Annotated in this window: 34 protein-coding genes and 1 pseudogene; 18 read left to right on the forward strand and 17 right to left on the reverse strand. The window is 65.2% G+C overall.

Annotation, left to right across the window (positions count from 1 at the left end; all coding sequences use genetic code 11):
* Positions 1-167: 167 nt before the first annotated feature.
* The 5 genes from rluB to ACODS5_RS19830 all read right to left on the reverse strand — a co-directional run bounded on the left by rluB (position 168) and on the right by ACODS5_RS19830 (position 4,471).
* Positions 168-1,238 carry a 23S rRNA pseudouridine(2605) synthase RluB gene (gene rluB, locus ACODS5_RS19810; RefSeq protein WP_134690931.1) on the reverse strand — a complete coding sequence of 357 codons (1,071 nt, stop codon included), beginning with the start codon at positions 1,236-1,238 and terminating at the stop codon, positions 168-170.
* 132 nt (positions 1,239-1,370) lie between these two features.
* Entirely contained in the window at positions 1,371-2,129 is a 759-nt protein-coding gene (gene scpB / locus ACODS5_RS19815) for an SMC-Scp complex subunit ScpB (protein ID WP_489109462.1), read from the reverse strand.
* A gap of 14 nt (positions 2,130-2,143) precedes the next feature.
* Positions 2,144-2,971, reverse strand: coding sequence for a segregation and condensation protein A (locus ACODS5_RS19820; RefSeq protein WP_489109463.1), 828 nt, complete (start codon positions 2,969-2,971; stop codon positions 2,144-2,146).
* Complete coding sequence (locus ACODS5_RS19825; RefSeq protein WP_038707583.1) at positions 2,968-3,597, reverse strand: L-threonylcarbamoyladenylate synthase; 630 nt, start codon at positions 3,595-3,597, stop codon at positions 2,968-2,970. The genes ACODS5_RS19820 and ACODS5_RS19825 overlap by 4 nt, the downstream gene beginning before the upstream one ends.
* A 13-nt stretch (positions 3,598-3,610) precedes the next feature.
* Positions 3,611-4,471, reverse strand: a complete 861-nt coding sequence (locus ACODS5_RS19830) for a PHP domain-containing protein (protein WP_489109464.1) — start codon at positions 4,469-4,471, stop codon at positions 3,611-3,613.
* Positions 4,472-4,538: 67 nt separating this feature from the next.
* Between ACODS5_RS19830 and ACODS5_RS19835 the strand changes: the two genes are divergently transcribed.
* The 6 genes from ACODS5_RS19835 to ACODS5_RS19860 all read left to right on the forward strand — a co-directional run bounded on the left by ACODS5_RS19835 (position 4,539) and on the right by ACODS5_RS19860 (position 8,708).
* Positions 4,539-5,135, forward strand: coding sequence for a septation protein A (locus ACODS5_RS19835; protein ID WP_489109465.1), 597 nt, complete (start codon positions 4,539-4,541; stop codon positions 5,133-5,135).
* A gap of 1 nt (position 5,136) precedes the next feature.
* Positions 5,137-5,436, forward strand: coding sequence for a YciI family protein (locus tag ACODS5_RS19840; protein WP_489109466.1), 300 nt, complete (start codon positions 5,137-5,139; stop codon positions 5,434-5,436).
* Between the two features lie 122 nt (positions 5,437-5,558).
* Entirely contained in the window at positions 5,559-5,951 is a 393-nt protein-coding gene (locus ACODS5_RS19845) for an SH3 domain-containing protein (protein ID WP_134690943.1), read from the forward strand.
* A gap of 7 nt (positions 5,952-5,958) precedes the next feature.
* Positions 5,959-6,636 (forward strand): response regulator transcription factor, encoded by a 678-nt coding sequence (locus tag ACODS5_RS19850; protein ID WP_134690945.1) that lies wholly within the window; start codon positions 5,959-5,961, stop codon positions 6,634-6,636.
* Positions 6,637-6,890: 254 nt separating this feature from the next.
* Positions 6,891-7,307, forward strand: coding sequence for a Spy/CpxP family protein refolding chaperone (locus ACODS5_RS19855; RefSeq protein WP_134690946.1), 417 nt, complete (start codon positions 6,891-6,893; stop codon positions 7,305-7,307).
* A gap of 69 nt (positions 7,308-7,376) precedes the next feature.
* A complete protein-coding gene (locus tag ACODS5_RS19860) occupies positions 7,377-8,708 on the forward strand; it encodes a sensor histidine kinase (protein ID WP_134690948.1) in 1,332 nt (443 codons plus the stop codon).
* Positions 8,709-8,823: 115 nt separating this feature from the next.
* Here ACODS5_RS19860 and ACODS5_RS19865 read toward each other — a convergent pair whose 3' ends face one another.
* The gene (locus ACODS5_RS19865; protein WP_134690950.1) at positions 8,824-9,381 is read right to left on the reverse strand and encodes an NAD(P)H nitroreductase; all 558 of its coding nucleotides are present in this window, start codon (positions 9,379-9,381) and stop codon (positions 8,824-8,826) included.
* Between the two features lie 169 nt (positions 9,382-9,550).
* Between ACODS5_RS19865 and ACODS5_RS19870 the strand changes: the two genes are divergently transcribed.
* The gene (locus tag ACODS5_RS19870) at positions 9,551-11,005 is read left to right on the forward strand and encodes a TrkH family potassium uptake protein (RefSeq protein WP_134690952.1); all 1,455 of its coding nucleotides are present in this window, start codon (positions 9,551-9,553) and stop codon (positions 11,003-11,005) included.
* Here ACODS5_RS19870 and ACODS5_RS19875 read toward each other — a convergent pair.
* Complete coding sequence (locus ACODS5_RS19875; protein WP_489109467.1) at positions 10,962-12,008, reverse strand: AraC family transcriptional regulator; 1,047 nt, start codon at positions 12,006-12,008, stop codon at positions 10,962-10,964. The genes ACODS5_RS19870 and ACODS5_RS19875 overlap by 44 nt on opposite strands.
* Before the next feature lie 156 nt (positions 12,009-12,164).
* Between ACODS5_RS19875 and ACODS5_RS19880 the strand changes: the two genes are divergently transcribed.
* Positions 12,165-12,476: an Mpo1-like protein gene (locus ACODS5_RS19880; RefSeq protein ID WP_134690956.1), complete on the forward strand. Its 312-nt coding sequence runs from the start codon at positions 12,165-12,167 to the stop codon at positions 12,474-12,476.
* Positions 12,477-12,685: 209 nt separating this feature from the next.
* Here ACODS5_RS19880 and ACODS5_RS19885 read toward each other — a convergent pair whose 3' ends face one another.
* Positions 12,686-13,501 (reverse strand): UDP-2,3-diacylglucosamine diphosphatase, encoded by an 816-nt coding sequence (locus tag ACODS5_RS19885; protein ID WP_489109468.1) that lies wholly within the window; start codon positions 13,499-13,501, stop codon positions 12,686-12,688.
* 123 nt (positions 13,502-13,624) lie between these two features.
* Here ACODS5_RS19885 and ACODS5_RS19890 point away from each other — a divergent pair, with 123 nt between their 5' ends.
* Both ACODS5_RS19890 and ACODS5_RS19895 read left to right on the forward strand, forming a co-directional pair.
* A complete protein-coding gene (locus tag ACODS5_RS19890) occupies positions 13,625-14,419 on the forward strand; it encodes a helix-turn-helix transcriptional regulator (protein ID WP_134690960.1) in 795 nt (264 codons plus the stop codon).
* Between the two features lie 140 nt (positions 14,420-14,559).
* The gene (locus ACODS5_RS19895; protein ID WP_489109469.1) at positions 14,560-15,447 is read left to right on the forward strand and encodes a DMT family transporter; all 888 of its coding nucleotides are present in this window, start codon (positions 14,560-14,562) and stop codon (positions 15,445-15,447) included.
* Here ACODS5_RS19895 and ACODS5_RS19900 read toward each other — a convergent pair whose 3' ends face one another.
* Positions 15,448-15,729 (reverse strand): Rdx family protein, encoded by a 282-nt coding sequence (locus tag ACODS5_RS19900; protein ID WP_134690964.1) that lies wholly within the window; start codon positions 15,727-15,729, stop codon positions 15,448-15,450. It abuts the gene before it with no gap.
* A gap of 66 nt (positions 15,730-15,795) precedes the next feature.
* On the opposite strand from ACODS5_RS19900, the gene ACODS5_RS19905 reads away from it, so the two are divergent.
* The gene (locus tag ACODS5_RS19905) at positions 15,796-17,979 is read left to right on the forward strand and encodes a patatin-like phospholipase family protein (RefSeq protein WP_134690966.1); all 2,184 of its coding nucleotides are present in this window, start codon (positions 15,796-15,798) and stop codon (positions 17,977-17,979) included.
* A gap of 92 nt (positions 17,980-18,071) precedes the next feature.
* Here the strand turns inward: ACODS5_RS19905 and ACODS5_RS19910 are convergent, their stop codons facing one another.
* On the reverse strand, positions 18,072-18,509 hold the full coding sequence (locus ACODS5_RS19910; protein ID WP_028691103.1) for a MarR family transcriptional regulator: 438 nt from the start codon (positions 18,507-18,509) through the stop codon (positions 18,072-18,074).
* A gap of 138 nt (positions 18,510-18,647) precedes the next feature.
* The gene (recQ, locus tag ACODS5_RS19915) at positions 18,648-20,795 is read right to left on the reverse strand and encodes a DNA helicase RecQ (protein WP_134690970.1); all 2,148 of its coding nucleotides are present in this window, start codon (positions 20,793-20,795) and stop codon (positions 18,648-18,650) included.
* A 244-nt stretch (positions 20,796-21,039) separates the two neighbouring features.
* Between recQ and ACODS5_RS19920 the strand changes: the two genes are divergently transcribed.
* Entirely contained in the window at positions 21,040-21,627 is a 588-nt protein-coding gene (locus ACODS5_RS19920; RefSeq protein ID WP_134690972.1) for a YecA/YgfB family protein, read from the forward strand.
* Between the two features lie 8 nt (positions 21,628-21,635).
* On the forward strand, positions 21,636-22,001 hold the full coding sequence (locus tag ACODS5_RS19925; protein ID WP_489109470.1) for a YbaN family protein: 366 nt from the start codon (positions 21,636-21,638) through the stop codon (positions 21,999-22,001).
* Between the two features lie 41 nt (positions 22,002-22,042).
* Here ACODS5_RS19925 and ACODS5_RS19930 read toward each other — a convergent pair whose 3' ends face one another.
* Complete coding sequence (locus tag ACODS5_RS19930) at positions 22,043-28,414, reverse strand: retention module-containing protein (RefSeq protein ID WP_489109471.1); 6,372 nt, start codon at positions 28,412-28,414, stop codon at positions 22,043-22,045.
* A 490-nt stretch (positions 28,415-28,904) separates the two neighbouring features.
* Here ACODS5_RS19930 and ACODS5_RS19935 point away from each other — a divergent pair, with 490 nt between their 5' ends.
* The 3 genes from ACODS5_RS19935 (at position 28,905) to ACODS5_RS19945 (ending at position 33,902) form a co-directional block, all read left to right on the forward strand.
* The gene (locus tag ACODS5_RS19935; protein ID WP_134690978.1) at positions 28,905-30,278 is read left to right on the forward strand and encodes a TolC family outer membrane protein; all 1,374 of its coding nucleotides are present in this window, start codon (positions 28,905-28,907) and stop codon (positions 30,276-30,278) included.
* A 77-nt stretch (positions 30,279-30,355) separates the two neighbouring features.
* On the forward strand, positions 30,356-32,491 hold the full coding sequence (locus ACODS5_RS19940; protein ID WP_489109473.1) for a type I secretion system permease/ATPase: 2,136 nt from the start codon (positions 30,356-30,358) through the stop codon (positions 32,489-32,491).
* A 55-nt stretch (positions 32,492-32,546) separates the two neighbouring features.
* Entirely contained in the window at positions 32,547-33,902 is a 1,356-nt protein-coding gene (locus tag ACODS5_RS19945; RefSeq protein WP_134690980.1) for an HlyD family type I secretion periplasmic adaptor subunit, read from the forward strand.
* A gap of 21 nt (positions 33,903-33,923) precedes the next feature.
* Here ACODS5_RS19945 and ACODS5_RS19950 read toward each other — a convergent pair whose 3' ends face one another.
* The 5 genes and pseudogenes from ACODS5_RS19950 to ACODS5_RS19970 form a co-directional block, all read right to left on the reverse strand.
* Complete coding sequence (locus ACODS5_RS19950) at positions 33,924-38,246, reverse strand: NEL-type E3 ubiquitin ligase domain-containing protein (RefSeq protein WP_489109472.1); 4,323 nt, start codon at positions 38,244-38,246, stop codon at positions 33,924-33,926.
* Positions 38,247-38,332: 86 nt separating this feature from the next.
* Positions 38,333-38,932, reverse strand: a complete 600-nt coding sequence (locus ACODS5_RS19955) for a tRNA-uridine aminocarboxypropyltransferase (protein WP_134690984.1) — start codon at positions 38,930-38,932, stop codon at positions 38,333-38,335.
* A gap of 95 nt (positions 38,933-39,027) precedes the next feature.
* A complete protein-coding gene (locus ACODS5_RS19960; protein WP_372239497.1) occupies positions 39,028-40,056 on the reverse strand; it encodes a methyl-accepting chemotaxis protein in 1,029 nt (342 codons plus the stop codon).
* A gap of 234 nt (positions 40,057-40,290) precedes the next feature.
* Positions 40,291-40,635 (reverse strand): annotated as a pseudogene (locus ACODS5_RS19965) (PAS domain-containing protein); the annotation flags it as partial.
* Positions 40,636-40,733: 98 nt separating this feature from the next.
* Positions 40,734-41,627: a LysR family transcriptional regulator gene (locus ACODS5_RS19970; RefSeq protein WP_134690988.1), complete on the reverse strand. Its 894-nt coding sequence runs from the start codon at positions 41,625-41,627 to the stop codon at positions 40,734-40,736.
* A gap of 225 nt (positions 41,628-41,852) precedes the next feature.
* On the opposite strand from ACODS5_RS19970, the gene speB reads away from it, so the two are divergent.
* Both speB and ACODS5_RS19980 read left to right on the forward strand, forming a co-directional pair.
* Complete coding sequence (gene speB, locus ACODS5_RS19975) at positions 41,853-42,803, forward strand: agmatinase (protein ID WP_134690990.1); 951 nt, start codon at positions 41,853-41,855, stop codon at positions 42,801-42,803.
* A gap of 285 nt (positions 42,804-43,088) precedes the next feature.
* Positions 43,089-44,468 carry a sodium:solute symporter family protein gene (locus tag ACODS5_RS19980; protein ID WP_134690992.1) on the forward strand — a complete coding sequence of 460 codons (1,380 nt, stop codon included), beginning with the start codon at positions 43,089-43,091 and terminating at the stop codon, positions 44,466-44,468.
* Positions 44,469-44,548 lie beyond the last annotated feature (80 nt).

The raw sequence follows: 44,548 nt of genomic DNA on the forward strand, positions 1-44,548 counted from the left end.
GAACAGCGTAGGAGCCGGCTTTGCCGGCGAACACCAGCGCAGCCGGTGCCATCCTTCGCGTCGCCTGCTTCGCCAGCAAGGCTGGCCCCTACGGGGCCGGGGCAGATCGCGCACTCGCGCACAAAAAAGCCAGCCCGAAGGGCTGGCTTTGGCAACACCGAGAGCGATCAGCCGCGCGGCTTCTCGCGCCCCCGGCCACGCCCCGCCGGCTTATCGCCGTCTGGACGCGCCGGGCGCTTGCGCATCTCGCTCGGCCGCTCAGCCACCGCGCTACCGCGGCTACCCTTGCGTGGCGCGGCGTCTTCACGCGGCGCACGGGCCGGACGCTCGCCCTGGCCTTCGGCAGCCGGGCGCAAGCTGCGCACACGCTCGCCACGGCCCAGCGGACGGGTCGACTTGCGCTGCAGGCGCTCGAGCTTGTCCTTGGCCTTGAGCTTCATCTCTGGCAGCGCCACCGGCTGCAGGCCGACTTCGGCGGCCAGGATATCGATCTCGCCCTGGCTCATTTCGCGCCAGCGGCCCATCGGCAGGTCGGAGTTGAGGAACACCGGGCCAAAACGCACGCGCTTCAGGCGGCTGACCACCACGCCCTGGGACTCCCACAGGCGCCGCACTTCACGGTTGCGGCCTTCCATCACCACGCAGTGGTACCAGTGGTTGAAACCTTCACCGCCCGGCGCCTTCTGGATGTCGGTGAACTTGGCTGGGCCGTCCTCGAGCATCACCCCAGCCTTGAGGCGATCGACCATGTCGTCATCGACCTCGCCACGCACACGCACCGCGTATTCACGGTCCATCTCGTATGACGGGTGCATCAGGCGGTTGGCCAGTTCGCCATCGGTGGTGAACAACAGCAGGCCGGTGGTGTTGATGTCCAGGCGACCGATGTTGATCCAGCGCCCCTCTTTCGGGCGCGGCAGGCGGTCGAACACGGTCGGGCGGCCTTCCGGGTCGTCGCGGGTGCAGATTTCACCGTCGGGCTTGTTGTACATGATCACCCGACGGGTCGCCTCGGCGGACTCGACGCGCTTGATCAGCTTGCCATCGACGGTAATGGCGTCGTGCAGGTCGACGCGCAGGCCGAGGGTGGCCTCGACGCCGTTGACCTTGATACGACCCTGGCTGATCCAGGCCTCGACGTCACGGCGCGAACCGACGCCAATGCGCGCCAGCACCTTCTGCAGCTTTTCGCCGGATGGCGGGGTGGGTTGTTGGTCTTGCAGATCTTGGTCACTCATCTGGGCACCTCCCGGTGTAGTAGTGAAAGCGGGCGCGCATCATACGCGGTTCGGCAGACTAACGCATCTGGAGGGTAGAAGGTTTTTCGCCAAAGGCCCGCAGATTCCGCCCAAAGGTGGCGATCGCATCCCCTAGACTTTCGGCTCGGTCTCAGGCGCCTGCGCCTCATCGCGCAAATCATCGAAATCGGTCTTGAGCCCGTCTTCCATCGCATCCAGTTCCACCAGCAGCGAGCGGAAGCTGGTCTCGTCCTTGGGCGCCTGTTCCGCGCCCTCCTCGCCCAGGCTGGCATCGGCCAACGCCTGCAAATGCGCCGGTACCGGCGCCTCGTCCGGGTCAAGCACGGGCTCCAGTTCCATCTCGCGCAGTTCGGCCAAGGCCGGCAGCTCGTCGAGGCTCTTGAGGTTGAAGTGATCGAGAAACGCCTTGGTGGTGGCGAACATAGCCGGGCGCCCCGGTACCTCGCGGTAGCCGACGATGCGGATCCACTCGCGCTCCATGAGCGTCTTGATGATGTTGCTGTTGACCGCCACGCCACGCACGTCCTCGATCTCGCCACGGGTGATCGGCTGGCGGTAGGCGATCAGCGCCATGGTTTCCAGCAGCGCGCGGGAATAGCGCTGCGGACGCTCCTCCCAGAGGCGGCCGACCCAGGGTGCGTAGTCCTCGCGGATCTGCAGGCGATAGCCGGTCGCTACTTCCTTGAGCTCGAAGGCGCGGCCGTTGCAGGACTTGCCCAGCACCTCCAGGGCCTTCTTGAAAACAGCGGGGGCCGGGCGCTCGGCCTCCTCGAACAGCTCATACAGGCGTTCGAGGGATTGCGGCTTGCCAGAGGCAAGCAGGAAGGCCTCGATCAGCGACGCCAGTTCACGGGGTTCGTTCAGATTCATCGGTAGTTGTCAGGTCATTCTGCCCGGGCACGGACGTGAATCGGGGCGAAGGGCTCATTCTGCACCAGTTCGATCAAGGATTCCTTCACCAGCTCGAGAATCGCCATGAAGGTCACCACCACACCGAGCTTGCCCTCCTCGCGGGTGAACAGCTCGACGAAGGGCACGAAGGCGCCCCCTTTGAGGCGTTCGAGCACTTCGCTCATACGTTCGCGGGTCGACAGCACCTCGCGGGTGATCTGGTGGCTCTCGAACAGGTCGTTGCGGCGCATGACCTCGGCCATGGACAGCAGGATCTCTTCCAGCGCCACCTCGGGCAACAACTTGCGCACCCTGGCCTGCGGAGCCTCCAGGCGCGGCACGACGATTTCGCGTCCGACCCTGGGCAACTCATCGATACCTTCGGCGGCGGCCTTGAACCGCTCGTACTCCTGCAGCCGGCGAATCAGTTCGGCGCGCGGGTCGCCCTCCTCCTCCTCGACCTCGCCGGAACGCGGCAGCAGCATGCGCGACTTGATCTCGGCAAGCATGGCGGCCATCACCAGGTACTCGGCCGCCAGCTCCAGGCGCACGCTCTTCATCAGCTCGACATAGCTCATGTACTGGCGAGTGATCTCGGCCACGGGGATGTCGAGAATGTCCACGTTCTGCTTGCGGATCAGGTACAGCAACAGGTCCAGCGGGCCTTCGAAGGCTTCGAGGAAGACTTCCAGGGCATCCGGCGGGATATACAGGTCGACCGGCATCTCGGTCAGGGCTTCGCCGTAGACCAGGGCCAGTTGCAGCTGGAACGGCGTCTGCACCTCTGTGACCGGCGCCTCGGGGGCTTGTACCTGGCTCACGCGTTGACCAGGAATGGCGTCGGATCCCCGCAGCCTTCACGGATAAGCTCGGGCTCGTCACCGGACAGGTCGATGACGGTCGAGGCCTTCAGGTCGCCGAAGCCGCCGTCGATGATCAGATCGACATGGTGCTCCAGGCGCTGGCGGATCTCGTAGGGGTCGGTCATCGGCTCCTCGTCGCCTGGCAGAATGAGGCTGACACTCATCAGCGGTTCGCCCAGCTCCTCGAGCAGGGCCAGGACGATGGGGTTGGACGGCACGCGCAGGCCAATGGTGCGGCGCTTGTCGTGCATCAGCAGGCGCGGCACCTCGCGGGTGGCGTTGAGGATGAAGGTGTACGGGCCCGGAATGTGGGCCTTGAGCAGGCGGAACGTTGCCGTGTCGATCTTGGCGAAGGTGCCCATCTCGGACAGGTCACAGCACAGCAGGGTGAAGTTGTGGTGCTTGTCCAGCTGGCGCAGGCGGCGCACGCGCTCGATGGCAGCCTTGTCACCGATCTGGCAGCCCATGGCATAGGCCGAGTCGGTCGGATAGACCACCACCCCACCTTTGCGGATGATCTCGACAGCCTGTTTGATCAGGCGCGCCTGCGGGTTCTCCGCATGAATCTGGAAAAATTGGCTCACGTAGTCGTCCTGTTCATACCGCCATAGGCTGTTCATGTCGGAATCGGCGCCACAGGGGTGGCAGGTCCTCGGGCAATGGCCGGTAGGCACCGATCTCGCCCCAGGTGCCGGGGCCGTGGAAGTCGCTGCCGGCGCTTGCCAGCAGGCCGAACTCACGGGTGAGGATAGACAGCGTTCCCACCTGCTCGGGCGGCATCATCCCATTGACCACTTCCAGTGCCTGCCCTCCAGCCTGAATATAGTCGGCAATCAGCCGTCTGCGCTTGCTGCGGGTCAGATCGTAGTGCATGGGATGAGCCAGGCTCACCCAGGCGTTGGACTCGCGCAGGGTGGCGACAGTTTCCTCAAGGGTCGGCCAGTGCAGCTTGACGTCGCCCAGCTTGCCGGCGCCCAACCACTTGCGAAACGCCTCGCCGCGGTCCTTGACGAAGCCGGCGCGCACCAGGAACTCGGCAAAATGCGGTCGCGCCGGGGCATTGCCGCTGTCGCCCAGTTCCTGCTGCACCCCCCGCGCGCCTTGCAGCGCGCCCGGCATGCCCTTGGCCGCCAGCTTGCGGTCGATCTCCTCGGCGCGCAGCCAGCGGCCACGGTGCAGGCCGTCGATCGCCTCGAGCAATGGCGCGGCATCGAGGGGGAAGTCATAACCCAGCACATGAATGGTGGCGCCGCCCCAGGTGCAGGACAGCTCCACGCCGCTGACCCAGGCCATGCCCCGTTCGGCGCAGGCCTGGCGCGCCTCGGGCAGACCGTCGATGGTGTCGTGGTCGGTGAGCGACAGCGTGCGCACCCCGTGCTCATGGGCCCGGGCGACCAGCGCCGTGGGCGACAAGGCGCCGTCGGAGGCCGTGCTGTGGCAGTGCAGATCAACATTCATGGAGGAGCGCTTTCGCTGGAATCGATGTTTGTTATTATGCCGTCACATCCCGCTTCTGGCTGCCACTGTGAAACAATTCATCGATTTCATCCCGCTGCTGCTGTTCTTCATCGTCTACAAGCTTGACCCGCGCCCGGTCGAATTCGCCGGCCACGGCTTCGAGTTCGGCGGTATCTACAGCGCCACGGCGATGCTCATCGTCAGTTCCCTGGTGGTCTATGGCGCGCTGTTCCTGCGCCACGGCAAGCTGGAAAAAGGCCAGTTGCTGACCCTGGTGGCCTGCCTGGTGTTCGGCGGCCTGACCCTGGCCTTCCATAGCGAGACCTTCCTCAAGTGGAAAGCGCCGGTGGTCAACTGGTTGTTCGCCCTGGCCTTCGCCGGTAGCCACTTCATCGGCGACCGGGTGCTGATCAAGCGCATCATGGGCCACGCCCTGAGCCTGCCGGAGGCCATCTGGACGCGCCTGAACCTGGCCTGGATCGGTTTCTTCCTGGTGTGCGGCGCGGCCAACCTGTTCGTCGCCTTCACCTTCCAGGACATCTGGGTCGACTTCAAGGTGTTCGGCAGCCTGGGCATGACCGTGATCTTCCTGGTGGCTCAGGGCGTCTACCTTTCGCGCCACCTGCACGACGCCGACCCCTCCACCTCCAAACCCAAGGACTGACATGCTCTACGCCATCATCGCCAGCGACGTGGAAAACTCCCTGGACAAACGCCTGGCCGCCCGCCCGGCACACATCGAGCGCCTGCAGCAGCTCAAGGCCGAAGGCCGCGTGGCACTGGCCGGGCCGCACCCGGCCATCGACAGCAACGACCCTGGCGCAGCCGGTTTCAGCGGCAGCCTGATCGTCGCCGAGTTCGACTCGCTGGCCGCCGCCCAGGCCTGGGCCGATGCCGATCCCTACATCGCCGCGGGCGTTTACGACCAGGTCGTGGTCAAGCCGTTCAAGCAAGTCCTGCCATAACCGGCTTTTGAGGGGCGCGCCCGCTCCCACGAGGCCGCCCCAGCTACCCCCCGCGCGGCACCATTCACAAATTCCGACAACCGGCCGACAACCTCCTGAATCGATTCGAATCAGGAGTTCCAATGCGTCAAGGTCCGATGTCCCTGTTGCTTTGCCTGTTGCTGCTGTCCCCTTTCGCCGCGGCCGAGCAGCCGTTGTCGCTGGAAGCCGGGGCGCGGATCACCGAGCTGCAACAGCGCCTGGAAGAAAGCGAGAAGCAGCGCGACGCGCTGAACCTGCAATTGCAGCGCCAGGACAGCGAGCGCGAAAGCGCCCAGCTCACCCGCCTGCGCCAGGACAACCAGCGCCTGAAGCTGGCGCTCAAGGAGCTGCAAGCTGGCGCCAGCGCCCCCCAACACCTGCTGACCGACCAGCAGCAGTGGTTCCTGATCGGCTCGGTCGTTGCACTGTTGTCGGCCGTCTGCGGTATCTTAGCCAGCGGCGGACACAGAAGACGCCGTCAATGGTTGAATTGAGTGAGACATGAGCGAGCTGTTACTGATTGATGATGACCAGGAACTGTGCGAGCTGCTCGGCAGCTGGCTGACCCAGGAAGGGTTCGCGGTACGCGCCTGCCATGACGGCCAGAGCGCGCGCCAGGCCTTGGCTGCCCATGCGCCGGCGGCGGTGGTTCTGGACGTCATGCTGCCGGACGGCAGCGGCCTGGAACTGCTCAAACAGCTGCGCAGCGAACACACCGACCTGCCGGTGCTGATGCTCTCGGCCCGCGGCGAGCCACTGGACCGCATCCTCGGCCTGGAACTGGGTGCCGACGACTACCTGGCCAAGCCCTGCGACCCGCGCGAGCTCACCGCCCGCCTGCGCGCAGTACTGCGCCGCAGCCACCCCAGCGCGCCCAGCAGCCAGGTCGAGGTCGGCGACCTGGTCTTCAGCCCGGTGCGCGGGGTGGTCAGCATCGACCAACGCGAGATGACCCTCACCCTCTCCGAAAGCCGTATCCTCGAGGCACTGCTGCGCCAACCCGGCGAGCCGCTGGACAAGCAGGAACTGGCGCAGATCGGCCTGGGCCGCAAGCTCACGCTCTATGACCGCAGCCTGGACATGCACGTCAGCAACCTGCGCAAGAAGATCGGGCCGCACCCGGATGGCCGCCCGCGCATCGTCGCCCTGCGCAGCCGCGGCTATTACTACAGTCTCTGACAGCGACCAGAACCCTGTAGGAGCGGCCTTGCGTCGCGAAAGGGCCGCAAAGCGGCCCCGGCGATCTTTGCAAAAACGCTGATATCCCGGGGCTGCTGCGCAGCCCTTTCGCGACACAAGGTCGCTCCTACAGAATCCGCACCGCGACGCCTTTCATCTTTACCCAGCCTTTACCCTCGCCTGACCGCCCTTGACCTTGATCTCCCTAGACTGGGCTCATCCGGTAACCACCGGCCCCTCAAAGGAGAGACACCATGCGCAAGACCCTTATCGCCCTGATGTTCGCCGCCGCCCTGCCAACCGTGGCCATGGCCATGCCCGAAGGCGGTCCGCGCCATGACGGCCCGCATCACCGCGGTGACGCGCCTTTCGCCCAGCTGGACCTGAGCCGCGAGCAACGCCAGCAGATCGGCAAGCTGATGGGCGAGCAGATGCAACAGCGCCGCGAGATCACCGCGCGCTACATCGACAAGCTGCCCGCTGCCGAGCAAAAGGCCCTGAAGGACGAACTCAAGGCCAGCCACGACAAGACCGACAGCCAGGTGCGCGCGCTGCTCAAGCCCGAGCAGCAGAAGAAGTTCGACGACCTGCAGAAGGAACGCGCCGCACGCAAGGCCGAGTGGCAGGAGTTCAAGGCCTGGAAAGCTGAAAAAGCCGCCAAGGCCCAGTAAGCTGTCAACCCGACGCCCGGCTCGCTCTCCAGCGGGCCGGGCTTTCGCCATTCCTCGGAGGTGCTCGTCTTGCGTTCACTGTTCTGGCGCATCCTGGCCAGTTTCTGGCTGGCCATAGCCCTGGTCGCCGGCCTGTCGATCCTGCTCGGGCACATGCTCAACCAGGACACCTGGATCCTCAGCCGCCATCCCGGGCTGAACGGCCTGGCCAGCCACTGGGCGCAGCATTACGAACAGGAAGGTGTCGAGGCGGCCCAGCGCTTCCTCGAACGACGCAAGCACCACTACAAGATCGACGTGCAGGTGCTCGACGACAGCGGCGAGGCTGTGGTCCCCGGCACCTTCCCGCGCCGCGCCGCCGCCTTCGAGGCGCGCCAGCACAATGACGAACGACGCCTGCCCTGGCGCCGCCTGACCGAGGAATACACCAGCCCCGGCAGCGGCGAGACCTACCTGCTGATCTACCGCATCCCTCACCCGGAGCTGGCGGCCTGGCACCGCGAGAGCCTGATCTGGCCGCTCAGTGCCCTGGGCATAGCCCTGGTGGTGCTGACCCTGTTCAGCCTGCTGGTGACCCTGTCCATCACCCGCCCGCTGAGCCGCCTGCGCGGCGCCGTGCATGACCTGGGGCAGACCAGCTACCAGCAGAACAGCCTGGCGCGCCTGGCGGTGCGCCGCGACGAATTCGGCGTGCTGGCCAACGACTTCAACAAGATGGGCGCACGCCTGCAAAGCCTGATCGGCAGCCAGCGCCAGCTGCTGCGCGACGTCTCCCATGAGCTGCGCTCACCGCTGGCGCGGCTGCGCATCGCCCTGGCCCTGGCCGAACGCGCCGAAGCCGAACAGCGCCAGGCGTTGTGGCCGCGCCTGACCCGCGAATGCGATCGTCTGGAGGACCTGATCAGCGAAATCCTCGTGCTGGCCCGGGTCGATGCCGAACAGGCGCATGCCGAGCCGGTGGATCTCAATGCCTTGCTGGGCGGCGTGCGCAAGGACGCCCAGCTGTCAGCGCCAGACCAGGAGGTACGCCTGGAAATGCAGCCGGGCCTGACCCTGCATGGCTGGCCAACGCTGATCGAACGGGCGGTGGACAACCTGCTGCGCAATGCCCTGCGCTTCAACCCGATCGGCCAGCCGATCGAGGTGCATGCCCGGCGCGAGCAAGATCGCATCGTGCTGAGCGTGCGCGATCATGGGCCGGGAGTGGCGGCAGAGCACTTGGCGCAGCTGGGCGAACCGTTCTTCCGGGCGCCGGGGCAGGAGGCGCCGGGCCATGGGCTGGGGTTGGCAATCGCGCGCAAGGCGGCGGAGCGCCATGGTGGGGCGCTGGTATTGACCAACCACCCGCAGGGCGGCTTCATTGCGACGCTGGATTTTCCCTGCGAGCGTGCTACTGGCTGACCAATCCTGGGACTGCTTTGCAGCCCTTTCGCGGCACAAGGCCGCTCCTACAGGAATGCGAACACTTGTAGGAGCGGCCTTGTGCCGCGAAAGAGCCGCAAAGCGGCCCCAATAGTCACTCGCCCCAGGCGCTGACGTACTGCGCGGTTTCCAGCACCGGCGCCGTGCGCGGCTCGCCCAACGGCGTACCGACATACAGGTAGCCGATTACCTCTTCGTTCGCCTCCAGGCCCAAGCCCTTGTGCACATGGGCATCGAAGGCCATGTCGCCAGTGCGCCATACCGCGCCGATACCCTGGGCATGGGCGGCGATCAGGATGCCATGGGCGGCGCAGCCCGCGGCCAGTCTCTGCTCGATCTTCGGCACCTTGAAGTGATCCTGCAGCCGGGCGATCACCACGATCAGCAACGGCGCGCGCAAGGGCATGGCGCGGGCCTTGTCCAGGGCGGCCTGGGTTGCATCGCCCTTGGCCTGCACGGCTTCGGCGAACAGCTCGCCGAGCTTTTCCCGGCCCTGCCCTTCGATGGTCAGGAAACGCCAGGGGCGCAACTGGCCATGGTCAGGCGCACGCAATGCGGCCTGGAACAGCGCCTCGCGCTGGGCGGCATTGGGCGCCGGGTCAGTCAGGCGTGGCACGGAAACACGGTTGAGCAATGCGTCGAGAGCCTCCATGGGCTACCCTCCTGGCAGATTGAAAGTGCGGCCATTCTCAAGCTGCCAGCATCAAGCTGCAAGCCACAAGAAAAACAGCCTTCGCAAGCCTCATTCACGCCAGACGCTTGCAGCTTGCAACTTGCGGCTTAAAATGGCGCCCTTTCCGTAGCGAGTCAGAGCAGATCACATGGCGTTGCCGACCTTAAGGATCATTGGTTTCATCATCGGCATCTTCCTGATCACCCTGGCAGTGAGCATGGTGGTGCCCATGGCGACCCTGGTGGTCTTCGAGCGCACCGGCGACATGCCGTCGTTCCTCTGGGCCAGCCTGATCACCTTCATCGCCGGCCTCGGCCTGGTCATCCCCGGCCGCCCGGACCACGTGCACCTGCGCCCCCGCGACATGTACCTGCTGACCGTCAGCAGCTGGCTGGTGGTGTGCGTGTTCGCCGCCCTGCCCTTCCTGCTGACCCAGCACATCAGCTACACCGACGCCTTCTTCGAGAGCATGTCCGGCATCACCGCCACCGGCGCCACCGTGCTCAGCGGCCTGGACAACATGTCGCCGGGCATCCTGATGTGGCGCTCGATGCTGCACTGGCTGGGCGGCATCGGCTTCATCGGCATGGCGGTGGCGATCCTGCCGCTGCTGCGTATCGGTGGCATGCGCCTGTTCCAGACCGAGTCCTCCGACCGCTCCGAAAAAGTCATGCCGCGCTCGCACATGGTCGCCAAGTCGATCGTCGCGGTGTACGTCGGCATCACCGTGTTCGGCAGCCTGGCCTTCTGGTGGGCGGGCATGAGCCCGTTCGACGCGATCAACCATGCCATGTCGGCGATTTCCACCGGCGGCTTCTCCACCTCCGACCAGTCGCTGGCCAAGTGGGACATCCCCGCGGTGCACTGGGTCGCGGTGGTGGTGATGATCATGGGCAGCGTGCCATTCACCCTCTACGTGGCGACCCTGCGTGGCCACCGCAGGGCGCTGATCAAGGACCAGCAGGTCCAGGGCCTGCTCGCCATGCTGGTGGCCACCTGGCTGGTACTCGGCACCTGGTACTGGGCGACGACCGACCTGCACTGGCTCGACGCCCTGCGCCACGTGGCCCTGAACGTCACCTCGGTGGTCACCACCACCGGCTTCGCCCTGGGCGACTACAGCCTGTGGGGCAATTTCTCGCTGATGCTGTTCTTCTACCTGGGCTTCGTCGGCGGCTGCTCCGGCTCGACGGCCGGCGGCATCAAGATCTTCCGCTTCCAGGTCGCCTACATCCTGCTCAAGGCCAACCTCAACCAGCTGATCCACCCGCGCGCGGTGATCAAGCAGAAGTACAACGGCCACCGCCTCGACGAAGAGATCGTGCGTTCGATCCTGACGTTCTCGTTCTTCTTCGCCATCACCATCTGCATCATCGCCCTGCTGCTGTCGCTGCTGGGCGTGGACTGGATGACCGCGCTCACCGGTGCCGCCGGTACTGTCTCGGGCGTCGGCCCGGGGCTGGGCGAAGTGATCGGCCCGGCCGGCAACTACGCGACGCTGCCGGATGCCGCCAAATGGATCCTTGCCGGCGGCATGCTGCTGGGCCGCCTGGAGATCATCACGGTGCTGGTGTTGTGCATGCCGGCGTTCTGGCGTCACTGACCGACAGCCGCGTGCGGTACTCGCTCGGCGTGCTGTCGAACCAGCGGCGGAACGCCCGGTAGAAGTTGCTCGGGTCGGCGAAACCCAGCAAGTAGGCGGTTTCCAGCAACGTGGTGCCAGGCTGCGCCAGGTACTGCTCGGCCAGTTCGCGGCGGGTGTCGTCGAGCAAGGTCTGGAAGCTGGTGCCCTCGTCCTGCAGGCGCCGCTGCAAGGTGCGCTGCGAAAGGTGCAGGGCCTGGGCCACGGTTTCACGCTTGGGCTCGCCCTGGGGCAGGATGCGGCACAGCACCTGGCGCACGCGGTGGGTTACCCGGCTTTCCGAGAAACGCGCCAGGTACTCACCGGCGAAACGGTCGTGCAGCACTGCCATCGCCTCGTTGGCGGTGGGCAACGGCGCCTCCATGTCGGCACGCGCGAACACCAGCGCGTCATGGGGCGCGCCAAATTGCAGCGGCGCGTGGAAAGCCACCTTGTACGGCTCGACATTTTTCGGCAGGGCGCCCTGGATCAGCACGCGCCGCGGCTGGATCGGCCGCCCGCTGAGCCAGGTGCACAGCGCCAGGGCGCAAGCCAGCGAAGCCTCGCCGCTGTGTCGGGTGGGCGGCAGGTGATCGCCATGCACGGTCAACACCAAAGCATAGCCGTCGGGTTCCAGGCGAAAGCTCAGGTCCGAACTTTCGGCGATGATCCGCTGGTAGCGCACCAGCCGTTCGAAGCCTTCGGCCAGGGTCCGACTGGACATCAGCGCGTAGCCCACCACATGGAAAGACGCCGGGCGCACCACCCGCGCCATGTTCAGGCCGATGGCCTGGTTGCCGGACAGTTCCACCGCCAGTTGCCACAGGCGGGTCATCGAATCCTGGGTAAAGCGCGCGTCCGGATCGTCCAGGGCAGCGAAATCCAGGCCCAGCTGCCTGAACATCGCCGGGCAGTCGAGCCCCTCGAGCTCAAGTGCCTTGACGATGCCTGATGCCCAGCTGGCTGACGTGGTTCTCTCACTCATGGCGGGCTTCTTGTGTTGATCGCTACGGCGGTGAAGCGAAAGGATACTCAATTGGCGCCCAGGGTCACTGGCCATCCCCCCAACTGACTCTAGACTCGATTCAGGCTCCACGCCGTGTATCCTGTAGCCAGACCCGCAGATCCGGAAAGCACCGCCATGACCAGCACCACGCAGTTCCGCAGTTTTGCCGAGTTCTACCCCTATTACCTGGGCGAGCACAGCAACCCCACCTGCCGTCGCCTGCACTTCGTCGGCACCGCCCTGGTGATCGCCCTGCTCGCCTACACCCTGGGCAGCGGCAAATGGCTGTTGCTGCTGGCCGTGCCACTAGCCGGCTACGGCTTCGCCTGGGTCGGGCACTTCTTTTTCGAGAAAAACCGCCCCGCCACCTTCAGCCACCCGTGGTACAGCCTGGTCGGCGATTTCGCCATGTTCCGCGACATCCTGCTGGGACGCATCGCCCTCTGATTGCAGGCTTGGCGCCAGCAACCGACTTGCTGAATGCTCTCGAGCCACCGCGTCGCCTGGTTCGCCAGCAAGCTGGCTCCTACGGGTATTGCAGGCCGTAACCGTTGTAGGAGCCGGCTTGCCGGCGAACACCGGCGTAGCCGGTGCCATCCTCCGTGCCGCCTGGTTCGCCAGCAAGGCTTGCGCCTACAGGAAGCGCCGCGACTCGTTCAGGCCGTCTCGCCCAGTGCCGCCAAGCGTTGCGCCGTCTCCCGGGCCTGGGCCTCGGCGAAACGGTAAAGCTCGATCTGCCCATCCCAGTGCTCGATCAGCGCCGTGCATGACTCCACCCAGTCGCCACAGTTGAGGTATTCCACCTCGCCGACCTTACGGATCTCGGCATGGTGGATATGCCCGCACACCACGCCCTGGAAGCCACGCCGGGTGCACTCATGGGCGATGGCATCCTCGAAGTCGCTGATGAAGTTCACCGCGCCCTTGACCTTGTGCTTGAGGTACGCCGACAGCGACCAGTAGCCATAGCCATAGCGGGCCCGCCAATGATTGAGCCAGCGGTTGAGCACCAGGGTGAATTCGTAGGCACGATCGCCCAGGAACGCCAGCCAGCGGTGGTAGCGGGTAATAACATCGAACTGGTCGCCGTGGATCACCAGCAGGCGCCGGCCATCGGCCGTCAGGTGCTCGGCCTCGTCCACCAACTGGATGTTGCCGAGCATCAGCTTGGAATAGCGGCGCAGGAATTCGTCGTGGTTGCCGGTGACGTAGATCACCTCGGTTCCGCGCTTGCTCAAGGTCAGCAGGCGGCGGATCACGTTGGTATGGGCTTGCGGCCAATAAATGCCGCTGCGCAGCTTCCAGCCATCGATGATGTCGCCGACCAGGTAGATGCGGTCGGCCTGGTAACCCTTGAGAAAGTGCGCCAGGTGCTCGGCCTGGCAGTCCCGGGTACCCAGATGCACGTCGGAGATCCAGAGGGTGCGCACACGCTGCTTGCGCGAGGATCGGGCGAGTTCGGCATGGGTCATGGGCAGGCTCCGGCGCTGTTTGCTGGAGACTGGCAGGCGCAGGTGACAGGTTGGTGGCAATCCGGTGACGATCTGCGCGCCGGCGCAGGGTGTACACTGCCTGCCTGCACACGAGGACTTGCCATGACCACCGGCCCGCTGCTGTCGCTGCGCCATTACCGCCACGACCTGATCGCCCATAGCCACGACCATTCGCAACTGGTGTTCGGGCTAGGCGGGCGTCTGGATTTCGAGGTGCAGGGCCGTGGCGCGCGGATCGATCGCCAGGACCTGATGGTGGTGCCGGCCGGTGCTCACCATACCTGCGGCAGCCCCGCCGGCAGCCAATGCCTGGTGCTGGACATACCACCCGGGCAGTGGCTCGAGCAGCACCTGGGCGAGCATGTCGACAACAGCCGGCGCTTGCTCGACTGCCCCGGCGCCCTGAGCCTGGACAGCCGCCAGCAGCAGCTGGTCGACTGGCTGGCGAGCAGCCCTGTGGACGACCCGCTGATCGCCCGCCAGGGCGCCGTGCTGTTGCTGGCCAGCCTGCTGCCTCACGCCGGGCCCGCGATAGCGGCCAGCAAGCGCCTGCCCTATGCCGCCTTCGACCGGCATATCGAGCAGCACGCCGCCTATCCATTGCAGGTCGCCGACCTGGCGCGGCTGGCCGGGCTGTCCAGCGCGCGGCTGCATGCGCGGTTCGCCAGCGAGTGCGGCATGACGCCGATGGACTATATCCGCCAGCGGCGGCTGTCGATGGCGCGGCGACTGTTGCGCGACACCCCGCTGCCGGTGGGTGAGGTCGCGGCGCGGGTGGGCTATGGCTCGCAAAGCGCCTTCAGCGCGGCAGTGATGCGAACATTCGGCTGTACGCCGCTGGCGTTGCGCCGCGAGTCTGGCGACAACGGGCGCGAGGCGGGCGACAGAACTGCCTGAGAATCGAACGTACACTGCTGCCTATATCGACTTCATCGCGGGTCAAGCCCGCTCCCACATGCCTTGTGCATGATCTGTGGGAGCGGACTTGCCCGGCGAAGGAGCCAGCACGCAACGCTCACCGCAGCCAAAGGATCACCATGAACCACCGCACCGCCCTCGGCGCCCTGCATATCGGCGCGCTGTTCTTCGGCCTGACCGGCGTCTTCGGCAAACTGGCCGCCAGTGCCAGCCCCTCGATCATCGTCTTCGGCCGCGCCGCGTTCGCCGTGCTGGCCCTGGGCCTGTTCGCCGGCCTGGCGCGCCAGGCCTGGCAACCGCTGCGCGGCCAGGACTTGCGCCGCCTGCTGCTGGGAGGTGTGCTGCTGGCCGGGCACTGGGTGAGCTTCTTCATCGCGGTCAAGGTCGGCGGCGTGGCCATCGCCACCCTCGGTTTCGCCAGCTTCCCAGCCTTTACCGTGATCCTCGAGGGCCTGCTGTTCCGCGAACGCATTCGCCGCAACGAGGCTGTCCTGGTGCTGCTGGTGAGCATCGGCCTGGTGCTGGTCACCCCTGCCTTCGACCTGGCCAGCGAGGCCACCGGCGGGCTGCTCTGGGCGTTGCTCTCGGGCCTGCTGTTCTCGCTGCTGTCGCTGACCAACCGCGCCGGCTCCGGGCGCCTGCCCGCCGTGCAGGCGGCGCTGTGGCAGAACCTGGTGGTGAGCCTGTGCCTGCTGCCGTTCGCCGCGCCGGGCCTGGCAGTCGTGGCGCCCATGGACTGGCTGTGGATCGCCCTGCTCGGCATCTTCTGCACCGGCGTCGCCCACAGCCTGTTCGTCGCCAGCCTGGCGGTGATCAAGGCACGTACCGCCGCAGTGGTGTTCGGCATGGAGCCGGTCTACGGCATCGCCGTGGCCTGGGTGGTGTTCGCCGAACAGCCGACCCTGCGCATGCTCGCTGGTGGTGCCTTGATCATCTTCGCCATCGTCCTGTCCAGCCGCCTGGCCGCCAAGCAACCCACCCGGCGGACCGTGGCCGAAAGCGCCTGATCAGCGATCGTTGTGACCCAGGTCGCGCTGCGGATCGATCTGGTCACGCACCCGCTGCTTGAGCGCCTTGGCCTCGGGGAAGCCGCCGTCGGCTTTGCGCTCCCAGATCTGCACGCCGTCGCAGGTGATGCGGAACACCCCGCCGGTACCAGGTTCCAGGGCGACCTGGCCGAGGTCGTCAGCGAAGGTGCTGAGCAACTCCTGCGCCAGCCAGGCGGCGCGCAACAGCCATTGGCACTGGGTGCAATAAGTGATGACAATTTGCGGCTTGTTATCGGGCATGTCGGGGAACTCCGTGGGAAGGGCCGCTTATACTAGCGGTCTTTACCCTCTGGTTTGAGACTCACGATGCGCCGCTTGCTGTTCTGCTTCCTGTTGCTCACCTCCCTCACGGTGCAGGCCATCGACGCGCCCCGGCCGAAGATCGGCCTGGTGTTGTCCGGCGGCGCCGCCCGTGGCCTGGCGCATATCGGCGTGCTCAAGGCTCTCGAGGAACAGGGCGTGCGCATCGACGCCATCGCCGGCACCAGCATGGGCGCGGTGGTCGGCGGGCTGTATGCCTCTGGCTACAGCATCGCCGAACTGGAGAAGCTGGCCACCACCCTCGACTGGCAACAGGCGCTGTCCGACGCGCCACCGCGCAAGGACGTGCCGTTCCGGCGCAAGCAGGACGACCGCGACTTCCTGGTCAAGCAGAAGCTGAGCTTTCGCGACGACGGCAGCCTCGGCCTGCCCCTGGGGGTGATCCAGGGCCAGAACCTGGCCCTGCTGCTGGAAAGCAAGTTGGCCCACACTGCCGACATCCGCGACTTCGACAAGCTGCCGATCCCGTTCCGCGCCGTGGCCACCGATATCACCAGCGGCGAAAAGGTGGTGTTCCGCCGTGGCCACCTGCCCCAGGTGATCCGCGCCAGCATGTCGATCCCGGCGGTGTTCGCCCCGGTGGAGCTGGACGGCCGCCTGCTGGTGGACGGTGGCATGACCGACAACATCCCAGTGGATGTGGTGCGCGAGATGGGCGTCGACCTGGCCATCGTCGTCGACATCGGCACGCCGCTGCGCAACCGCAAGCAGCTGGCCACGGTGGTGGATGTGCTCAACCAGTCGATCACCCTGATGACCCGGCGCAACTCCGAGGAGCAACTGGCCAGCCTGCGCCGCGAGGACATCCTGGTACAGCCGCCACTGGCAGCCTTCGGCGTCACCGACTTCGGCCGCGCCCAGGACATGATCGACGCCGGCTACCGCGCCACCCGCGGTCTCGACCCACGCCTGGCGGCGCTGCGTCAGCCCGAAGGCGACGCCAACCTGGCCGTGGCCCGCTCGCCGCGCCAGCGCACGCCGATTATCACCGCGATCAAGGTGGAGAACGACTCCAAGGTCAGCGACGACGTGATCCGCTACTACATCCGCCAACCCATCGGCGAACCGCTGGACCTCGGCCGCCTGCAGACCGACATGGGCACCCTGTACGGCCTCGACTACTTCGACCAGGTGCAGTACCGGGTGGTGCACAAGGGCGAGGACAACACCCTGGTGATCAATGCCCGCGGCCGGCGCGGCGGCACCGACTACCTGCGCCTGGGCCTGAACCTGTCCGACGACCTGCGCGGCGACAGCGCCTTCAACCTTGGTGCCAGCTACCGAGTCAACGGCATCAACCGTCTTGGCGCCGAATGGTTGACCCGCGCGCAGATCGGCGACCAGCAGGAGCTGTACAGCGAGTTCTACCAGCCGCTGGACGTCGGTTCGCGCTACTTCATCGCTCCTTACCTGGACCTGGGCTCGCAGAACGTCGAGGCCACCCTCGACAACGACCCGGTGGCCGAGTATCGCCTCGAGCGCTATGGCTTCGGCCTCAATGTCGGTCGGCAGATCGGCACTTACGGCGAAGTGCGCCTGGGCGTGGGCAAGGCCTGGGGGAATGCCGAGGTGCGCATCGGCGACCAGGACCTGCCCAAGGTCAGCTTCAACGAGGGTTTCTACGAACTCAAGTACTCGTTCGACACCTTCGACAACGTGTACTTCCCGCACAGCGGCGAGGATATCGGCCTGACCGTGCGCAAGTACGACAAGTCGCTGGATTCGGACCAGGACTACCGGCAATGGCTGGTCAACCTGGACAAGGCCATCAGCAGCGGACCGAACACCCTGGTGCTGGGCGGGCGCTACGGAAGAACCCTGGATGACGCCGAGGTGGTGACCTCAAGCTTCGTGTTCGGTGGCGCGCGGCAGCTGTCGGGCTTTCGCCAGGACTCGGTCTCCGGGCAGAACATGAGCCTGCTACGGATGGTCTACTACCGCCGCCTGACCCCGCGGGCGTACCTGCCGCTGGACTTCCCGCTGTACCTGGGCGGTTCGCTGGAGCGCGGCCGGGCATGGAACAACGACAATGAGTTCGACAGTGGCTACATCAACGCGGCGAGCATCTTCCTGGGGCTGGAAACGCCGCTGGGGCCGCTGAACCTGAGCTATGGGACCAACGATGCCCATGAGAAGGCGGTGTACCTGAACCTGGGGCATACCTTCTAGCGGCAAGCGGCAAGCTTCAAGCCCCAAGAAAAAGCGGATCGCGTAGGTACACAGATCCGCTTTCTCTTGAAGCTTGAAGCTTGAAGCTGCTGTCAGGACTTCTCGAGATTATCGAGAATCTTCGCATGCACGCGCATGCACACTTCCATGTCGGCCTCGTCTATGCCGGTGAACAGCTCGAGGCGCAGGGCGTTGGCGATGGTCTCGATCTGGTCGATCAGCGGCTTGGCCGGCGGGCACAGCAGGATCTTCTTGGCCCGGCGGTCTTCCATCACCGCCTGGCGGCGCACCAGGCCCTGGCTTTCCAGGCTATCGAGCAGGCGGGCCAGGGTCGGGCCCTCGACGCCCACGCTCTGGGCCAGCTCACGCTGGGTCGGCGCCTCGTCGAAACGCGCCAGGTGCAGCAGCACCAGCCAACGCGCCTGCGATAGGTTGAGCCCGGCCAGGCGGCGGTCCAGTTCGGCACGCCAACCCCGGGACATCTGGGCCAGCTGCATGCCGAAGCGGTGTTGGTTGTCGGTAAGTGGCATAAAAAACTCAATAACCAGAACTAATTATTAGTCAGCTAATCATGCCCCGATCGATCCGGCAAGGCTCAGCGCCGAGGAAATCGCTGATAGTTGTGTAAGGGCATGACAAAGATCAGCAAATGGCGCAAATGCCCGCGATCACAGCTCGAACTCCGCCGCCAGCGCCGCTCGTATGCAATGCAGCACACCCTCGGGCACCCGTGCGCCGAACAGCGGCGCCACCACCGACACCGGTGGCAACTCGCCCTCGCCGTCGAGGAAGGCGTCCTGCACCTCCATCATCAGGTCTTCAGGCAAATCCAGCGCCTGCTCCAGGCTCAGTTCCTGGCGGCCAATGGCCTCGGCCAGCAAGCTGTAGACGTTCTTCTCGCTGCAGTCGAGCTGGCCGGCGATCTGCGCCGGGGTCATGCCGGCACGGGCCAGGCTGACCAGTTCGTGACGCAGGTCGAGTACCACCTTCGGCGCCTCCTCGGTGCCGCCAGCACCGTTGAGCACTTCGAGGAAAGCCTGGCCGTAGCGCTCCAGCTTGCGCGCGCCAACACCGCTGACCTGGGCCATGTCGCTGAGGCTGGTGGGCATGCTGCGCAGCATCTCCAGCAGGGTCGAGTCGGGGAAGATGACATAAGGCGGCACGCTGTGCTCCTCGGCCAGCTTGCGTCGCAGGGTGCGTAGCGCCTCCCACAGCTCGCGCTCCTCGGCGCGCACCAGTTGGCTGGCCGGGCTGCCGCCACTGCCGCCGGAGGTCTTGGCCGTGGTCTGCGGCTTGAGGTCGCGGCGCAGTTGCAGGTTCACCTCGCCGCGCAGCAGCGGCCGGCAGCTATCGGACAGGCGCAGGCCGCCGTAGCCTTCCAGGTCGATGTCCACCAGGCCACGGGCCACCAGCTGGCGGAACAGCGAACGCCATTCAGCCTCGGCCAGGGCCTTGCCGACGCCGAACACCGAGAGCTTCTCGTGACCGAAATTGCGCACTTTTTCGGTGTCCTTGCCCAGCAGCACGTCGACCAGGTGGCCGACGCCATAGCGCTGGCCGGTGCGGAACACCGCCGACAGCGCCTGGCGCGCGGGCTCGGTGGCGTCCCAGGTCTGCACGTTGTCGACACAGTTGTCACAATGCCCGCAGGGTTGCTCCAGCACTTCGTCGAAGTAGGCCAGCAGCGACTGACGGCGGCAGCGGGTTTCCTCGCACAGCGCCAGCATGGCGTCGAGCTTGTGCTGCTCGATGCGCTTGTGGCGCTCGTCGCCCTCGGAGTTCTGCAGCATCTGCTTGAGCATCACCATGTCCTGCAGGCCGTAGGCCATCCAGGCGTCCGACGGCAGGCCGTCGCGGCCAGCCCGGCCGGTCTCCTGGTAATAGGCCTCGAGCGACTTGGGCAGGTCGAGGTGGGCGACGAAGCGCACGTTGGGCTTGTCGATGCCCATGCCGAAGGCGATGGTGGCGACCATGATCAGCCCTTCCTCGTTGAGGAAGCGATGCTGGTTGGCGGCGCGGGTCTCGGCCGCCAGGCCGGCGTGGTAAGGCAACGCCGGGAAGCCCTGGTCGCAAAGGAAGGCCGCGGTCTCGTCGACCTTCTTGCGCGACAGGCAATAGACGATGCCGGCGTTGCCACGGCGCTCGCCGAGGAAGGCCATCAACTGCTTGCGCGGCGCTTCCTTAGGTACGATGCGGTAGAAGATGTTCGGCCGATCGAAGCTCGACAGGAAGCGCTCGGCGCCTTGCAGGTGCAAGCGCTGGACGATCTCCTCGCGGGTGCGCATGTCGGCGGTGGCGGTCAGGGCGATGCGCGGCACATGGGGGAACAGTTCGGCGAGCTGGCCCAGTTGCAGGTATTCCGGGCGGAAATCGTGACCCCATTGCGACACGCAGTGGGCCTCGTCGATGGCGAACAGGGAAATGTCCAGGCCACGCAGGAAGTCCAGCATGCGCGGCTGCACCAGGCGCTCCGGGGCCAGGTACAGCATCTTCACCTCGCCGCGGCGCAGGCGCCCGGCCAGGTCGCGCTGCTGCTCGGCGCTGAGCGTGGAGTTCAGCGCAGCGGCTGCCACGCCCAGCTCGTCGAGGGTGGCGACCTGGTCGTCCATCAGCGCGATCAGCGGCGACACCACCACCGTCAAGCCAGGGCGCAGCAAGCCGGGCACCTGGAAGCACAGGGACTTGCCGCCACCGGTGGGCATCAGTACCAGCGCGTCGCCACCGCCCGCCACACATTCGATGATCGCTGCCTGGCGCCCGCGGAAACTGTCGTAACCGAAGACATCCTTGAGGACGCGCTGAGCCTGTTCGAGCATTTGCCACTCCAAAATCGCCGTACCATCCTGGACTCAGGCTGGACGATAAATCCGCCGCGCACACACCGAATGCGTAAGCGGTTTTTGCCGGATGGCCGCAAAACGCCACCTGGCACGAAAAACCGCGGAGTATACCCGACTGCCGCGTACCCCGGCATGCCCCGGTGACAGACGTTCGCTTTGCCCCGCGAGCGCCGCAAGGTGCTAGAATTCAGCATCGTTTATTCCCCAAGGTAGCCCTGTAATGTCCTTCGCCGAGCAACTGACCCGCCTGCAAGCCTTCCTCGACGCCGATGAGCTGCACGAAGAAGCGCTGGACTACGTCGCCGCCCACGGCTACCTGACCGCGCTGTCGATCTGCTCCGAGGAAGTTCCAGAACGCGAATGGATCGACGCGCTGTTCGCCGAAGAACCCCATTACGCCAGCGATGCCCAGCGCACCGAGATCGAAGCCACCCTGGTCGCGCTCAAGGGCCACATCGCCCGCCAGCTGGCCAGCGACGAGGAATTCGACCTGCCGTGCGAGCTGGACCTGACCGACGAGCCGGACGATTCCGACCTGCGCGGCTGGTGCATCGGCTTCATGGAGGGCGTGTTCCTGCGTGAAGAGGCCTGGTTCGAGAACGCCGAGGAAGAAGTCAGCGAAATGCTCCTGCCGATCATGGTCGGCTCGGGCCTGTTCGACGAACAGCCCGAGTTCGCCGACATTGCCAGCAACGCCAACCTGCAGGACGACATGATCGTGCAGATCCCCGAGGCGCTGAGCGCCCTGTTCCTGCTGCTGCACGCCCCCGAAGAGAAGCCTGCCCTGCTCAAGCCACGCCACCACTGATCGAGGTGGTGCGCTACCTGCTGCTGGCCCTCGGCTGGCTCAGCGTCGCGCTGGGGGTGGCGGGGATCTTCCTGCCGGTATTGCCCACCACCCCGTTCCTGCTGCTGGCGGCGGCCTGCTTCGCCCGCAGCTCGCCACGTTTTTACCACTGGCTGGTGAACCACCCGAAACTCGGGCCGTGGATCCGCGACTACCTAAGCGGTGAGGGGATTCCGCTCAAGGGCAAGGTCTACGCCATCGGCTTGATGTGGGCCAGCATCGGGCTGTCCTGCTACCTGGTACCGTTGTTCTGGGCGCGGGCATTCATGCTGGCCAGCGCGGTGCTGGTCAGCGCCTGGATCCTCAAGCAGAAGACCTTGCACCGGCCACGGTAACGCCATCGCGGGGCAGGCTTGCCCCGCGACTCGCTGCTGGCTTACACCGTATCCACCTTCAACGAATGGTCATTGAGCATGCCGTTGATGATGGTCGCGGTGTCATGCCCGGCCGCGATCAGCCCGCCCGCCCCGGCCGACACCCCGTAATGCTGCGCCAGGTCCACGCCGGCCAGGTCGATGGTCTGGGTCGGCGCCGCGCCAGCGACGCTGCTGACCTCGATGGTCGACACCACATTGACGCCGCTGCCACTGACCCTGAAGTGCAGGTAGTCGTCCAGCGAGGCGCTGGTGGCGTTCTCGCCCTGTAGCAGTTGCGACAGGTCCAGGCGATCGCTGCCCGGGGTGAAATCGGTCACGGTGTCATGCCCGGTTTCGCCCTTCTGCCAGACAAAGCTGTCGTTGCCACTGCCACCGGTCAGGGTGTCGTTGCCCGGCCCGCCAATCAGGATGTCGTTGCCGGCACCGCCCTTGAGCACATCGTTGCCCGCGCCGCCGTTGAGCAGGTTGTCACCGTCATTGCCGGTCAAGGTGTCGTTGTAGTCCGAGCCGATCAGGTTCTCGATACCACTGAGGGTGTCCAGCCCGGCGCCGACGGTGTTCTGCTGCCCGACATGGCCAAGGTCCACGGTCACGCCGGCGGTGGCCTTGGCGTAGCTGGCAGTGTCATTGCCGGCTCCGCCGTCGAGCAGGTCGTTGCCAGGCCCACCGATCAGCAGGTCGTCGCCATCACCACCGTGCAGGCTGTTGTTACCCGCCCCCGCCACCAGCACATCGTTGCCGGCACCACCGTTGAGGGTGGTATCGCCGGCCCCGGCCAGCAATACATCGTCACCGCCGGTGCCGGTAAGGGTATTGCCGGCCTGGTAAGTGATATCCACCGCTGCGCTGCCGTAGCCGCCATGGTTGTCGCTGACGGTATAGCTGCCGTGATAGTCCTCGTTGCTGGCATTGCTGTAGTCCACCACCAGGCTCAGCTTGTAGTTCTCGGCAGCCTTGCTGTTGCCGGCGGCGTTCTCGGTATTGATCACATGGATGCTGTACACCCCATCATGGGTGGCCGTGAAGCTGCCGCCATCGGCGATGGTCTGGTAGTTGCCGCTGGCATCCTTCCATTCCATCAGCAGGTTGCCCGCGGGACGATCATGGTCGAGGGTGAGGGTTTCGCCCTTGCGCAGAGTCACCGTCAGGGTGTCCTCGTCGTTGGCATTGGCGGTGCTGATCGAGCCCAGGTAACCAGCCACCACCAAGGCTGCGGTCATGCTGCCGTTGAGGCTGGTGAACTCGCTGCGGGCCAGGTCGCGCAACTGGTTCTCGGCCTTGTTGGCGGTGGCGTCGAACTTGATGGTCTGCGCCTGGGTGCCCGCCGTGAAGCCTGCGCCCTTGTCGGCGAAGTTGGTATTGAAGGTGGTCGGCGCGGCACTCAGGGTATCGTGGTCCGGGTCACGGTCATTGGCCAGCAGCGCCTCTGCCGGCACCGTCAGGGTGGCGCCCTTGATATTGGTGATGATGTGGTCGGCACCGGCGATCGGCGCGCCATTGCTGTTGATGTTGACCGTCAGGCTGGCGCTGCGGGTATCGCCGTCGTTGTCGCTGGCGGTGAAGCCGAACTTCTCCACCTGGCCGCTGCCGTTGTCCTTCGGTGGCGTGTAGGTGAACTCGCCGTTGTCCATGTTCACCACCAGGGTGCCGCCCAGGCCGGTCTTGATGCTCAGGCTGTTGCTCACGGTGTCGAAGGTGGCCTTGTCCGCGCCGCCACTGGCCGCGTAACCGCCCTGCCCAGCATTGGCCTTCGGATCGTAGGTGTAGGTGGTGCCATCGACCAGCAGCGCCTTGATGAAGCCGCCATCAGCCCCGAAATCGCCGCCGCTCATGAGGCTGCCGGTAATCGGCGCGCCCTGTACCGTGCCGGAGAGCACAGCGCCGAGCTGGCTGAGGTCGGTGACCACCACCGAGTTGGTATCGGTATGGCTACTGCCGTCGTAGGCCAGCGGATTGAGGTTGCCCTCGTTGACCCCGCTGCCCATGCCGATGGCGTAGGACTTGATGCCGTTGCTGTCGAGGAAGGATTCCCAGGCGGCTTCCCGTGGCGCGGTCATGGCATGGCCATTGGTGGGCTCACCGTCGGAGAAGAAGTAGCTGATGTTCTGCGCGCCCACCAGCTTGCCGGTGGTGGCGAAGGCTTCCTGGGCCTTGGTCGCCGCCGAATCGTAGTAGGTCGAGCCACCTGGGCTGAGCCCGGCGATCAGGTTCTTGGCCTCGCCGATCGTGACCCACACCGGGGTCTGCACCTGCGCACCGGTGCCGAAAGTGACGATCTGCACCTTGATGTCGCCCATCTCGTCGTACTTGTCGAGCAAGGCATTGATCGCCTGCTTGGCCAGTTCCAGGCGGGTCAGCCCCGGCACGCCGGAGCTTGCCGCCATGCTGCTGGACACATCCACCACCAGCAGGATGTTCGAGTCCACCTGGCCGGGCGTGATGCTGCGTACCGCGCACTGCACCGTCGGCACATCGTCGACGATATTGATGGCAATGGTGCTGGTGACGCTGTTGCCCAAGGCGTCGGTAGCCTTGTAGGTGAAGTACTCGTTGACCGTGTTGGCGCCGTCGTTGGCCCCCCCCGGGGTCTTCGGCGCCGAGGTCAGGGTGTAGGTGTAGGAACCGTCGGCATTGAGCTGGATCTGCCCGTACTGGCCCACGGCATTGCCGACCAGGCTGTAGGTCAGCGCGCCAACGCCGCCCTGGACCGAACCGACCAGGCTGCCGGAGGCCGTCTCGCCAGTGGAGCCCGGATCGCTGCCAGTGACGGTGCCGGCGGCCAGGTCATTGCCATCCTTGTGCAGATCCAGGGCTTTTTCGTACACGGTGACGTCGTTGTCCTCGCACGCCACCAGCTTGCTGTCCTGCACATTGATGCGAATGGTCGTGGTGCTCTCGTCGCCGTCGGCGTCGCGGATGGTGTAGACGAAGCTGTCGGTCGCGCCGGCGGCCGGCACGCTGTCGGGGTTGGCGTGGTAGGTGGCGTTGCCCTGGCTGTCCAGGGTCAGGTAGCCGTACTGGCCGACGATGGTGTCGCCGACATGGCCGATGGCCGACGTCGAGGTGTCGGAGCCGGCACGCACACCGACCACGTACTGCCCATCGGCTCGCACATCGGCGCCGACCACGTCGTTGTCCAGCACGTTGCCGCTGACACTGGCGCCCTCCTTGACCGAAGCCACGTCGCAATGGGCCTTGGGCACGTCGTCGACGATGCTGACCACGATGGTGCTGGTGGTGGTATTGCCGAGCGAATCCTTGACCTGGTAGGTGAAGCTCTCGGTGACCACGTTCGGGCCATCGTTGACGTGGTTGGGCGAGTTCGGCGCCGAGGTCAGGGTGTAGGTGTAGCTACCATCGCTGTTCAACTGGATCTGGCCATACTGGCCGCTGGCATTGCCGACCAGGGTGAAGGTCAAGGCACCGATACCGCCGCTGACCGAGCCTGCCAGCGAACCGCTGGTGGTTTCCGTGGTGGCGTGCGGGTCGCTGCCGGTGACGTTGCCTGCAGCCAGGTCGTTGCCGTCCTTGGTCAGGTCCAGGGCTTTCTCGTAGACCTTGGCCGTGTCATCCGGGCAGGCCACCAGCGAAATGTCGTGCACATCGATGGTGATGGTGGTGGTGCTCTCGTCGCCATCGGCATCGCGGATGGTGTAGACGAACACGTCCGTGGCACCGGCTGGCGCCACCGCATTGGGGTTGGCGTGGTAGGTGGCATTGCCCTGGGCGTCGAGCGTCAGGTAGCCATATTGCCCCGCCACGTTGCTGCCCAGCTGGCCAATGGCCGAGGTCGAGGTGTCGCTGCCTGCGCGCACGCCGACCACATACTGCCCGTCGGCACGCACATCGGCGCCGGTCACATCGTTGACCAGCACATTGCCGCTGACCGTGCCGCCTTCGTAGACATTGGCGAAATCGCTATGGGCCTTGGGCACGTCGTCGACGATGCTGACCACGATGGTGCTGGTGGTGGTGTTGCCGAGCGAATCCTTGACCTGGTAGGTGAAGCTCTCGGTGACCACGTTCGGGCCGTCGTTGACGTGATTCGGCGAGTTCGGCGCGGAGGTCAAGGTGTAGGTGTAGGTACCATCCGTATTGAGCTGGATCTGGCCATACTGGCCGGTGGCGTTACCGACCAAGGTGAAGGTCAGCCCGCCCACGCCACCGCTGACGGAACTGGCCAACGAACCGCTGGCCGTCTCGCCGGTGGAGCCCGGTTCACTGCCGGTAACATTGCCGCCTGCCAGGTCGTTGCCATCCTTGTTCAGGTCAAGCGCTTTCTCGTAGACCGTGACCTCGCTGTCAGGCCCGGCGATCAGCGAGCAATCGCGCACGTCGATGGTAATGGTGGTGGTGCTTTCGTCGCCGTCACTGTCACGCACGGTATAGACGAAGACATCCGTGGCGCCCGCCGGCGCCACGGCATTGGGGTTGGCGTGGTAGGTGGCGTTGCCTTGGGCATCGAGGGTCAGGTAACCGTACTGGCCCTGGACCGGATCGCCCAATTGGCCACTGGCCGATGTCGAGGTATCGGAGCCGGCTCGCACACCCACCACGTAGCGACCATCGGCCCGTACGTCCGCGCCGGACGTATCGTTGTCGAGCACATTGCCGCTGACCGTGCCGCCTTCGACGACACTGGCCGCATCCGGATTGGCCTTGGGCAGGTCGTCGATGATGTTCACGTCCAGCGAACCAGTGGCCGTGCTGCCATCGGTGTCCGTAGCGGTGACGGTGAAATGCTCGGACAGGCTGTTGGCGCCGCCGCCGTTGGCGTGGCTCTCGTTGTCCAGCAAGGTGTAGCTGTAGCTGATCACCCCCGTGGCCGGGTTGTAACCGGTGATGGTCAGGGTGTTGCCCAGCGCCGTGGTGATCGACTGCGGGAAACTTGCCGCCACGCCGCCACTGACCACGGTGATGCCGCCGACGCTCAAGGCCTGCAGGCCATCGGGCGCCGCCACCGTGAAGGTGCCGCTCTGCGTCAGCGCAGCGGGATTGGGCGCACTGCCGTCGGCCAGGTTCTTCTCGTAGACGGTCAGCTCGCCGCCATTGACATCCAGGCCGCCGAGGGTCACCGGGTCATCGAGGTTGCTGACGTTGAGGGTCAGGGTCGCGGTGCTGGTGTCGCCGTCGGCGTCTTTCAGGGTGTAGGTGAAGTTCTCCACCCCACTGCCGCCACCGTGCAGGTTCTTGAAGTCCGGATCGTTGGTACTGAGGGTGTAGGTGTAGGAACCATCCGCCGCCAGCACCAATGTGCCGTAGGTGCCGACGAAGGTACCGGCCACCACCGGGCCGCTGGGGATGCGGTCCGCGCCCTGGATATCGTTGGTCAGCACATTGCCGCTGAGTTCCAGATGCTGCTCGGTGGCGGTGCTGGCATTGCTGTCGTTCACGGCGCGTGGCACGTCGTCACGAACGATTACGTCCAGCGTGCCGCTGGCCACATCGCCATCAGTGTCGCTGACCAGTACCGGGAACTGCTCGCCCAGCGTATTGCTCCCGGCACCGTCCGGATGATGTTCCGCGCCGGTCAGGGTGTAGCTGTAGCTCACCACGCCCGTGGCCGGGTTGTAGCCCGTGATGGTCAGCACATTGCCGAGCCCGGTGACGATGGACTGGCCGACGCCGGTCACCACGCCCGCGGTGACCACATTGATGCCACCGACACTGAGGTTGAACACGCCATCGGCGGCAACCACCGTGAAGCTGCCCGACTGGGTCAAGGCCGCAGGATTGCTGGCCGAGCCCTGGGGCAGGTGCGCCTCGTCCAGGATCAACTCGGCAGGGCTGACCTCCAGGCCGGTGAGGCTGACCGGGTTGTCCGCGGGTGGCGTAGTGGCCGGCACAGGTGCGTCGTCATTGCCATCGAGGCCACCGAGTTCGAGATTGGCCAGCAAAGGGAAGCCGTTGAAGCCCGCCGTGGGGAAACCAATGGTGGGATCCACCCGGCCGGCCACCTCGGTCAGTATCACGAAACTGTGGCCGCCACCGAGCGCACCCGCCACGCCACCAGGGTTGCCGCCCGCCGCGGTCGCTTCGGCTTCCTGCGTGGGGTCGGCGCCTGCGGCAATGGCTTTTTGCAGTTGCTCGACGTCACTGAGCTGGGCGTTGCTGGGCTGCGCGTCCGGCGCTTGTACATGAGGAGCGCGATCGGCCAGCAGGTCGGGGGTCATCTCCAGGCTGCTGCCACGGCCCAGGGTCAGCTCGGCACCGTTTTGCAAGCGCACCGCCACGGCGCCCTCGCTCCCGGTTTCCAACTGCTCGCCGGCGAACAGGCGATCCCCTTCCACCAACAGACGGCGATGACCGTCATCGCCCACCGCGAATACCTGGCCGACTACCTTGCCGACCACACCGACTAATTTAGCCATGAGCGTACGCCTCCCCTGCCGATGGGCTTTTCGCAGATCAAGGCGTGCCGGGTAATGTGCGCAAGGTTCCGAGTGCCATGGTTGTTGGAACCGTTGCTGTCACGCTCGTGAGAAACCACGCTCCCTGTGACGACTGCCGCGATAGTGGACGGGGCGAATGGCCATTATTTAGTGCCATTTTTTTGTCGCCAAATTCCGCTTTCGCCTTCCTCCCCTGTCTCCTTAGCTGCAAAAAATCTGGAACTTTCACCAAGGCCCGAAAATCGCCTGTCCCAGCCAATTCCCGTAACCACCTGAATGAAACAATGTCGCGGATTCCTTAGATCGCATAAGTTTTTTTTCGCATATAACTTATGAAAAAATCTTCTTAGCTCGCCCGGTAAATGTTCTTAGCTCTGTTGTTACAAACCTGAAACGGTTTGATTCTAATTTTTCGTCATTTTTTTGGCGAATCAGCAGGACATTATTCAAGACCAGGGAGATGTACCCCATGCGCGCTTTAACCCCCATCACCAGTGCGATTTTGTTGGCCATGGCGTGTGCCAACAGTCAGGCGATGTCGATTACCGAGGCTGTCCAGAACGCCGTGGACCAGCATCCCGAGATCAGCGCCAGCCGCAACAGCAGGCTGTCGGCCGACGAGGATGTGAAGTTCGCCCGCGGGGGGTACTACCCAACCGTCGATCTGGTAGCAGGCTACGGCCGGCAACGTTCGGACAACACCAACACCCGCGGCTTCAACCCGGACAACACGCGTAACCACAACAAGGAAACGCTCAACTACACCCAATCGGAACTGCGTCTGCGGCAGATGCTGTTCGACGGCTTCAATACCTCCAACGAGGTCGCCCGCACCGAAGCGGTGGCCACCTCGCGCGCCTACTACACCCAGGCCACCGCCGAGAGCATCGCCCTGCGCGCCATCGAGGTCTACCTCGAGGTGCTCAAGCGCCGTGAACTGGTAACCCTGGCCAAGAACAACCTGCAGGCCCACCTGCGGGTCAACGACCAGATCGGCCTGCGCAGCGAACGCGGTGTGGGCAGCAACGCCGACCTCGACCAGTCCCGTGCCCGTCGCGCCCTGGCCGAAAACAACCTGGACACCGCCGAGGTCGACCTGGCCGACGCCGAGGCCAACTTCTACAGCGTAGTCGGGCGCCTGCCCGACGAGCTGGAAACACCCGTCACGATCAAGGGCGAAGTGCCGGGCGACCTGCTCAATGCCCGCCAGGGCATGCTGGAGAACAACCCCTACCTTAAGTCGGCGCAGGCTGACGTGCGCTCCGCCGAGCAACAGTACGAAGTGGCCAAGTCGCCCTTCTACCCGCGGCTGGACGCGGTGCTGGCCACAGGTGCCAACAACAACCTCGGCGGCCAGAAGGGGCACGACAACAATGACTGGCAGGCCGGCGTAGAGCTCAGCTACAACCTGTTCCGCGGCGGCAGCGACAAGGCCCGCCTGCAGTCGGACGCGCACAAGATCAACCAGGCGATGGACATCCGCAACAACGCCCTGCGCGAGCTGAACGAAAACCTCAGCCTGGCCTGGAACGCGATGAACAACGCCCGCAAGCAGACCCCGAGCGCCCGCGAGTACGCCGAGACCACCCAGCGCGTGCGTGCCGCCTACCAGGACCAGTTCGGCCTGGGCCAGCGCACCCTGCTCGACCTGCTCGACAGCGAGAACGAGCTGTACAACGCCAACCGTCGCTACACCGAGGTGCGCTATACCGAAGAGTTCTCCATGTACCGGGTGCTGGCGACCATGGGCGAGCTGCTGAGCAAGCAGCGTATCTCGCTGCCGCCGGAAGCCATCGCCAAGACCGAAGTACGCAACGAGGCGAAATTGCCTGACATGCGTTAGGTTCTGACGAGACAAGGGACTTTTCGCCAGCGCCCATTTCCCGTCCACCGCGGCAGGAGTAGGCCATCGTGACCAGTATGCAAAGCGCGCAACCGCGCCTGGATGTTGATGATCCGTTGCTCGATGGCCTGCTGATCCTGTGCAAGCTGCATGGCTGCACGGCCAGCCGTGCCAGCCTGTGCAGCGGCCTGCCACTGGCCGAGCAACGCCTGGGCCTGGGCCTGCTGCCCCGCGCCGCAGCACGCGCCGGGTTGCAGGCTCGCGTGCTGCGGCGTGACCTGGACGCCATCTCCCCGCTCAACCTGCCGGTGCTGCTGATCCTCGATGATGGCCGCAGCGCCGTGCTGCAACGCTGGGGCGAAAACGGCCGGGCATTGCTGCTGCCCTGCGAGGCCGAAGGCGGTGAGCAGTGGGTCGAGCGCGAGGCCCTGGCGCAGGCCTACAGCGGCCAGGCCCTGTTCGCCCGCCCCCGGCATACCCTGGAGGATGTGCGCGCGCCGCTGATCCCGCGGGTCAACGCCTGGTTCCGCGACACCCTGCGCCACTCCCGCTGGCTGTACGGCGATGCCCTGCTGGCCAGCCTGTTGATCAACCTGCTGGGCCTGATGGTGCCGCTGTTCGTCATGCAGACCTACGACCGCGTGGTGCCCAACCAGGCGTTGTCGACCCTGTGGGTGCTGGTCGCCGGCCTGTTCATCGGCACCGCCTTCGAGCTGGTGCTGCGCATGGTCCGCGCCCACCTGCTGGACCAGGCGGGCAAGAAGACCGACCTGATCCTTTCCGCCACCCTGTTCGAACGCATCACCGGCATGAGCATGAAGGCGCGCCCGGCTACCATCGGCGGCTTCGCCCAGAGCATCCATGACTTCCAGGGGCTGCGCGAATTCCTCACCGCAGTGACCCTGACCAGCATCATCGACCTGCCGTTCGTGGCCCTGATGCTGCTGGTGATCGGCCTGCTCGGCGGCTGGCTGGTGGTGATCCCGCTGATCGCCTTCCCGCTGGCGGTAGGCCTGGCACTATTCATCCAGGTGCGCCTGCGCGACACCGTGCAAAAAAGCCTGAGCCTCGGCGCGGTGCGCCAGGCGCTGTTGATCGAGACCCTCGGCGGCCTGGAAACCCTCAAGGCCTGCGGCGCCGAAAGCGAGCGCCAGTACCAGTGGGAACACACCAACGGCGCCATCGCCCGTCTCGACGCCCATGCCCGCAACCTGTCGTCGCTGGCCAGCAACGGCACGCTGTTCATCCAGCAGTTCTGTGGCATGGCGACGATCGTCGCCGGGGTATACAGCATCATCGCCGGCAACCTCAGTGTCGGCGCCCTGGTGGCCAGCTACATGCTCGGCAGCCGGGTGCTCGCCCCACTCGGCCAGATCGCCGGGTTGATCACCCGCTACCAGCAGGCCCAGCTGACCATGCGCAGCACCGACGCCCTGATGAGCCTGCCTCAGGAGCGCGAGGCCAAGCACCAGGCGCTGGAGCACACCGCGCTGCAAGGTGGCATCACCATCAACCACGCCACCTTCCGCTATGCCGGGCAAACGGCGTCAGCCCTCAACGACGTGAGCGCCACCCTCAAGCCGGGCGAACGCATCGGTATCATCGGCCGCAGCGGCTCGGGCAAGAGCACCCTCGCCCGGCTGCTGATGGGTTTCCATCACCCCGACGAAGGCCAGGTGCTGCTGGACAACCTCGATCTGCGCCAACTGGATATCAGCGATCTGCGCAGCCAGCTCGGCTACGTGGCACACGACCTGCCACTGCTGGCCGGCAGCCTGCGCGACAACCTCACCCTCGGCGCACGGCACGTCAGCGATGCGCGCATGCTCGAGGTGGCCGAACTGACCGGCGTCAGCGAGCTGGCCCGCCAGCACCCGCAAGGCTTCGACCGCCCGGTGGGCGAGCGCGGCCAGCTGCTCTCCGGCGGCCAGCGCCAGGCCGTGCTGCTGGCCCGGGCCCTGCTGCTGGAGCCGCCGATCCTGATACTCGACGAGCCCACCAGCCACATGGACAACAGCAGCGAGGAGCAACTGCGCCAGCGCCTGTTGAACTGGGTGCCCGGCAAGACCCTGCTGCTGGTCACCCACCGCACCTCGATGCTCAGCCTGGTGGACCGGCTGCTGGTGCTGGACAACGGCAAGATTGTTGCCGACGGGCCGAAGGACGCGGTCATCGACGCGCTGCGCAAGGGCCGTATCGGCGCGGCACTGTGAACCAACAAACCTGAAGCCCGTTCCCAAAGGCCCCGGTCTGCATCGGAGGTAGAACATGCCCCTCAGCCACAGCGTGCGCAGCTACCTCCAGGGCGGCGATAGCCGCGCCGAACGCGACTATATGCCAGAGCTGGCCGGCGCCACCCTGCAGGAGTCCCCCAGCCTGTCGCGCCTGACTGTGTGGCTGGCGGCGATCCTGCTGCTGGTGGCCCTGGCCTGGGCCAACTTCGCGGTGCTCGACGAAGTCACTGTCGGCGAAGGCAAGGCCATCCCGTCTAGCAAAGTCCAGGTGGTGCAGAACCTCGAAGGCGGCATCGTCACCGAGATCTTCGTGCGAGAGGGGCAGATGGTCGACAAGGGCGCCACCCTCCTGCGCCTGGACGACACGCGCTTCAAGTCGAACAAGGGTGAAAGCGAGGCCGACCGTTACGCCCTCAGCGCGCAGGTGGAACGCCTGTCGGCCGAGTCCGAAGGCCGCCCCTTCGTGCTGTCGAGCGAAGTCCGCGCCAAGGCGCCGCAGGTAGCCGAGGACGAGGCCGCTCTTTACCAATCACGCCAACGCCGTCTGGCCAGCGAAAAACAGACCCTCAACGAACAATTGCGGCAAAAAACCCAGGAGCTGGCCGAGTTCCGTTCCAAGGTCGACCAGTACCGTTCGGCGGTGGGCCTGTTGCAGCAGGAACTGGACATGTCCTCGCCACTGGTGAGCAAGGGCGCCATCTCCCCGGTGGAGATCCTGCGCCTCAAGCAGCGCAGCGTCGAGGCGCGCGGCCAGCTGAATGCGACCAACCTGGCCATCCCCCGCGCCGAAGCGGCGATCGCCGAGATCCGCAGCAAGATCCAGGAATCTGACGCGAGCTTTCGCTCAGACGCCGCCAAGGAGCTCAACGACAAGCGCACCGAACTGTCGAAGATCACCGCCACCAGCATCGCCATCGACGACCGGGTCAACCGCACCACCGTGGTGTCACCGGTGCGCGGCATCGTCAAGCTGCTCAAGGTCAACACCATCGGCGGCGTGGTGCAGCCCGGCAGCGACCTGGTGGAGATCGTGCCGATCGAGGACAACCTGCTGATCGAGGCCAAGGTAAGGCCACAGGACGTGGCCTTCCTGCACCCGGGACAGACCGCGATGGTCAAGTTCAGCGCCTACGACTACACCATCTACGGTGGGCTCAAGGCCAAGCTGGAGCTGATCGGCGCGGACACCGTCAGCGACGACAAGGGCAATGCGTTCTACCTGATCCAGGTGCGCACCGACAAGAACCACCTGGGCGGGGACAACAAGCCGCTGCTGATCATCCCGGGGATGGTCGCCACGGTGGATATCATCACCGGGCAGAAAAGCGTGCTGGACTACCTGCTCAAGCCGGTGCTCAAGGCGCGTACCGAAGCCTTGCGTGAACGTTGAGGGTATCCAGCACGCCCCCCGTCAGTTTGGATGACGGGCGTAAGCTTGCTCGGTCAGCTCGTCCATCAGTTTTCCCTCGGCAAGGTTGCGTTCGGCCATCAGATCTTCCACTTGATCCAGGTACTCTTGTTCCGTACTTGACTTCGCCTGCTCCTCCAAGGTCGCCAAGCGATCACGATAGGGGGCATCGAACGCCTCGAAACGTTCTCCATGACGGGTACGCAAAAAGTCCTGCCAGAAATCTCGATTCGCCAACGACCTACGCAAGACCTGCGTGTTTTCACCCGCGAGCACCGTCGCCCGGGCATCGCGCAGGTCAGCCTGAGTGACGCCGCTGGCATAGTGGTAATTCATGTACTCAGGCTGGGCCGGCAATCCCAGGGGCGCGGCCAGACCGATACGGTAAGCCAGATACACTTCGACGTCGTCCACCGTTTGGGTGGGGTCTGACGCTTGTACCTCGCTGATGTGTTCGGCGGCGATCCGATCGACCGCGTCCCGACGATAGAGCCCGCGTCCCAGGCGCAGCAATCGCGCTTCGGCCTCGTCGCTGGCCAGCCCTGCCGTGTTGCGTACCACCAGTGTGGTCAGCTCCAATTCACTCAGAATGAACAACAACTGGTCCGAACACGTACGCGGCCCAGCCGCCTGCGCAAACAACGCTTCACGGACTTCGCTGTTCTGCTCGCAACTGTCGAGGATCGCCCACACCCGTCGGCGCAAGTGCCCTGGCTGGTTCAGATAGTCTTCCGAACGCCCCAGATCACGCAGGAAGCGGAAGAAGTCAGCGGTGTTCTCGCCATCGGCATCCACCAGGTGCTGCCAGACCTGCGAGCAACGCACGTGCTCGGCGGGGCTCAACCCCTGCAGCCAAATCGCCCGGGCAGCCTCCTCGGCGCCGGCATGCACGGGGCGTGACAGTTGCCGGGAAAACGACCGTAACCGTCTCAGCGCATCCGCCGTCAGCGGGTTGTCATGCAATACCAGGCGCCCCAGCCGGGCCCTGTGCAACTGGATCACCAGTTCACTCACCGTGGTGATCCGGTTGTCGCGCAAGTCGATGGTTTCCAGCGTCGGATGCTCGAGAAGCGCCATGGGCACAGCGCTCAGGCGAGTGTTGCGCAACGAGATCGCCTGCAGGCTGTTGGCCCCCTGCAGCGAAGGTGCCAGGCCTATGGGGTTATCACTCAGATCCAGCCAACGCAGCCGCACCAGCGACGACAAACGTCCGCCTGCCGCGGCGTCCATCACGATCTGGTTGGCGGCCAGGCGCAGATGGGTCAGTTGCGTCAGGTGCTCGATCCCGGTCGGTATGGACGTCAGTGCGTTGTTACCCAGATCAAGATGCCGTAAATCGCCGAAACGCTGAATGAAGTCGCTGACGCTGTTACCCAGTTGCATGCGCCGAAGCGTCAAACGCCTCACATGGTCGAAGCGCACAGACGCAGGCAAGTTGGGCAAGCCCGCCAACGACTCGCCGTCGAGGGTCAGCACGAACACCCCATCCGCATCGTGCAGCTTGCGCCGCCAGACGCGGCGGATCTGCTTGGCCACCTGCCGCCGCCGGTAGCGCTGCAGCGAGCTGCCAGCTGCCTGACACCATGCTTGCAAGGCTTGGCGCAGTGAAGCCAACTGCTGGCGCAGGCCTGCCAGGTATTCCCAGGGCGACTGGCCCGCGTTGCCTATCTGAGTGAGGAGGTCCTCGATCTGACCGTCGGTCAATGTCGGATACACGCTGCGCAAGCCACTGCGCACACTGCTACCCGCGCCCGGCTGCCGCCCACTGAGCGGATACCCCAGGCGCCCATCGCCCAGTCGCACCGGTGGGCGCATGCCAGACGCTGGCGAGACCATGCCGATCAGCTTGGCGGCGGTTTGACGATTGCCGCCCAGCCAACGAACACAGGCATCGGTCAACTGTTGCGCCGTCGGTTCGGCATGACCCAGTTGGAGTTTCTGTACACTATCCATATGCAGCAACAACGCCTGGGCCAGGCTGTCGCCCGCCGCGGCGCCGGCGACGCCATGGCCGTTGTCGTCGACAGCCAGGTAACCTTCGCCCGTACGTAGTATCCGGCGAACCTCGGCGGCCTGTTCGCCCCCTTGCTGCGCAAGCAGCAGCCCCTCCACCCGGCCCTCGCGCAGCTCGATGCGAACCTGCTCGCGCCAGGGCGTCAGGGTATCAGCGACGTGCAACATCAGCTTTTCGCAATCGCTGTTGATTGCCGCAGCCTGATAGAACCCCGCGCAAGCGCGATCCAGCCGGCTGTCCCACAACGCCCAGCGCGCCTGCTCGGCCAACGGCAACGGTACTTTCTTCCCGAGGCGCAGTTGCGCATGCTGGCCACCGCTGGCCGAGGCGACGAGCATTTCTGCGCTGCGCGCACTCAGCCCAGGAAAATCACGACGCAACAGTTGCGCGGGGTCGCCCACGGGCTTCTGCTGCGCGGCGATACGCTGCTCGAAAGCCTCGGCCTTCAGCGCAGGCTCAGCAGCATGCAGGCGATGACGCTCCAGGGCATCGACCAGACGCGCCGGCGCCTGGGCGCCTTCAACATGTAGCCGCCGCAATTGCTCGGTATCGAAGCCGGTAGTTCCGAGGACAGCCTCGGCCTCGGGTTCGGTCACCGCGGCCAGGGAGCCGCCGAGACGGCCCAGCAAGAGCCGTTTTTCTGCCCAGCCATGAGCCTGTTCGAACTCATGGGCCCAGCCGCCATCGCCATTGTCGCGCAGTAAAGGGCCATAGGCCGTTGACCGGTGCGGATGACGGATACGCCATTCGCCCTTGGGCTCCAGAGGCTCGAGCAGAAAACTTCCTTGCCCAAGTTTGATCCGCTGCGCCCCGGCTGGCCCCATCACCGAACCCAGCGAGCCTTGCTCATCGGCAATCTTGTAGCCGCGCAGGCTGCCATCACACAGACGCAGGCGCCCCTCGTCGGACAGCACCGGCAGCAGGCCATCGACGAACGACACCCGCTCGAGGAGCTTGCCCACCCCAGCCGTGACCAGGCCCGTGCCGAGCATGCCGGCCACATTGAACAGGTGCCCCAGGGCCGACTCTCGATCCCCGAGTTGCCAGTCCTGGTAGCCCTCGTAGACTTCATCGACCAGTTGCGCCACGGCAATACCCGCCATCGCCAAGCCAAGCCCCGGGACGAAGAGCGCGGCCAGCGACAGCAAATCGAGCCCTGCGCTCTGATAGCCCTGTAGCCGCGCCTCACGGGTCGCGGCGTCTTCGTCTTCAGTCGGCACGGCCAACATGCGGGCATCGGCGATGATTTTGTCGATATGGGTCTGGCGCAGATGGGCGAACAGTGCGCCTGCAATTGCCTGGTTGCGCCCGTCCAGTGGCAACGCCGATGTCCCCGTGGCGGGCTGGAGGTTGGCCAGTACCCGCGCGAACGCCGGGCGATCGGCCTCGCTGATGAAACGCATGAAGAAGGCCAGATAATCCGGTTGCCCCAGGCGCTGACCGAGCGCCTCGTACAACGCGGCCCATGAGGGGTAGCGCGCAAGCTCTGCCTGGGGGTCACCCGGCAGCCAGGCGACCACGCCTTCCAGGCGCGCTGCGCGGCTTCTGTCTTTGCGGATCTCCAGCGTCACCACACCCACGACTGGCTTGCCGAGCAGGTACAACTGACGAGGCCGAACATCGACCGGGTAGGCAGCAACGATAGGCTCGGCACTGATCAGCGGCAGCAGTTGCAAAAAGGTGCGTTCGTCGATGATCTGCTTGAGGGCCGCATGGCGCACGGCAACCTCGAAATTGCCTTGCTGCACCTGCTCCAGCAGGCGCTGCAAGGCTTGCGCCTGCACCGCGTCATCGGGTCGGAAGTGTCCTTCGAGATAGGCCTGGTACTTTGCGCCAATATTCAGTGATCGGCATAGCGCTGCATAGGCGCCGGGACGCACCGGCAGCGTCTCGCCCTGGCCGTCATGCAGGCGCGACTCCGCCAGCCAGTGCTCCTCCGACTCTTCGCTGGCAGCGAAGTTATGCAGGGCCGCTTGCAGCAAGGACTGACTGGCCTGCACACGTTCCCGGGGCAATGGTAGGGAGGGCCCCACTGGGGCATTGATCTTGTGCCATACCCTGAACAAACGGCCCTTGCGCACGTCATGGACCTTTCCTGTCAGGTCCTGCAAGGCGTTGACCAGCAATATCTCGGCAAAGACGTCCAATGGCGTGACGCTGCCGTAGTGGACTTGCAATTGGTCCTGCAAACGTTGCTGTTGCGTCATCGCCAGTTGCAAAGCCTTGAGGCGATCCTCGGAAGCGTTTTTCAACCAGGCAGGCAGTCGATCGCCAATCAAGCGATCGATCGAGTCAGGGGCGAGAGGAGTCATGGGCTATTCCTGATGGGAGAAATGCCCATTTCACCCACGCGTCCCTGCCGGCTGGCGTTAGTTAAGTCTGTCCCTGCGACAACGGATCAGCGGTGGACGTGGTTGCGCTCGAAGGTCGCCATGCCCATCGCGTCGATCTGTCCCTGCACCAGTGCCTCGAAAGGCCGCAGCAAGGCATCGAAACACTGCGGTTGCTCCAGCACATTCAATGCCTGCACTACCGCCTCGAGAGTCGACAACGCCCCTGGCTCAGGCGCCTTGCGCACCCGATAGCGTGAAGGAAGTACCTGGGCCAGCGTCACCCGCGGCAGCGCCGCGAGCGCCGGGTTCAAGTACAGCAGCTTGCGTGCCTTGCGCCAGGTACCGTCGGGTACGATCAGCAGCAGCGGTAGGTCGTGGCCTTGTCCATAACGTGCCAGCACCTCGGCTTCTTCACCAGGGAACAGCAGCGCCGGTCGATACCCTGGCGTGGCCAGCAGCGCGTCCAGGTCATCGAACACCTCGCCGATTCGCAGCTCGCCGTTGACCAGCCCCAAGGTCGCCAGGCGCGCGGTATTCAGCGCATGGGCGGTCTCGCTGGGGTGTTGCAGAACGACCACGCGAGTAAGGCTGTCGAGCTGTGGGATGAGTGGACAGAGGCAATGGGCAAGCGGGCGCTGGCAGCGCTCGCAGCGAGGTCTTGGCATGGGGAACTCCTTGGGGCGGGTAGTTTGCCACAGGGTTGCCATCCTCGGGTTGCTGCGAGGCCCACTCCCACACCCCACTGTTACCCGCTGCAGCCTCAGCGGTTGAATCGCTCCGCCAGGCTGTGCAGGTACTCCGCCATGCGCTCCAGGTCCTGGCTGATTTCGGCGCCCTGCTTGGCCTGCCCCGCGCTCTCGTCGCACAGGTGGGCAATGCGCACGATCTGCTGGTTGATGTCCTCCGCCACGTGGCTCTGCTGCTCCGACGCCGTGGCCATCTGCTGGCTCATGCCGGTGATGCGGCTGACCGCCTGGGCGATCCCCGACAGCGCTTCCTGCACCGCCTCGACACTGTGCACGCTGTCGCTGGAGATCTGCTGCCCACGGCTGGCGCTGGCCACCGCGCGGTCGGCACCGGAGCGCAGGGTGGAGATGATGTGGTGGATTTCCTCGGTGGAGGCGCGGGTGCGCTGGGCCAACGAACGCACCTCATCGGCGACCACGGCGAAGCCCCGGCCCTGCTCACCGGCCCGCGCCGCCTCGATGGCGGCATTGAGCGCCAGCAGGTTGGTCTGCTCGGCGATCGAGGTGATGACATCCACCACGCTGCCAATCGACTGGGTCTGCTCGGCCAGGGCATTGACCGCCTGGCCAATGTCGCTCACGGCCTCGTTCATGCTGCCCATGGCGCGCAAACTCTGCTCGGCCAGGTCGCTGCCCTTCTGCGCCAGTTGGTCGGCATCGCTGGCGGCGTGGGCGGTGCTCTGCACGTTATGGGTCACCTGCTGGATGGTCGCGGCCATTTGCGCGATGGCGGTGGCCGACTGGTCGGTCTCGCTGCGCTGGCGGTCGAGCATCTGTGCCTGGGCATCGGACAAGTCGGCGGATTGCGCGGCCCGCGACTTGACGCCGATGCCGGCGTCCACCAGGCGGGTCAACGCGGTCTGCAGACGCGCCTCCTCGCTGATGATCGCCAGGTCGAGCTGGCCCTGCAGGCCTGGGTTGTCGCTGTAGGTCAGCGCTACCAGCGGGCTGGTGAAGGCCTTGGGATGCTCCTGCAAGGTGCGCCGGATCGACTGGTTCTGCCGGTGCTCGACCACGTACCAAGCCGCCAGCAGGCTGGCCATCAGCACGCCGAGGGCCGCATAAGGGGGCAGCCACAGGTAGCCGGCGGCCGAAGCCAGGCCAGCACCGATCAACGGCCAGCCATGGCCGATGCCATGGGCCAGACGCGCCGCCAGGGGCACCGCCGAGCGCCCGGCACGCAGGCGCGCGTAGAGCTGCTCGGCGCGGCGGATCTGCTCGCGGGTCGGCACCGAGCGCACCGATTCATAGCCGCTGATGCGACCGTTCTCGTACACCGCCGTGACATAGGCGCTGACCCAGTAGAACTCGCCGTTCTTGGCGCGGTTCTTGACCACGCCCATCCATGGCTTGCCTTGCTTGATGGTGTCCCACATATGACCGAAGACCGCCGGCGGCATGTCGGGGTGGCGCACCAAGTTGTGGGGTTGGCCCACCAATTCGTCGTAGGTGAAACCGCTGATGGCCACGAATGCGTCGTTGCAATAGGTGATGCGGCTGTTCAGGTCGGTAGTGGAGATCAGCCGCTGGTCTTGGGAAAAGGTTCTTTCGTGCTCAGTGACGGGCAAATTCATGCGCATCGTTGGCGGTCCCTTGCTTATCCAGATGAATGGGAAAATCATCAAAGCAAGTAGATATTTAGCAGATGGCCAGCACGTCAGCGGTCAAGTTTTGTAGGAAATTTGCTCGACCTGACCGAGCGGCTTGAACACGCCATGCTTCAACCCACGTTGAGTTGGCTCTTGAGCAAGTCGCGGAACGTCTGGATCAAGGGTTCCCGGCTGCGGCCACGGCGAATGATCAGGGAAAACGGCGCCTGGTAGCCGAAGGTGGCCGGCGACAAGACCCGCAGGTCACCCTTGTCGACCCAGGCCTGGGCATAGTGCTCGGGCAGGTAGCCGATGTAGGCGCCGGAGAGAATCAAAATCAGTTGTGCCTCCATGCTCTCCACCGTGGCGGCGCTGTGCTTGAAGCCATGCCGGGCCAGTTCGGCCTGGCTCCAGTAGCCACGACCGACCATGCGCTGCTGGGTGACCACCGGTTCGGGGATGCGTCGTTGCGCGAACAGCGGGTGGCGGTTGCTGCAATACAGCCAGTGCTGCTCGCGGTACAGCGGTTGGTACAGCAGCCCGCTCATGCGCGAGGAAAATGCGCCGATGGCCAGGTCCAGACGGTTGTCCTGCACGCCCAGCTGCAATTCATAGGGACTGGACACCGACAAGTGCAGGTGCACCGCCGGGTGTTCCTGGCTGTAGGCGCCAATGGCTTCTGCCAGCGGCAGGGCGCTGTCGCCAACGGTGGAATCGATCACCCCAAGGTTGAGGGTGCCGCGCAGTTCGCCCTTTAGCGCGGCGGCGTACTGCTCGAAGCCATCCAGCTCACCGAGCAGGCGCAAGGTTTCCTGGTGGAACAATTCGCCCTTGCTGGTCAGGCTGAAACCGCCACGGCCGCGATGACAGAGGACGATGCCCAGGGCGCTTTCCAGCTGGCTCATGTAGGTGCTGATGGCCGAGGTCGACAGGTTGAGGTCGCGCTGGGCAGTGGCGAATCCCTGATGGCGTACCACGCTGGCGAAGATGCGCAGCAGTTTCAGGTCGGGCAGCGATGAGGCCATGCAACGAGGTTCCGCAGGCTGGAGTTGCCCAGAGTCTAACCCGGCCTGTGCCAATAGTTCAGAGATTCCTGAAGTAAGTATTTGTCGGTAGCGATTCTTCCCGGCCACTACCTTGCGCAGACTGCGGCGCAATGTCCCTGCTCGCCGGTATCACACCGCGCCAATACGCGCGGCGGCAGCCAGGTTCGAACAAACAGAACAATCGACCGACTGATGAGGCCCACCGTGGACAAGATTCTCCACCAACCACTGGGCGGCAACGAAATGCCGCGTTTCGGCGGCATCGCCACCATGCTCCGCCTGCCCCACCTGCCAAGCGCCGAAGGCCTGGACGCCGCGTTCATCGGCGTGCCGTTGGACATCGGCACCTCGCTGCGTTCCGGCACCCGTTTCGGCCCGCGGCAAATCCGCGCCGAGTCGGTGATGATCCGTCCCTACAACATGGCCACCGGTGCCGCGCCGTTCGACTCGCTGTCGGTGGCCGACATCGGCGACGTGGCGATCAACACCTTCAACCTGCTGGATGCGGTGCGCATCATCGAAGAAGCCTACGACGAGGTCCTCGAGCACAACATCATCCCGCTGACCCTGGGCGGCGACCACACCATCACCCTGCCGATCCTGCGGGCCCTGCACAAGAAGCACGGCAAGATCGGCCTGGTGCACATCGATGCCCATGCCGACGTCAACGACCACATGTTCGGCGAGAAGATCGCCCATGGCACCACCTTCCGCCGCGCCGTGGAGGAAGGCCTGCTCGACTGCGAGCGCGTGGTGCAGATCGGCCTGCGCGCCCAAGGCTACACCGCCGACGATTTCAACTGGAGCCGCCGCCAGGGCTTCCGTGTGGTCCAGGCCGAGGAGTGCTGGCACAAGTCGCTGGCCCCGCTGATGGCCGAAGTGCGTGAGAAAGTCGGTGGCGGACCGGTGTACCTGTCGTTCGACATCGACGGCATCGACCCGGCCTGGGCGCCGGGCACCGGCACCCCGGAGATCGGCGGCTTGACCACCATCCAGGCGATGGAGATCATCCGCGGCTGCCAGGGCCTGGACCTGATCGGCTGCGACCTGGTCGAAGTCTCCCCGCCTTACGACACCACCGGCAACACCTCGCTGCTGGGGGCCAACCTGCTGTTCGAAATGCTCTGCGTGTTGCCGGGCGTGGTACATCGCTGACGGCAGCGACACCGCCCGTTTTTTGTAGGAGCGGCCTTGTGGCGCGATGAGGCGCGAAGCGCCCCCAAGATCCTCGCCTCATGCAAGATTGCCGGGGCTGCTGCGCAGCCCATCGCGACACAAGGCCGCTCCTACAGAGAACCCAGTTGCAAAGACTTACTGCACCCCGGCAGGAGCCATTCGGGAGGGCCATAGAGGCCCGCCAACACCACAAAGGACCGCCGGGCGCCGTGAACCGTCCGGACGGCCAATCTCGCCATAATAAAGATAATCGGGAGACCCCCAATGGCCTTGGACATCATCGTTGTACTGATCTATGCCGCCGGCATGCTCGGCCTCGGCTGGTACGGCATGCGGCGCGCGAAGACCCATGAAGACTACCTGGTGGCCGGGCGCAACCTCGGCCCGACCCTGTACATGGGCACCATGGCCACCACCGTGCTCGGCGGCGCCTCCACCGTCGGCACCGTGCGCCTGGGCTATGTCCACGGCATTTCCGGTTTCTGGCTGTGCGCCGCCCTGGGCCTGGGGATCATCGCCCTGAACCTGTTCCTGGCCAAACCGCTGCTGCGCCTGAAGATCTTCACCGTCACCCAGGTGCTGGAGCGCCGCTACAACCCGATGGCGCGCCAGGCCAGCGCGGCGATCATGCTGGCCTATGCGCTGATGATCGCGGTGACCTCGACCCTGGCCATGGGTACCGTGCTGCAGGTGCTGCTCGATGTACCGTTCTGGATGGCCCTGCTGTTTGGCGGCGGCGTGGTGGTGGTGTATTCGACCATCGGCGGCATGTGGTCGCTGACCCTGACCGACATCGTCCAGTTCGTGATCAAGACCGTGGGCCTGATGTTCATCCTGCTGCCAGTGTGCCTGTACAAGGCCGGGGGCTGGGACGCCCTGGTAGCCAAGCTGCCGGACACCAGCTTCAGCTGGACCGCCATCGGCTGGGACACCATCATCACCTACTTCCTGATCTACTTCTTCGGCATCCTGATCGGCCAGGACATCTGGCAACGGGTATTCACCGCCCGTGACGAGAAGGTCTGCCAGCGCGCCGGCACCACCGCCGGTGTCTACTGCGTGCTGTACGGCCTGGCCTGCGCGCTGATCGGCATGGCCGCCCACGTGTTGATGCCCGACCTGGCCAATCCCAACAATGCCTTCGCCGAGATGATCAAGGGCCAGTTGCCCGAGGGCATCCGTGGCCTGCTGATGGCCGCCGCCCTGGCCGCGATGATGTCCACCGCCAGCGCTGGCCTGCTAGCCGCCTCCACCACGCTGACCGAAGACCTGCTGCCGAAACTGCGTGGCGGCAAGCAGTCGAGCCTGGGCATCAACCGCCTGTTCACCCTGCTCACCGGCTTGGTGGTGCTGGGCATCGCCCTGGCGGTCAACGATGTGATCAGCGCCCTGACCTTGGCTTACAACCTGCTGGTGGGCGGCATGCTGATCCCACTGATGGGGGCGATCTTCTGGAAGCGCGCGACCACCGCCGGGGCCATCGCCAGCATGTCGTTGGGCTTTGCCACCGCGCTGTTGTTCATGTTCAAGGACGGCCTGGACGCCAATTCGCCGATCTACTACAGCCTGGCCATCGGTCTGGTGAGTTTCGTGGTGGTCAGCCTGGCTTCGCGCAAGCCGGTGAGCGCCGTGAAATTGGCCTGATACCTTCTGTCCTGGCCGCGCTCGTCGTAGGAGCCGGCTTGCCGGCGAACACCGGCGCAGCCGGTGCCAGCCTCCGCGTC

This window comes from Pseudomonas sp. FG47 (assembly GCF_057809115.1).

Bases quoted from the DNA above. Each gene is read 5' to 3' on its own strand.
- recQ (WP_134690970.1), bottom strand. From the start codon at position 20,795: ATGCTCGAACAGGCTCAGCGCGTCCTCAAGGATGTCTTCGGTTACGAC.
- ACODS5_RS19855 (WP_134690946.1), top strand. From the start codon at position 6,891: ATGCGCAAGACCCTTATCGCCCTGATGTTCGCCGCCGCCCTGCCAACC.
- ACODS5_RS19870 (WP_134690952.1), top strand. From the start codon at position 9,551: ATGGCGTTGCCGACCTTAAGGATCATTGGTTTCATCATCGGCATCTTC.
- ACODS5_RS19950 (WP_489109472.1), bottom strand. From the start codon at position 38,246: ATGACTCCTCTCGCCCCTGACTCGATCGATCGCTTGATTGGCGATCGA.
- ACODS5_RS19890 (WP_134690960.1), top strand. From the start codon at position 13,625: ATGACCACCGGCCCGCTGCTGTCGCTGCGCCATTACCGCCACGACCTG.
- ACODS5_RS19830 (WP_489109464.1), bottom strand. From the start codon at position 4,471: ATGAATGTTGATCTGCACTGCCACAGCACGGCCTCCGACGGCGCCTTG.
- ACODS5_RS19970 (WP_134690988.1), bottom strand. From the start codon at position 41,627: ATGGCCTCATCGCTGCCCGACCTGAAACTGCTGCGCATCTTCGCCAGC.
- ACODS5_RS19885 (WP_489109468.1), bottom strand. From the start codon at position 13,501: ATGACCCATGCCGAACTCGCCCGATCCTCGCGCAAGCAGCGTGTGCGC.
- ACODS5_RS19845 (WP_134690943.1), top strand. From the start codon at position 5,559: ATGCGTCAAGGTCCGATGTCCCTGTTGCTTTGCCTGTTGCTGCTGTCC.
- ACODS5_RS19840 (WP_489109466.1), top strand. From the start codon at position 5,137: ATGCTCTACGCCATCATCGCCAGCGACGTGGAAAACTCCCTGGACAAA.
- rluB (WP_134690931.1), bottom strand. From the start codon at position 1,238: ATGAGTGACCAAGATCTGCAAGACCAACAACCCACCCCGCCATCCGGC.
- ACODS5_RS19900 (WP_134690964.1), bottom strand. From the start codon at position 15,729: ATGCCCGATAACAAGCCGCAAATTGTCATCACTTATTGCACCCAGTGC.
- ACODS5_RS19930 (WP_489109471.1), bottom strand. From the start codon at position 28,414: ATGGCTAAATTAGTCGGTGTGGTCGGCAAGGTAGTCGGCCAGGTATTC.
- ACODS5_RS19910 (WP_028691103.1), bottom strand. From the start codon at position 18,509: ATGCCACTTACCGACAACCAACACCGCTTCGGCATGCAGCTGGCCCAG.
- ACODS5_RS19945 (WP_134690980.1), top strand. From the start codon at position 32,547: ATGCCCCTCAGCCACAGCGTGCGCAGCTACCTCCAGGGCGGCGATAGC.
- ACODS5_RS19980 (WP_134690992.1), top strand. From the start codon at position 43,089: ATGGCCTTGGACATCATCGTTGTACTGATCTATGCCGCCGGCATGCTC.
- ACODS5_RS19955 (WP_134690984.1), bottom strand. From the start codon at position 38,932: ATGCCAAGACCTCGCTGCGAGCGCTGCCAGCGCCCGCTTGCCCATTGC.
- ACODS5_RS19880 (WP_134690956.1), top strand. From the start codon at position 12,165: ATGACCAGCACCACGCAGTTCCGCAGTTTTGCCGAGTTCTACCCCTAT.
- ACODS5_RS19850 (WP_134690945.1), top strand. From the start codon at position 5,959: ATGAGCGAGCTGTTACTGATTGATGATGACCAGGAACTGTGCGAGCTG.
- scpB (WP_489109462.1), bottom strand. From the start codon at position 2,129: ATGAATCTGAACGAACCCCGTGAACTGGCGTCGCTGATCGAGGCCTTC.
- ACODS5_RS19895 (WP_489109469.1), top strand. From the start codon at position 14,560: ATGAACCACCGCACCGCCCTCGGCGCCCTGCATATCGGCGCGCTGTTC.
- ACODS5_RS19875 (WP_489109467.1), bottom strand. From the start codon at position 12,008: ATGAGTGAGAGAACCACGTCAGCCAGCTGGGCATCAGGCATCGTCAAG.
- ACODS5_RS19940 (WP_489109473.1), top strand. From the start codon at position 30,356: ATGCAAAGCGCGCAACCGCGCCTGGATGTTGATGATCCGTTGCTCGAT.
- ACODS5_RS19865 (WP_134690950.1), bottom strand. From the start codon at position 9,381: ATGGAGGCTCTCGACGCATTGCTCAACCGTGTTTCCGTGCCACGCCTG.
- ACODS5_RS19905 (WP_134690966.1), top strand. From the start codon at position 15,796: ATGCGCCGCTTGCTGTTCTGCTTCCTGTTGCTCACCTCCCTCACGGTG.
- ACODS5_RS19920 (WP_134690972.1), top strand. From the start codon at position 21,040: ATGTCCTTCGCCGAGCAACTGACCCGCCTGCAAGCCTTCCTCGACGCC.
- ACODS5_RS19935 (WP_134690978.1), top strand. From the start codon at position 28,905: ATGCGCGCTTTAACCCCCATCACCAGTGCGATTTTGTTGGCCATGGCG.
- ACODS5_RS19960 (WP_372239497.1), bottom strand. From the start codon at position 40,056: ATGGCCAGCCTGCTGGCGGCTTGGTACGTGGTCGAGCACCGGCAGAAC.